Source organism: Mycobacterium sp. NGS57, assembly GCF_059812405.1.
In genome coordinates, this window is record NZ_JCALCP010000011.1 from 55,326 (window position 1) to 111,122 (window position 55,797).

Consider the following 55,797-nt stretch of genomic DNA (forward strand, 5'->3'; position numbering starts at 1 on the left):
AGTCCGACCGGTTCATGGTCGCCATCTGCACGTGTCGGCGCAGCGACGCATATCCCTTGTGCGACACCAGCCATCGGCGCTGCCGGGGTATCAAGAAAACTAATCGAGCGGCCGCCGCAACGACGTCCGATCCTGCTTCCACGACTCCATAATCCACTCTGCCAGGCGGTTTTCGACCGCGGCATGTGCGCGCATCCCGAACACGACATCGGCGTCGAGGTGCGGTTCCCGCGCGACGAGATCACCGACGACGTCGATGCGCACGACGTGTTCGTGCACCGCGTCGGCCTCGACGTGCTCGCTGTAGAACCCGATACAGGCCGGCGGCGCCGCCATCCTCTGCAGGGCCCGGACCATCCGCCGGGAGCCCGGAGGCGAGGTGATCTCCGTCGACGCGAAGTGCCCTACGGCGGCGCCGCGTAACGAGCGATGCAGCCCGAACAGCGACATCAGATTCACCGCCGCCAACGCCTCGGCCGGGACGGCCTCGAGGTAGCCGAGGTAGGTCGAATCCAGACCGGCCGCGTCCAGCAGGTCGGCGAAAAGCTGCTGGTGCAGCCGCGGACCCCGGCCGGCGCCGTACTCGTCGAACTCGACGGCCACGAACGCCGCCTTGGCGGTGCCCATCAGCCGCGGAATCGCCCACGCGTGCGGGTCGCCCTCTTTCAGGTGGTACACCGACCGATGCACGAAGTATTCGCGCATCTGCTCCCAGCTTCCCGTGTCGCGCAAGTAATACGACGGGCCGGTGCCGTCGGCCGGCTCGATGGAGATCGCCTCCATTTCATCGGCCGCGGTGCGGCCGGGGTCGATCGGGCCGACGTCGCGTCGCACGCCCGCCAAAAAGGCGCGCTCGAGTTCGGCACGCAGTTGCAGCAGGGCGGGATTCCATTCCCAACCGGGGTCGACGCCCGCGAAACCGCGGTAGTGCAGCTCGTAGCACATGGTCAGGGCGAGCTGGAGGTCCAGGCCGTACGGATCGGAGTCCCGCACGGGGGCACCGATGCGGTTCAGCGAGTCGTACGACGTGGGCCCGGACAGCGCGCGCCGGACGGCGGTCGACAGCGGCCCATGCGCCGCGGGCAGGGCGGGCTCGACGGTGATTGATGCGCGGGTCACGCCGATGACTACCCTCCAATCGGACCGGGCAAACGATTGCCGCTCGCCGCGACGCTCACTCGGCCTTCACCGGCACGCGGAAGCTGATTTCGACCGTGGTCCCGGTCGCGGTGTGATAAATCTCCATGACGTCGCTGAGCGCCCTCATCAACACCAGGCCGCGACCGCTGTTGCCCGGGTCGGCGGCCGGCGGCTTCCACGAACCGGCGTCGGTGACCCGCGTCCGGACCTGGGCGTCGACGAGGTCGGCTTCGAACAGCATCGTCCCCACCTGGTGTCCGCGATAGGCGTGCTCGACACAGTTCGTGCACGCCTCGTTGACGACCAGCACGATGTCGGCGGCCAACTCATCCGGCACGCCGGCGGTCCGCAGCCACGCCGCGAGCCGGTGCCGGACCATCACCAATTGCTCTGCCGCGGCCGTGCTTTCGATGCGCAGCTGCGCTGGCCAGTGGCGGTAGATCACCATCGCGACGTCGTCGTCGTATCCCGACGCCGGGGCGAGGGCCCGAACAACGGCTTCCGGGACCTCCTCCAGCGGTGAGGCCATCGTCTTCGCCAGAAGGTTTGCCGCGCGGGCGATTCCGTCGTCGATCGATTCGTGCTTGCGTTCGACCAGCCCGTCGGTGAACACCATCAGCGTCGAGCCCGGCGGGAGCGCCAGGGAGGCTTGTGGTCGCGGTTCCTTGCGGCGGACCGCGAGCGGCACCGAAGCGGCGTCGGTCAGCACGGTCGTCCGACCGGCCTCCGGCCCGGCCAGCACGGCGGGCATATGGCCGGCGTTGCTGTATTCCAGCAATCCGGTTTTGGTGTCCAGGACCGCGAGAAACACGGTGGTGCAGTATGCATTCGGGATGAGCGAGGCCGCCGAGTCGAGTTGCTCGAGCAACAACGCGGGCTGCGCGCCGTTGATCAACAGCGCCCGTGCCGAGCTACGCAGCTGGCCCATGATCGCGGCGGCCGGCAGGCCGCGGCCCACGCAGTCGCCGACGACGATGCCGATGCGGCTTTCGCCGATCGGCAGCACGTCATACCAGTCGCCCCCGATCTCCAGCGGCGGGACCGCGGGTTCGTAGCACACGGCGAAGCCGGGAGGCGGCTGCAGCGGAGGCAGCATGGTGCGCTGAAGCGTCAGCGACGTCTCGCGGGCGCTCTCGAACTGGCGCACGTGCTGCATGGCCAGGCTGAGGTGGCCGATGAGCACCGTGATCAAAAGGCGGTCCTCGGCGCTGACCCAGCGCGGGGTACGCAGTTCCAGCCACAACGCGAGGTCCCCGGTGTTGGACAGCACCGCTACCAATCCCCGTGCCTTGCCCGGGTTTTCGGGACTATCGACCGTCTTGGCCGTCAGTGGCAGTTGATGACGCGCATCGGAGAAGGTGTGCTGCAACCACGGATCCAGCCTGCGCCAAGATATTTCGGAGGGATCGCCCGCAACCTGGACGGTGGGCTCGCCGCCGGCGGCGGGCCAGGAGACGGCGATCACTTGTTTGACGTCGATCGTTGCACGGCACTCGTCGAGCGTGATCGACAGCAGCTCGGCAACGCTCTTGGCGACGGCAACCGCCGTGGCCAGGCGCAAGACCGCGCTCTCCCGGGCGGCGAATGCCCGCTCCACGGTGATATCTCGGATGGTCCCCACGTAGACGTCCCGGTCGCTGCCGGCCTCCTTGACGGCGTTGATGCTCACCATCACCCACGCCAGATGGCCGTCCCGGTGCCGGATCGGCGTTTCGTACTCGGCGCTGCCGCCGTTGCGGACCACCGATATCTGTTCGCGTGCGGTCTTCTTGTCGACCAGCCACGGGTGGGGCCACCGGTAGGGTAGGCCCGAGGCGGGATAGCCGAGGATGTCGACGAAGGCGTGGTTCATTTCGATCACCGAGCCCTCGTTGTCGGCGACGAAGAATCCCTCCTGCAGCGAATTCACCAGGGCGGTGCGGAATTTATCCCGGTCGGCCAGGCCCTCGGCCCGGGCGCGCTCTTGTGCGTAACGGCGGGTGCCGTCGAGGAACCCGCGGGTCGCGACGTCCAGCGGGGCCAGCGTCTGCAACAGGAATTCCAGTGCGGCCGGCCGGTCGATCGACCCGGCCTCGGCCAGCTCTTGGACGAATTTGAAATGATGCTCGATGATTTCGAGCATGCTGATCTGTTCTTCCAGGGCGCGGCGTCCGAGTTCATGGCCGACGGACAGGGCGTCCTCGTCGCGCTTGGTCAAGTAGCTTTTCAAGGCCGCGCCGTATTGGGCGTGGAAGGCGTGATTACCGCTCATGTCCCGCTCGTATCTTGCTCATGTTGAGGCCCCCCGATGACGCGCGGCCAGCACCATCGCGTCGTCGGTTTCCTTGCCGTGCTTGGTCAGCATATGGTCGGCGATGACCGAGGCCGGCGCGGCGAAGTCGATGTGCTCCAGGCGGTCGTCGCCGATGCCGTCGGAGGTGATCAAGATCAGATCTCCGGCGCGGATCGAAACCACCTGCGCGGGCCTGATTTCCGGGATGCGGTAGCCGACGATGCCGGCGATGAGGCGCGCGCTGGCCCGGACCTGGGTGCCCATCGCCGCCTTGGCGACCAAGTCGGCGGCGACGTTCCCGACCCCGGTCCACGCCAAAAGGCCCGCCCCGAAGTCCACGCGCGCCAGCGTCATCGCCACGCCCCTGGTGCCCTCCAGCACCCGGTGGCACAGCTGAACCAGGACCTCGAGCCGCTCGTCGGGGGCCTTCGTGAGCGTGTCGACCGCGCGCAGGGCGGCCGTCGCGGCGGCCGGACCGTGGCCCAGGCCGTCGATCACGCCGAACAGGGCGGCGTCGTCGTCGATGCCGATCGCGATCCGCTGGTCGCCGGAGACCTGCTCGCCGGGCAGCGGGCGACCGGCGGCCGCCCACTCGATCGGACCCAGCCGCCCATTCTCATGCACGGGCGGGAACCCATTTCCACATCTCGATGGTCGTCCCGCGGCCGGGTGTCGAGTCCACGACCAACCGATCCATCAGGCGTCGGGCCCCGGGCAGTCCCATGCCCAGGCCACGACCGGTCGAGTAGCCGTCCTCCATCGCCCGTTCGATGTCGGCGATGCCGGGGCCCTCGTCCTCGGCGCGCACCACGAGGGCCTTGCGGCCGTCCCGCTCGGCGACGGTGACCTGGACCGCGCCGCGTCCCGCGTAGCTGGTGATATTGCGGGCGATTTCGGAGATCGCCGTGGCGATCATGGTGACGTCGGTCAGCGAGAATCCGAGATCGAGTGCGAGCTGGTGTCCGGCTTTGCGAGCGGCAACGATGTCATCGGGTTTGAAGATGTCGACGACCAGAACCTGCGGGTCATCCGCCACCGTCGCGTCCGATCGTCGATTTCCCCACTCCGCCTTCGCGATTCAGCAACGCGAGGCCCTCTTCGAGATCTAGCGCGGTGTTCATGTCGTCGAACGCCAGCCCCAGCTGCACCATCGCGAAGGCCACCTCCGGCTGCAGGCCCACGATCACGGTGTCCGCGCCGCGCAGCCGGGTCATGTGCGCGATGGTGCGCAGCGACCGGGCCGCGAACGAATCCATCACGTCGATCGCGGTGACGTCGACGATGATGCCCTGCGCGCGGAATTGGCTGACTCGCTCCATGAGGTCGTACCGGAGCCGTTCGGCGTCGGAGTCGGACAGCGCGGCCTGCACCGAGGCGATGAGGATCGAGCCCTGTTTCAGGATGGGGACTGGCATGGGACGCTCGTGTCGATGGTGGTTAGCCGGTCTGTTCGCCGGTGCGCGTGACTTCGTAGCCGAGTAGGCGCTCGGCTTCCTCGATGCCACCCTGCAGGTCGCCGACGGCGTTCATCTTGGACAGGTCCAGGCCGATGGTCACCAGCGTCAGCGCGATCTCCGAGGACAGGCCGGTGATGATCACGCTGGCGCCCATCAAGCCCGACGCGTCGACGGTCTGCACCAGGTGGTTGGCCACCGTCGAGTCGATGGTGGGCACACCGGTGATATCGATGACTACGACCTTGGCGCGGTTCGCGCGGATGGCCCGCAGCAGCTGCTCGGTGACCTGGCGGGCGCGCTGCGAATCGAGCACGCCGATGATCGGCAAGATCAGCAGTTGCTCGCGCACCTGCAGCACGGGCGTCGACAGCTCGCGGATGGCCTCCTGCTGCTGGCGGATGATGCGCTCGCGTTCCTGCACGAAGCTCACGCCCACGGTGTTGGCGATGCGGTTGGCCGCCGGCTCGTAGGCGTCCAGCACCCGGTTGAGCATCTCGAACTCGGTCTGGTACTTCTCGAACAGCGACCGCGCCAGCACGTCGCGCAGCAGCAGCACGATGCCGAGCACCTCGTCGGTCTCCACGCCCCGGGGGATGATGCGTTCAGACAGGTCTCGCGCGTAAGCCTGCAGCGCCTCGACGCTACCGGTCTCGAGGACCTCGACATAGTTGTCGTAGACGGCGGTCGCCTCGGAGAACAGCTCCTCCGGCGTCATCGCGGTCAGCAGCTCGGCCTCGGTGATCCGGCGCGCCCACTCCTCCCGCAGAACCGTGCGGTTCTGCCGCAGGTGCTGGACCAGCTGGGGCAGCAGCCCCTCGCTGACCGTCTGCGCGGCGGTGCTGGTCGTTCCGAAATCCGACGCCGAATCTGACATCTGGCCTCCCGTGCCACGTCGCGCTCCGCAGTGCGCACTGCCATTGGAGACTAGCCTGGGTTATCGCGGTGCGGGCGTCGAGGGCATATTCTTCTCGCAGTTCGCGCGGCAGGTTACGCTTGCACCACATTTACGGCCTGGACAAAGGATCGCCATTGTCAGCTCCTGACTCGATTACCACGTTGGTTGAGGACCACGACGGCGTGTCGGTGGTCAGTGTCAGCGGCGAAATCGATCTGGTCACCGCCCCCGCGCTCGAGCAGGCGATCGGCGCGGTGGTCGCGGACGGGCCAAAGGCACTGGTCATCGACCTTTCGGCGGTGGAGTTCCTCGGCTCGGTCGGGTTGAAGATCCTGGCCGCCACGTACGAGAAACTCGGTAAGTCCACCGAGTTCGGCGTGGTGGCGCGCGGCCCGGCGACTCGCAGACCGATTCACCTGACCGGTCTGGACAAGACCTTCCCTCTGTACCCGACCCTGGACGACGCGTTGACCGCGGTGCGGGACGGCAACCTCAACCGCTGACGTCCCGGGCACCGGCATGGACGTCGATCATCCGGAAGACGACCAGCAATGGGATCGCAGTCAGCGCGATGAGACCGAAATCGAACGGCTGGACCGCAATTGGAACAGCCTGCTGCAGGAGCTTCGGGTGGTGCAGACCGGGGTGCAGCTGCTCACCGGGTTTTTGCTGACGCTGCCGTTCCAGCAGCGCTTCGACATCCTCAGCGGCCAGATGCGGATCGCGTATCTGGCGACGGTGGGGTGTTCGGTGGCCGCGACGGTGCTGCTGATCGCCCCCGTGGCCATCCACCGGCTGCTGTTCCGGCGGCATCGCCTGCAGGCGCTGGTGTCGGCCGCGCACCGGTGCGCCTATGCCGGGCTGGCGTTGCTCGGCGCGGCGCTGACCGGGGTGGTGATCATCGTTTTCGTCGCGGTGGCCGGGCCGGTCGCGGGTTTGGCGGCCGGAGCGTGCGCGCTGGCGTTGTTCACCTTCTTCTGGGGGGCGTTGCCCCTGACGCTGCGCACCCGCGGGATGTAGTCAGCCGCCGCGCGCCAGCTCGGCGATGCGGGTGGATTCCAGCTGATCGAGAAGGTCCTGCGGATCCGCGAAGATCGGCGCCGCGCCGGCCGCCCGCAATTCCTCGCGGGAGATGCCGCCGCTGAGCACGCCGATGCACGGCAGTCCCGCGGCCGCGGCTGCCTGGGCGTCCCACACGGCGTCGCCGACGAACACGGCACGGTCGGCGTTCACACCGGCCCGGTCCATAGCGACCTGCACGATGCCCGGTTCCGGCTTGGCCGTGTCCACGTCACGTGACGACGTCGTCGCCGCGATGTCGTCGTCGCAGTCCAGCGCCTTGAGCAGGGTCTGCAGTTCGTCCTCGGGCGCCGAACTTGCCAGCACGACCTGCAACCCGAGCTCCGCGACGCGGTGCAGCAACGCGCGGGCGCCGGGCAGCGGCGCGAGCAGCGACGTGGTGTCCCGGTAGTGGTCGCTGTGCGCGTCGCTGAGCCGCTCGCGCACGTCGTCCGGGGCGTCATCCGACAACGCGCGCACCAGCCGGGAGCCGTCCATCCCGATGCAGCGGTGGATCTTCCAGGCCGCCACGGGCATGCCCTCGTCGTGGAAGGCGCGCTGCCAGGCATAGACGTGCAGATAGTTCGAATCAACCAAGGTTCCGTCCACGTCGAACAGGACGGCGGGCGCGCCACGGCCGGTCATCTGCGCGGCATACCCACGCGGGCGCCGCCTGACACCGCGCGGTTTGCCCGCTACGGCCGGCGGGTACGCCTGACCGGGTCGGCGGACGGTTTCGCCGCGCGAAGCCCGTGGTGCACAAACGTTCTCGTGGGGAGCACAGTTGGATCGCCTGAAAAGGGACCCGGTCGATCACGCACGTACCACCCGCCGGCACGCCGGCGAATCGTTCATACATGGCGCCAATGCGCCCGGCCTGGCCGGCGTGGCATTCGGGGTGATCGCCCTGATCGTGGGCCTGTCTGGGTTCGCGACCGGGCACGCCGTCGCCGGCTGGGTGGCCGTGATCGTGGCCGCCGTCCTCGCCGCGGCGGGAGCCGCGTGGGTGGTGCGGGCCCACCGCAAAGTCCGCGACGCCGAACTGCGCTGGGAAGCAATCAATTCCGACAAAGTCCCGCCGCCGCCGACCAGTTGACCCGAAAGGGTCGTTTTCGCCGACGAATTTCTCGGGTGAAGTCGAAAAACAGGTGTAACTCGCAGCTGAACGGGGTACCGACTCTGCCACGGGTGAGTACAAGCAAGTGCGTCAGCCCGGCATTCATGGAGGAGGAACACCATGGCGACCGCAAGCGATTACGACGCACGCCGCGTATCGGACGCCGAGTCCCAGGACGGCACGGCCCTGCGCGAGCTCGCCCCACTGCCCGCCACGACGACCACGGTGGTCGACGAGGACCCCAACGACATGCTCTTCTACGAGCTGCCCGGCGCGGACCTGTCCAGCGAGGAGCTGTCGGTGACGGTGGTGCCCCAGCAATCCGACGAGTTCACGTGTTCGAGTTGCTTTCTCGTGCAGCACCGCAGCCGGCTGCGCAAGACGACCTCGGGGCTTCCGGTCTGCGCCGACTGCGCGTAACAACGGGAACGGCTGTCCGACAGCGAAAGTCACAGCGCCGCGGTTTTGCCTGCGCTGAATTGTCGGTCCCGTCGGCTAGGTTCATCGCATCATGGACAAGCTGTTCGGGTCCCTCCTCGTCGTCGGGCTAGTTCTCCCTTGGTATTTCACCCAGCGGGCGACGGGAAGCGTGTCGGCGGGGTTCTGCGCCGGGCTGGGCGACTGGCCCTCACGGTGGCCGCGCTGTGGTGGCTTGCCGCGCAGCGGGACCGTTTCCGGGCCGGGCGGCGGCGACGGCGCGATCTTCGCCACGCGAGGACGAGCCTGGCGACCATCGACGAAATGTCGGGTGTCGAGTTCGAAGAATTCGTTGCGGCACAGCTGCGCACCGTGGGTTTCAGCGTCACCCACACCGCGGGCAGCGGTGACTACGGGGTCGATCTGATCGCCAGGAAAGACGGCGCGTGCGTGGCGGTCCAATGCAAGCGGCAGGCCAAGGCCGTCGGCGTCGCCGCCGTGCAGCAGGTGGTCTCCGGCGCGCTGCACCACCGCTGCGATCAGACGGTCGTGGTGACCAATCAGGCGTTCACGAAGGCGGCTCGCCAGCTGGCCACGACCCACCGCTGCCGCCTGGTCGGGCGCGAGCAACTGCACATCTGGGCGTTGGTGGAAAGCCAGCGTAGGCGGTCGCGAAAGTGGTTGTCCGAGCCTAGATCTGCGTGATCGTGCAGTCGTGGAAGGCCCACAGTTGAATGCGGTCGGGATCGGTGTGGATCTTGATCTCCACCGGGCCGCTGCCACCGGAAGGAACCACGAACGTGAACGTAGTGGGCCTGGCGTTGTCCTCGAAGCCCGCCGCCACGCCAGGCCCTTCCACACGGAAGTAGCCCGGGTAGTGCGGCCCGACGGCGATGCTGGTGGCCCGGCAGGTGACCAGGACTCCGGCCCCCGTCGGCGGTTGCTCCAGGGTGAGGCGCAGGTACGGCGCGAACTCCGCGTTACCCGAGAAGCTCCCGATCGAGGCGAACGGGTCGCTCCCGGCGGTGTAGTAGGCGACGGTCTCGAAATCGAGCCACGCGACGCCGTCCACCGCGGGGCGGCGCGGGTCGAGCGTGGCGAGGATCGCGAGCTTTGCCGGATCCAGCGCCCGCAGCCGGCCCGGCGCGGTGTCGAGGATTTCGCGTGGGCTGGCCGGTGTCGCCAGCACGGGGACGCGGTTCACCCGCACACCGGGCCGCTTCTCGAATTCTTTCAACCGAGCAACCAGCGTCTTCGGCAGCCGCGCCGCCACACTCAAGTCCGACATGACTCCTCCTCATCGTGGCAATCCGGCATCGAGGCCCCATACTTCGTTGCCTGGGAAAGATTTATCCCGCGAGAGGGAAAGCGCGTTAGCGTAATCGGCTACTCGAATCGCAGCGACGGTCTAAGCAGTCGATTCTCGAGTCGGGGTGGCGGGATTCGAACCCACGGCCTCTTCGTCCCGAACGAAGCGCGCTACCAAGCTGCGCCACACCCCGCTTGAAGCTTCGACAGCCTATCGCACCCGTCGGTTGCCTGACCAAACCGCTGGCTGCCGGGCTAGGCCCACGCGCAGCTGCGCTCGAATTCGGCCAGCGCCGCGGCCGGGCCCGTCGGATCGAGTCCCTGCGCGCGCACCCACTCGTCGCTGAAATAGGTGTCGGCGTAGCGGTCGCCGCTGTCGGCGAGCAGGGTGACCACCGACCCGCTGCGCCCGTCGGCGACCATCTCGGCGAGCAGACCGAAGACGCCCCACAGGTTGGTGCCCGTCGACGGCCCCACCCGGCGCCCCAGGACGGCGCTGACGTGGCGGGCGGCGGCGATGGACGCCGCGTCGGGGACGGCGACCATGCGGTCGACCACGCCGGGCACGAACGACGGCTCGACCCGCGGCCGGCCGATGCCCTCGATGCGGGAGGAGGCCGGCATCAGGACGTCGTAGCGGTCCTCGGCGTAGGCCGGAAAGAACGCGGAGTTCTCGGGGTCGACGACGCACAATCGGGTCGCGTGCCGCCGGTAGCGGATGTAGCGGCCGATCGTCGCGCTCGTTCCGCCGGTGCCCGCCCCGACCACGATCCACTCCGGGACGGGGTGTCGCTCGTCGCGCATCTGCTCGAAGATCGACTCGGCGATGTTGTTGTTGCCGCGCCAGTCGGTGGCGCGCTCGGCGTTGGTGAACTGGTCCAGGTAGTGCCCGCCGGTATCCCGGGCGACGCGCTCGGCCTCCGCGTACACCTCGCCGGCGTCCGCCACGAAATGGCAACGGCCGCCCTGGGATTCGATCAGCGCCACCTTGGCCGCGCTGGTCGACGACGGCATCACCGCGACGAACGGAAGCCCCAGCAGCGCCGCGAAGTAGGCCTCCGACACCGCCGTCGAACCCGAGGATGCCTCGACGACGGTGGTGTCCTCGCCGATCCACCCGTTGCACAGCGCGTAGAGGAACAGCGAGCGCGCCAGCCGGTGCTTGAGGCTGCCGGTGATGTGGGTCGACTCGTCCTTGAGATACAGCGCCAAGTCGACGTCACCGCGCCACGCCGCGGGCAGGGGATAGCGCAGCAGGTGGGTGTCGGCGCTGCGGCGGGCGTCGGCGTGGATCAGCCGGATCGCGTTGTCCGTCCAGTCACGCGAGCGGGTGTGGACCGCGATCCGGGTCCGATCGCTCACCGCACCGAGGCGGTGGGCTGCGACCGGCTCAGGTCGCTGGCCGAGTCCCGGTCGCCCATCGGGGTGGCGATCAGCGTGAGCAGCGTGGCCTCGGGCCGGCAGCAGAAGCGCACGGGCGCGAACGGCGAGGTGCCGATGCCCGCGGAGACGTGCAACTGCATGTTCGCGCCCCACCGCGACGGGCCCTTGGCCCGGGACCGGTCCAGCCCGCAGTTGGTCACCAGGGCGCCGTAGAACGGCAAACACAGCTGCCCGCCGTGGGTGTGCCCGGCCATCACCAACTGGTAGCCGTCGGCGGCGAAGCGGTCGAGCACCCGCGGCTCGGGGGAATGGGTCAGCCCCAGCCGCAGGTTTGCCGCGGGGCTGGCCGGGCCCGCGATCGCGTCGTAGCGGTCCCGGTCGATGTGCGGGTCGTCGACGCCGGCGGCGGCGATGTGCAGGCCGGCCACCTCGAACTCGCGCCGGGTGTGGGTGAGGTCGAGCCAGCCGCGCTCGGTGAACGCCGCCCGCAGGTCCTGCCAGGGCAGCGGCTCGCCGCGGACCCGGTGCGACGGGTTGGTCAGGTAGTTCATCGGGTTCTTCAGCCGCGGCCCGAAGTAGTCGTTGCTGCCGAAGACGAAGACGCCCGGGCGCGACAGCAGGTCGCCCAGAGTCTGGACGACCGCGGGGACCGCCTTGGGGTGGGCGAGGTTGTCGCCGGTGTTGACGACCAGGTCTGGCTCCCACGCGGCCAGTTCGCGCAGCCAGGCCTGCTTGCGGCGCTGGTTGGGCAGCATGTGCAGATCGCTGAGGTGCAGCACCCGCAGCGGTGTGGACCCGGGCGACAGGACCGGCATGGTGATCTCGCGCAGGACGAACGCGTTGCGCTCGACGACCGCGGCATAGCCGATGCCGGCCAGGGTGGAACCGACCGCGACCGCGCCGGTGCGCATCAGGACGGGCAAAACGTCAGCCATGCTGGCAAGCGTACTGCCGGTTGGGTTCTGGCCACCTATAGCTTGCGCCACAGTGCCCTAACTGTGATCGCGCCTACGGAGGCGGCGGTGGGGCCCCGGGAGGCGGCGGCGGGGCCAGCAGCGGGATCGTGATCGGTGGCAGGCCGGGGATCTCGACCACCTGCGACCCGATCGGCACCGGCGCGCCCTCCGGCGGCGGGGGCGGTGGCGGCGGGATGCCGTTGCTCACCTGGATTGTGATGATCGACCCCGGGATCGTCTGGCCGCTGGGCGTCGTCCCGACCACCTCGCCGGCCTTGGCGCTGCTGTTGACGGAGTTGGTCTGGTCGGCGACCTGGAAACCCGCGTCCTTGAGGCGCTGGCGGGCCATGTCGACGTCCAGGCCGGTGACGGCCGGCACGCGGGACCCGGGCGAGCCGTCGACGTAGCGGGGATCGGTCGGCGGCAATGCGACCGGCCCGAAGTGGTCGGCGATGGGTTTCATGGCGGTGAACCAGGTGCGCGCCGGCTCGTTGCCGCCATACAGGTCCCCCTCGCCGCAGTGGCGCAGCGGGGCGGAGCACAGATCGGTCGGGTTGGGCGAGTCGTCGTAGATGTAGTTCGCGGCCGCGTAGTGGTTGGTGAAGCCGACGAAGCCCGACGAGCGGTGGGCCTCGGTGGTGCCGGTCTTGCCCGACATCGGCAGGTTCCAGCCCGCCGCGCCGGCCGAACCCGACGCCGTGCCCCCGCCCACCGCGTCCTTGCTCATCGCGTTGGCCAGGGTGTTGGCCAGACCTTCGGGAACGACCTGGTCGCAGGTCTCGGTGGTTACCGAGACCTCGTTGCCGTTACGGTCGATCAGCTTGTCGATCGGGTTCGCCGGGCACCACACGCCGCCGGACGCCAGCGTGGCCGCGACGTTGGACAGCTCCAGCGCGTTCACCTCGATGGGCCCGAGGGTGAACGAGCCGATGTTCTGCCGTTTGACGAAGTCGGCCAGGCTCTCGTTGCTGTCGCGGTTGTAGTCGCGCGCGGTGCCGGGGTCGGCGTAGGACCGCAACCCGAGTTTGATCGCCATGTCCACCGTGCGGGTGACGCCGACCTGCTGGATCAGCTTGGCGAACGCGGTGTTGGGCGAGGTGGCCAGCGCGTCGGTGACGTTCATGGAGCCCCGGTAGTTGCCGGCGTTGATCACGCACCAGGTGTCCTTGGGGCAGCCCTTGGCCCCGCCGCTGCCCATACCCTTGGCCTGGAACCTGCCCGGCACGTCGAGCGTGGCGTTGATGCCCATGCCCATGTCCAGCGCGGCGGCCGTGGTGAAGATCTTGAAGACCGACCCCGCCCCGTCGCCGACGAGGGAGAACGGCTGCGGGCGCATGGTCTGGCCCGCGTCGAGGTCCAGGCCGTAGGTGCGGTTGCTGGCCATCGCCATCACGTGGTGGGCGGTCTTGCCCGGCTCGATCACGCTCATCACGCTCGAGATGCCGGGCAAGGTGGGGCTGGCGTACTTGTCGATGGCCGTCTTGACCGGGATCTGCACGTCGGGGTCCAAGGTGGTGCGGATCAGGTAGCCACCCCGGGCCACCTGTTCCTTACTGATCCCCGCGCGCGACAGGTACTCCTGCACGTAGTCGCAGAAAAAGGCGCGGTCGCCCGCGGCGATGCAGCCGCGCGGCAGCTCGTTGGGCTGTGGCAGGACGCCCAGCGGCGTGGCCTTGGCGGCGCGCAGGGCGTCGGCCTCCTGCGGCAGGTTCTCGATCATGGTGTCCAGGACCAGGTTGCGCCGGGCCAGGGCGCCGTCGGGGTTCGTGTACGGGTTGAGCGCGCTGGTCGACTGCACCATGCCGGCCAGCAGCGCGGCCTGCTGCCAGTTCAGGTCGGACGCGTTGATGCCGAAGTAGGTCTGGGCGGCGTCCTGCACCCCGAAGGAGTTGTTGCCGAACGAGACCAGGTTCAGGTACCGGGTCAAGATCTCGGGCTTGGTGAACGTCTTGTCGAGCGTGAGGGCCATGCGAATCTCGCGCAGCTTGCGCGCGGGGGTGGTTTCCACCGCGGCGCGCTTCTCGGCGTCGGTCTGCGCCGTGACCAGCAGCTGGTAGTTCTTCACGTACTGCTGTTCGATGGTCGAGCCGCCGCGGGTGTCGACGTCGCCGGACGCGTATCCGGCCAGCCCCGTCAGGGTGCCCTTCCAGTCCACTCCGTTGTGATCGGCGAACCGCTTGTCCTCGATCGAGACGATCGCCAGCTTCATGGTGTTGGCGATCTTGTCGGTGGGCACCTCGAACCGGCGCTGTGCGTACAGCCAGGCGATCACGTTGCCCTTCTTGTCGACCATCGTCGACACGGCGGGCACCTCGCCCTGTAACAGTTGGGCCGACCCGTTGGCGACGACCTCAGAGGCCCGATTGGACATCAGGCCGATCCCGCCCGCCAACGGAAACATCAGCGCCGTGGCCACCACGCCGGCCAATAAACAGCACCCCGCGAGCTTGAGAATCGTGAGAGCGGCCGGGGGGCGTTCTGGCATGCGTACCAGGGTAGCGGCCGCTGGTCAGGCGGCCACGCGAAGCGTTGACCAGGAGTTGACCGAAGACCCTCCCATCCCGTGACCAGCGAACTTACGATGGGCGGCGTTACAAAATTTGCGCGTCCGTCACCCCGCGTTCGCCGTGACGGGGTGCATGGCCGGCCGGTCGGTCGTATGGTTCCGGGCAAGACTGCACGCGCGTCCCAAAAAAAGCGTTATCAGACTGTTGCGCAATTGCCACCTGACCACCTAACTTAGACACACGGTGAGATTCAGATAACACCGATTTGCATGGTGTGGCGTAGATCGCAGCAGGGGTCTGCACCCGAGGAGGGCGGCCGCGGAGGGCGGTCGGGAGGAAGGGAACAGCTCGTGTCAGGAACACGGCCGGCCGCGCGCAGGACGAATATCGCGGCTGCACAAGGCGTACTGCGTAGCGTCGACGCCGAAGAACGAATCGCGTGGGTCTCAAAAGCGTTGTGCCGCACCACTGACCCCGACGAACTGTTCGTTCGGGGCGCCGCCCAGCGCAAGGCGGCGGTCATCTGCCGTCACTGCCCGGTGATGCAGGAATGCGGGGCGGACGCGCTGGACAACAAGGTCGAGTTCGGGGTCTGGGGGGGCATGACCGAGCGGCAGCGCCGGGCCCTGCTCAAGCAGCACCCCGAGGTCGTTTCCTGGTCGGATTTCTTCGAAAAGCGCCGCGGCCGCACCGTCAGCTGACCCCGGTGGGCGAGGCGCGGATAACGCTGCGTCCCGCAGAAGCCGTCCAACGGTTTTGAAAACCCCGGTTTTCATAATTACGTTTCTGTTACAGCGCCGGTCCAATCCCCTCTAATTGGACTTTGTCGAATAGTCGGCTGGCTCGTGTCGAATACGAGCTGGCTTGTGCCTAATAGGAATTCAACAGCAACGAGGCGATTAACACCAGAGCGGGCCGGCCGATGTCGAATAGATTTCACGAGGCATTAACTGGCGCGTGCGCAATAGGATGAGCGTGCGTCCGGCCTAGCTCAAGGTCTGCGCGACGGGAAGCTCAGCCCCGCGCTACGCGGGCGGCATCGTCGCCGACGGCGGTGATCTGGTCGGCCAGCGCGCGCAGCGCGTCCAGGTCCGACACGTCGAACGGCAGCGAAGGGACCCCGACGACCGGGACGTGCGGGTGGGCCCCGGTGAACCGGGAAAGCAGCCTGACCTCACGTTTCGCGGTTTGAGCGCGGTCGGCATGAATCCTCAGCACGGCGGCGGCCAACTCCGCGGACTCGGAATCCGCGGACTCCAGGGTTTCGCTGCCGTCGATCGCCCGCTCGACCGGCAGGGAACACAACGTCGGGTGCGTGCGGTTCAGCACGAGCCCCGCCAGCGGCATCCCTTCCTGCGAAAGCCGGTCGACGAAGAACGCCGCCTCCCGCAGCGCGTCGGGTTCGGCGGCCGACACCACGACGAACTGCGTGCCGCGCCGCTTGAGCAGCGAGTAGGTGCGGTCGGCCTTCTCACGGAAGCCACCGAAGGTGGCGTCCAGCGACTGCACGAACGCCGCCGCGTCGCCGAGCATCTGCGAACCGAGCACCGTCGACAGCGCCTTCATCGCCAAACCCATTGCGCCGGTGACCAATCGGCCGATTCCCCGGCCCGGCGCGAGCAGCATCCGCCACAGCCGGCTATCCATGAAGCTGCCCAGTCGCTGCGGTGCGTCCAGGAAATCCAGCGCGTTGCGAGATGGGGGAGTGTCCACCACCACCAGGTCCCAGCGGTCCTCGCTCAGCAGCTGGCCGAGCTTTTCCATCGCCATGTACTCCTGCGTGCCCGCCAGCGACGTGGCCACGGTCTGATAGAACTGGTTCTCCAAAATCGCTTGTGCCCGACCGGCTCCCGAATATTGAATCACCATCTCGTCGAACGTGCGGCGCATGTCGAGCATCATCGCGTGCAACTCGCCGGAGACCTCGGGGGCCAGCGGTACCCGCTGCGGGGTGTTGCCGAGGTCGTCGACGCCCAGGGCCTGTGCCAGCCTCTTGGCCGGGTCGATCGTCAAAACGCATACGGTGCGGCCGTATTCGGCCGCGCGCATCGCGATCGCGGCCGCCGTGGTGGTCTTGCCCACGCCGCCGGCGCCGCAGCAGACGACCACCCGGTTGGATGTGTCGGCCAGGATCGCCGCCATGTCAAGGGTTTTCGGTGCTGTACTCATCGAACTCCCTGCTGTGCAAGCGATTCGGAAAGCTCATAGAGGCTCCCGAGATCGACACCGTCGGAAATCGCCGGCAGCTCCAGGCGCGGCACCTTCAGCGCGTCGAGTTGCTGCGCGGTCTCGGCGCGCGCGGTGATCCGGGTGGCGTGCTGGATCGTCTCGGTCAGCAGGCCGGCGAAGTCGGCGTCGTCGAGCTTGATTCCGGCCATCTCCAGGCCGGCGCGCACCGAGTCGGCGTCCACGTCCCCCTCGGCCGCCTTCGCGAGGTCGCGCGGCTCCAGGAACGACGGGATGTTGCGGTTCACGATCACGCTGCCGATCGGCAGTTTCATGTCCGCGAGTTCGTCGATGGCCTCGAGCGTTTCCTGCACCGGCAGCGCTTCTAGCAGCGTGACCAGGTGGATGGCGGTCTGGTCGGAGTGCAGCAGCTTCACCACGCCCTCGGCCTGCGCGAACACGGGCCCGCCCCTGGCCAGCTCTGACACCGCCTTGGTGACATCGAGAAAGCGCGCGATCCGGCCCGTCGGTGGCGCGTCGACGACGACCGCGTCATAGACCGGGTCCTTGGAGCCCTTCTTCTGGCGCACCACCGACTCCTTGATCTTGCCGGTGAGCAGGACGTCGCGCAGGCCCGGCGCGATCGTCGTCGCGAACTCGATGGCACCGATGCGGCGCATCGCCCGGCCGGCGATGCCGAGGTTGTAGAACATGTCCAGGTATTCCAGGAACGCGGCCTCGATGTCGATCGCCAGGGCGTTGACCTGCCCGCCGCGCTCGGCCGTGGCGATCTTGACCTCCTGGTAGGGCAGCGGCGGGACGTCGAAAAGTTGCGCAATGCCTTGGCGCCCTTCGACTTCGACGAGGAGGACGCTGCGCCCGCCCGCCGCCAGCGTCAGCGCCAGCGCGGCCGCTACCGTCGACTTACCCGTCCCGCCTTTGCCGGTCACGAAATGCAAGCGGGCCTTCGACAGGCGCGCCGGCCAGCCGACGGAATTACCGCCGCTAGAAGTGGTTGCCACCATCGCATGCTAGCCCGAGGGTGTCCGGCCACCGGGCCCGGAGCCGCGCCAACGCGACCGATAAGCTCGCGTCATGAGCCAACCCACCGCATGGGAATACGTCACTGTGCCGCTGCTGACGCACGCCACCAAACAGATTCTCGACCAGTGGGGTGCCGACGGCTGGGAGCTGGTGTCCGTGCTGCCCGGGCCCACCGGCGAGCAGCACGTCGCGTACCTGAAGCGCGCCAAGTAGCGCGGCAATTCGATGAGCGCCTCCGCCCGGCTCGGGCAGCTTGGTGTCGCACTTCCCGAGGTGGTCGCGCCGCTGGCGTCCTACGTGCCCGCGGTGCGAACCGGCAACCTCGTCTATACTGCGGGCCAGTTACCCATGCAGGCGGGAGCGCTGGCCGGAACCGGCAAGGTCGGCGCCGAGGTCGGTCCCGAAGAGGGCCGGGCGATGGCGCGGATCTGCGCGCTCAACGCCCTGGCGGCGGTGGATTCGCTGGTGGGCATCGACGCGGTCACGCGGGTGGTCAAGGTCGTCGGCTTCGTCGCGTCGGCCCCGGGTTTCAATGGCCAGCCGGGTGTCGTCAACGGGGCCTCCGATCTGCTCGCCGAGGTGTTCGGCGAGCAAGGCGCGCATGCGCGTTCGGCGGTCGGCGTCTCCGAGCTGCCGTTGAACGCGCCGGTGGAGGTGGAGCTGATCGTGGAGGTTGGCTGACGGCCGTGACCGAGAACGCCGAGTCGCTGACCCACCCCGCATACGGCAGGTTGCGGGCGGTCACCGACACGGCCTCGGTGCTGTTGGCCGGCAACCCCGGGCTGCTGACGCTGGAGGGCACCAACACCTGGGTGCTGCGCGGGGAGCGCAGCGACGAGGTGGTGATCGTCGATCCCGGTCCGGACGACGACGAGCACATCGCCCGGCTCGCCGGCGTCGGCCGCATCGCGCTGGTCCTGATCAGCCACCGGCATCCCGACCACACCGACGGCATCGACAAGCTGGTCGAGCGCACCGGGGCGACGGTCCGCTCGGCGGGCAGTGGTTTCTTGCGCGGCATGGGCGGTCATCTGGTCGACGGCGAGGTGATCGACGCCGCCGGCCTGAAGATCAAAGTGATGGCGACGCCCGGGCACACGGCCGACTCGCTGTCGTTCGTGCTCCCCGACGCGGTGCTCACCGCGGACACCGTGCTGGGGCGCGGCACCACCGTCATCGACAAGGAGGACGGCAACCTCGCCGACTACCTGGAATCCCTGCGGCGGCTGCGCGGTTTGGGCTGTCGCACGGTGCTGCCCGGGCACGGCCCGCAGCTGATCGATCTGGAAACCGTCGCGGAGGGTTACCTGACACACCGCCACGAACGTCTGGAGCAGGTGCGCGCGGCGCTGTGGGACCTCGGCGACGACGCCACCCTCCGCGAGATCGTCGAATACGTCTATGCCGACGTCGACGAGAAGCTCTGGGACGCCGCCGAATGGTCGGTTCAGGCCCAGCTGGATTACCTGCGGAGGTAGGACCGCCACTTTGCGGTCCGCGAGCCAAACCACCCTGCGAATATCAGGGCCGGAAATCGCAGCCAGGTTCGGCTCGCGGAGATCAAGGCGGAAAGCTATCTCGCTCGGCGCGCCAGCCTCTCGGAGTCCGAGATCAGCACACTCTTGCCCTCCAGGCGGATCCAGCCGCGGTGGGCGAAATCGGCCAGAGCCTTGTTCACGGTCTCCCGGGACGCGCCCACCAGCTGCGCGATCTCCTCCTGCGTCAGGTCGTGGGTGACCCGCATCGCGCCGCCCTCCTGGGTGCCGAAGCGCTGGGCGAGCTGCAGCAGCTGCTTGGCCACCCGGCCGGGCACGTCGGTGAAGATGAGGTCGGCCAGGTTGTTGTTGGTGCGGCGCAGCCGCCGGGCGAGCACGCGCAGCAACTGCTCGGCGATCTCGGGGCGATCCGCGATCCACGCCCGCAGGGCGTCGCGGTCCATCGACACCGCCCGCACCTCGGTGATCGTGGTAGCGCTGGAGGTCCGCGGCCCCGGGTCGAAGATCGACAATTCGCCGAACATGTCCGACGGGCCCATGATCGTCAGCAGGTTCTCCCGGCCGTCGGGAGAACGACGCCCGATTTTGACCTTCCCCGCGACGATGATGTAGAGGCGGTCGCCCGGCTCCCCCTCGGCGAAAACCGTGTGTCCGCGCGGGAAGTCGACCGGTTGCAATTGCTTGGTCAGCGCGGTGACCGCGCCGGGCTCAACCCCTTGGAAGATACCGGCCCTTGCCAGGATCTCGTCCACGTTGCCTCTTCAGCTTTCCAACGATGTGTTTGTGCGCAAGCTAACCCCTTGCCCGCGTGATGAGTCTAGAGCTAGAGCAATTATGTCCAACGTGCCACGCTACACACGATCGGCGTATCTAGCCCCCCTAAATTGCGGATTGACGTGCGGATCGGCGCCCAGTCGCGTCGGCAATCCGGCCTCGTCGCGCTCCCCCAGGGCGGTGGCGAACTCCGGCGCGGCGTGACGCGGGCCGGGCGGCGGCGATTCGGCCAGCCGCAGGGCCTGGCGCCGGTGCAGGTAGTCCAGCGCCTCGGGCATGCCTTCGCGGGCCAGTGTGTGCACGTCGACGGCTTCGGCGTGCTCGAGAAAGTCGTCGACGTCGGTCGCCGTGACGGCGTCGTCGGCGAGTTCGGCCTCCAGCCGCCCCAAACCTAGCGTGACCAGCATCAGCAGCCCCGGCACGCACGCCACCAGCAACCATGACACAAGGAGAGTAAACATGGCTTAGGTCTCAGTGAGATCACGAAATCAGTACTCTGTCGTAGGTGACTGCGGCGAAGTCGTCCGAGCGCCCCAAGCCCGCGCAGGCCACGCCGGACAAGCGCTGGGGCGCAGAGACCCGCGCCGGACTGGTGCGCCGGGCGCGGCGCATGAATCGGGCACTGGCACAAGCGTTTCCGGACGCGCACTGCGAGCTGGATTTCACCACGCCGCTGGAACTGACCGTGGCCACCATCCTCTCGGCGCAGAGCACCGACAAGCGGGTCAACCTGACGACGCCCGCATTGTTCAAGCGCTACCGCTCGGCCCTCGACTACGCGCAGGCCGACCGCGCCGAGCTGGAGAACCTCATCCGTCCCACCGGCTTCTTCCGCAACAAGACGACGTCGTTGATCGGGCTCGGTCAGGCCCTGGTCGAGCGCTTCGAGGGCGAGGTGCCGGCGACCCTTGCCGAGCTCGTCACGCTGCCCGGGGTGGGGCGCAAGACCGCCAACGTCATCCTGGGCAACGCTTTCGGCGTCCCGGGAATCACCGTCGACACCCACTTCTCGCGGCTGGTGCAGCGGTGGCGCTGGACCGCCGAGAAGGACCCGGTCAAGATCGAGCACGCGGTCGGCGAGCTGATCGAGCGGCGGGAATGGACGATGCTCAGCCACCGCGTGATCTTCCACGGCCGCAGGGTCTGCCACGCCCGCAAACCGGCGTGCGGCGTGTGCATTCTCGCCAAGGACTGCCCCTCCTTCGGTCTCGGCCCGACCGAACCGCTGCTCGCCGCGGCCCTGGTGCAGGGCCCCGAAACCGAGCACTTGCTGGCCCTGGCCGGGCTCTAAAACCGGGGCAGGGGACCTTGACCCGCACGACCCGCTGGACCATCGCGATCCTGGCGGTGGTCGTGGCGCTGATCGCGGCGCTGGTGGCCCAGCTGCACGACGGCGCCGCACCGACCGCGCCGACTCAGAGCTCCGCCCCGCGGGAACACCGTGACGCCGATTCCGCGGCCGCGCTGGCCGGTCCGCGCCGGCGCGCCGACCTGCCGCCGTGCCCGTCCGCGGGGCCCGATCCCGGGCCGGCGGCACTGCGGGGGGTGACCGTGGAGTGCGCCGCCGACGGGTCGACGGTCGACGTCGGCCGCGCCCTGGCCGGGCACCGGGTGGTCCTCAACCTGTGGGCGTATTGGTGCGCGCCGTGCGCGGCCGAACTCCCCGCGATGGCCGAGTATCAACGGCGGGCCGGCCCGGGCGTGACGGTGGTGACGGTGCACCAGGACGAGAACGAGACCGCGGGGTTACTGCGGTTGGCGGAGTTGGGCGTTCGGCTGCCGACGCTGCAGGACGGCCGCCGTCGGGTTGCAGCCGCGCTGCGGGTGGTAAATGTGATGCCCGCGACGGTCGTCCTGCGGCCGGACGGTAGCGTTGCCCAGATGCTGCCGCGGCCTTTTGCCAATGCCGACGAGGTCGCGGCTGCGATCGGAAACGACGCGGGTTGAGGCCGAGGGAGATGCCGGTGAGTGCTGGGGGTGCGCCCCCGCCTAACGGGGACCCCACCCACGGGCGGGAGACCGTTCCGCTCACGCCCGACAAGTCGCCGTCGTGGTTGCGTCCGCTGGTCGACAACGTCGGCCAGATCCCCGAGGCCTACCGCCACCGGCTGCCGGCCGGCGTGCTGGCGATGGTCACCGCAGCCAGGGCCGCGTCATCCATGGCGGCGTTGCTCGGCCCCAACGACAAGGACCGTGAGGCCGCCGTTTTGGTGTTGTTCTCGGGGCCGCGGTCCGGCCCGGCGGACGGCGGCGTCCCCGACGACGCCGACCTGTTGTTGACCGTGCGGGCCTCGACGCTTCGCCATCACGCCGGCCAGGCGGCATTCCCCGGCGGGGCGTCCGATCCCACCGACGCCGGTCCGGTGGCCACCGCGCTGCGCGAGGCCCGCGAGGAAACCGGGATCGACGTCGGGCGGCTGCATCCGCTGGCCACCATGGAGCGGACGTTCATCGCGCCGTCGCGGTTTCACGTCGTCCCCGTGCTGGCCTACTCGCCGGACCCCGGGCCGGTGGCCGTCGTCGACGAGACCGAAACGGCCATCGTGTCGCGAGTTCCGGTGCGCGCCTTCGTCAATCCGGAAAATCGGCTGATGGTCTACCGCGGCAACCTCGGGCGCCGCTGGGCCGGCCCGGCATTCCTACTGAACCAGATGCTGGTGTGGGGCTTCACCGGCCAGGTGATCTCCGCCGTGCTCGACGTCGCGGGCTGGGCCAGGCCCTGGGACACCACCGAGATCCGCGAGCTGGACGAGGCGATGGTGCTGGTCGGCGGAGGCGGGTCGCAGCAGTGAACATCAATTCGATGAACCCGTCGCAGTGGCTGGACATCGCCGTGCTGGCGATCGCGTTCATCGCGGCCATCTCGGGCTGGCGCTCCGGCGCGCTGGGCTCTTTGCTGTCGTTCGTCGGGGTGCTGCTCGGCGCCATCGCGGGCGTGCTGTTGGCGCCGCATATCGTCAGCCACATCGCCGCGCCGCGCGCCAAGCTGTTCGCCGCGTTGTTCCTGATCCTCGCGCTGGTCGTCGTCGGTGAAGTCGCAGGCGTGGTGTTGGGGCGGGCCGTGCGGGGCGCGATCCGCAGTCGCACAATACGATCCGTCGACTCGGGCATCGGCGTGGGCGTCCAGCTGGTGGTGGTGTTGACCGCGGCGTGGTTGCTGCTGACGCCGCTGACCCAGTCCAAGGACCAGCCAGAGCTGGCCGCCGCGGTCCGTGGCTCGCGGGTGCTCGCCCGGGTCAACGAGGTCGCGCCCCCCTGGCTGAAGACGGTGCCCAAGCGGTTGTCGGGGTTGTTGGACACCTCCGGCCTGCCGCAGGTGCTGGAGCCGTTCAGCCGCACCCCGGTGATTCCGGTCGCCTCCCCGGACCCCGCCCTGGCCACCAATCCGGTCGTGACGTCCGCCGCGCCCAGCGTCGTCAAGGTGCGTAGCCTGGCGCCGAGCTGTCAAAAAGTGTTGGAGGGCAGCGGATTCGTGATCGCGCCCGATCGGGTGATGACCAACGCGCACGTGGTGGCCGGGTCCAACAGCGTCCAGATCTACGCCAGCGGCAACCCTTTCGACGCCACCGTGGTGTCCTACGATCCGTCGGTCGACATCGCCATCCTTTCCGTCCCCAACCTGCCGCCGCCACCGTTGTCTTTCGCCCAGGACGAGGCGAAAACGGGCGCCAGCGTGGTGGTACTCGGTTATCCCGGCGGTGGCAACTTCACCGCGACCCCGGCCAGGATCCGCGAGGCCATCCGGCTCAGTGGCCCGGACATCTACCGCGACCCGGCGCCGGTCACCCGCGACGTGTACACCATCAGAGCCAGTGTGGAGCAAGGCAATTCGGGCGGCCCGTTGATCGACTTGAGCGGCCACGTCCTCGGGGTCGTGTTCGGCGCGGCCGTCGACGACCCCGACACCGGATTCGTGCTGACGGCCGACGAGGTGGCCAGCCAGATGTCGAGGATCGGCGGCTCCCAACAGGTCGCCACGGGGGCCTGCGTCAGCTGACGCGGTGCACCTGCTCGAAGAACTTCGCCAGGTGCCTGTTGACTTCGTCTGGCGCCTCTTCGTGGCTGAAATGCCCTGCGCCGCTGATGGATAGGTAGCGCCCCTGCGGCGCGTAGCGCTGGGAGTGGTCGACCGGGTCGGCCAGCACGTACGGGTCGGCGTCGCCGCGCAGGTGCAGCACCGGCATGGTCAGCCGCTGGCTCATCGACCTCATGAACCGCCTGCCCTCGCCGCGCAACTGGCTGCGCGCCGCCCACCGCTGGTACTCCAGCGCCGAGTGCGCGGCGGCCGGAATTTGGATCGCCGTGCGCAGATGGCCGATCGTCTGCGAAAAATCTTCGGAGGCAAGCCATTTGGCGCAACTGCGGCTGCGAACCAGGCGTTCGATCTCGGCACCGCTGTCCCGGGTCAGCAGGCGCTCCGGCCAGATCGGCAGCTGGTACCGCAGCAAGGTCGGCAGCAGCGCGTAACCCTGGTCGCGCCGCGTTAACGTGGAGCGGCGCAGCGCCGCCGGGTGCGGCGAGCTGATCAGCGCGATCGCGCGCACCAGCCGCGAATGCAGCAGCGCGGTGGCCCAGCAGGCCAGCCCGCCGTCGGCGTGGCCGACCAACGTCGCCGACGAGTGCCCCAGCGCGCGAATGAGGCCGGCCGTGTCGCCGGCCAGGGTCCAGCCGTCGTAGCCGCGAGGCGGCTTGTCGCTGCCGCCGTAGCCGCGCAGGTCGACCGCGACGACCCGGGCCCCCGTCAGCCCGCGCAGCTGGTGGCGCCACGACCACCAGAACGATCCGAAGCCGTGCAGCAGCATGACCAACGGCCGCGCGGTGGCCGGTTCTAATGCGGGGGGCGCGCCAGTGGGTAGAGCCTCGACGACGTGGAACCGGATGCCATTGGCATGCACGTCCAGATGGCGCCACGGCCCGTCGATGCGGGTGACCGACGGATCTGGTGGCGGCATCTACCAGCCCGAGGGATCGGCGGGTGCGCCGCCTTCGGGCTTGTGGTGCCGCCCGCCGGTCTCGGTGAGCTGCTTGCTCGCGCCGGTGGCCTTGTCGTGGCCGGGCGTGAGCGCGGTGCGCGTCTCCTTGACCGATTCGATCGTCTCCCGCGGTCCCCGGATCCGGCGGACCTTGCGGTAGCCCAGCAGCCCCAGCAGCGCGCCGAAGACCACCATGACCCCGAACACGATCAGGTACGACGCCCAGCGCCACAGCCAGGTGTCGAGCAGCTCGGCGACGAAGAAGAAGAAGAAGAACGTCGAATAGAACAGCACCAACAGCGCGGCGACGAAAAACACGCTGCCGGTCAGGCCCTTCTTGACGTCCCGGGTGATCTCCGCGCGGGCCAATTCGACCTCGGCGCGCACCAGGGTGGACATCTGCGCGGTGGCGTCTTTGATCAGGTGACCGATCGAGGGCTCGGATGGCGTGGCGTGCGGGTCGGCCAACGGAATCGTGGTCAGCGTGCCGGGCACACCGTTCTTGCGATCGACTTTGCTCACGGACCGTCCTCTCGATTTTCTCGTCGCGGTTCATGTTGCCATGCGGTGCTGTGGCAGACGAGGCCAGACGAGACCAGCTGCGTCTGCGCCGCCGGGGAGGTGGTGCGGGCCTTTCCGACTAGACTGACCAGGCTGCTCAGGATGTCCGACCGCTCGATGGGAGTGTTGCATTGCAGACGGCCAACCGTTGCTCGAAGGCGGCGCTGGTGGCCGTGCTCGTGGCCCTGACAACCGTCCCCACCCACGCGACCGCCGACGACCGGGTCCCGCTGGGCGGCGGGGCGGGCATCGTCATCAACGGGGACACGATGTGCACGCTGACCGCGATCGGCCCCGACGCCGCCGGCGACCTGATGGGATTCACCTCCGCGCACTGCGGCGGTCCCGGCGCCCAGGTCGCCGCGGAGGCCGCGCAGACCCGGGGCCCGCTGGGCATCATGGTGGCCGGCAACGACAACCTCGACTACGCGGAGATCAAGTTCGACCCGGCCAAGGTGGCTCCGGTGGCCAACTACAACGGCTTCGTGATCAACGGCATCGGCCCGGACCCGGCGTTCGGCCAGATCGCCTGCAAGCAGGGCCGCACGACCGGTAACTCGTGCGGCGTCACCTGGGGGATGGGTCAGGACCCTGGCACGATCGTCATGCAGGTCTGCGGCCAGCCCGGTGACTCGGGGGCGCCGGTGACCGTCGACAACCTTCTGGTCGGGATGATCCACGGGGCGTTCAGCGACAACCTCCCGACGTGCATCATCAAATACATCCCGCTGCACACCCCGGCGATCGTGATGTCGTTCAACGCCATCCTCGCCGACGTCAACGCCAAGCACCGGCCCGGCGCGGGATTCACGCCGCTGGCGGCCTGAGCTACTTGCCGGCCCTGATCGCGTCGAACACGCCGGGGTCCAGCAGCGTCGACGTGTCACCCAGCTCCCGGTTTTCGGCGACATCGCGCAGCAGCCTGCGCATGATCTTGCCGCTGCGGGTCTTGGGCAACTCGGGCACCACATGCACCTCGCGCGGCTTGGCGATCGGGGAGATCTCCCGGGCCACCTCCCCGCGCAGCTCGTCGAGGATTGCCTGATCCCCCCGCTGCACGTCGTACTCGGCGCATAGCACGACGAACGCGCAGACCGCCTGCCCGGTGGTTTCGTCGGTCATGGCCACCACGGCCGCCTCGGCCACCGCGACGTGGCCCACCAGGGCCGACTCCACCTCGGCCGTCGACAGCCGGTGGCCCGACACGTTCATCACGTCGTCGATGCGGCCGACCACCCAGATGTCGCCGTCGGCGTCGTAGTAGGCGCTGTCGCCGGCGAAGTACCAGCCCTGCTCGGCGAACCGGGACCAGTACGTCTCGACGTAGCGGTCCGGGTCGCCCCAGATGCCGCGCAGCATCGACGGCCACGGCTCGTCCAGGACCAGGTAACCGGTGGTGTGCTCGCCCTTGTCGACGCCCAGCGGCAACTCTTCGCCGTGGTCGTCGACGATCTTGGCCGAGACCCCCGGCAGCGGTGCCATCGCCGAACCCGGTTTGGCCGCAGCGATTCCGGGCAACGGGGAGATCATCGTGGCCCCCGTTTCGGTCTGCCACCAGGTGTCGACGATCGGGAGCCGGTCGGCGCCGATCACCTTGCGGTACCAGCGCCACGCCTCGGGATTGATCGGCTCGCCGACCGACCCCAGCAGCCGCAGGCTCGACAGGTCGTGGGCGTCGGGGATCTCGCGCCCCCACTTCATGAACGTGCGGATGAGCGTGGGCGCGGTGTAATAGATTGTCACGCCGTACTTTTCGATGATCTCGAAATGCCGGTGCTGGGTGGGCGAATCGGGCGTGCCCTCGTAGAGAACCTCAGTGACCCCATTGGACAGCGGTCCGTAGACGCCGTAGGTGTGCCCGGTGACCCAGCCGATGTCGGCGGTGCACCAGAACACGTCGCGCTCGGGCTTGATGTCGAAGACGTAGTGGTGGGTGTAGGAGGTCTGGGTCAGGTAGCCGCCGCTGGTGTGCACGATGCCCTTGGGCCTGCCGGTGGTCCCCGAGGTGTACAGCAAGAACAACGGCTGCTCGGCGTCGAACGGTTCGGGGGTGTGGTCGGGGGAGGCGGCGCCGACGACGTCGTGCCACCACAGGTCGCGGCCCTCGGTCCAGGACACGTCAATCCCGGTGCGCCGCACCACCACAACGTGCTCGACGGGGCTGTCCGGGTCCGACACCGCCTCGTCGGCGGCGTCCTTCAGCGGCGCGGGTTTGCCGCGGCGGAACTGCCCGTCGCTGGTGATCACCAGCTTGGCCCGGGCGTCGGCGATGCGGGCGCGCAGCGCCTTGGCGGTGAACCCGGCGAACACCACGCTGTGCATGATGCCCAGGCGCGCGCACGCCAGCATCGCGATCACCGCCTCGGGGATCAGCGGCAGGTAGATCGCGACCCGGTCGCCGGCGACCAGCCCGAGGCCGGTCAGCGCGTTGGCCGCCCGACACACCTCGGCGCGCAACTCGGAATAGGTCAGGGTGCGGCTGTCGCCGGGCTCCCCCTCCCAGTGGATGGCGACCCGATCGCCGTTCCCGGCCTCCACGTGGCGGTCCACGCAGTTGTAGGAGACATTCAGCTTGCCGTCGGCGAACCACCTGGCAAACGGAGCCTCCGACCAGTCCAGCACCTCGGTGAACGGCGTGGACCAGGAAAGCCGCTCGGCCTGTTCGGCCCAGAACGCCAGGCGGTCGGCCTCCGCCTCGCGGTACAACTCCGCACCGGCGTTGGCCTGCTTGGCGAAGTCCGCCGACGGCGGATACGACGAAGGGCCCTCGGTGTGGGCGGCGGTCACTGGGGATCTCCTCCATTGTTCGGGGTCAGAATCGAGGCTCGTCGACCGTCAGTGAGCCTAGAGCCCGGGACGAGAACCCGCCTGTCAAACCGGGGGCGCGCCGGCCCCCGACGGCGGATAATCACCGATGTGCCCGGACCGCACCGCCGAGTAGCGGCGATCGCAATGGCTTTCGCGGCGGCGATCACGCCGGCGTCACCCGCGGGGGCCACGCCGGCCGACACCGTCGACGAGCCGACGCCATGCTGGTCCGAACAGGTCGCCGTCAGCGCTTCGGATACCCAGGGCGCCGCGGGCCATCGGCGGCTGACGCTGACGTTCAGCCTGGCCGGCGGCGCGGAACCGTGCACGCTCACCGGATACCCGGGCGTCGACTCGGTCAACGGTGAACCGCCCATCCGGGCCCGGCCCACGCCGCGCGGATACATGGGCGGGCTGCCCTCCGGCGTCGACCTGCCGCCGACCGTCACCCTGTCGCTGTCGACGCAGGCGCAGTCGGTCGTCGAGGGCCTGGCCACCGACGCCGACGGCAACTCGTGCCCCCGCTACACCGGCCTGGCCGTCAGCCCTCCCGCCATCGTGCAGGTGTTCATCGTGCCCGCCACCATCGACGCCTGCCGGCTGGAGGTGCATCCCGTTACTGCGGTCTGAGGCAGTAGACGCGCGGCGGGCTGGGGTAGCCGATGGCCTTGCCCCCGGGCGGGCATCGGGTCTTGTCCGTGCTGCCGTCGATGCGCTGGACAACCCTGACTTGTGATGGCCGCGGCTCGGTGCAGTCGCTGAGCCGCATCGTCAGGCTGTCGTCGCCGTTGGTCAGTTGGTAGCACTGGCCCTGCTTGAGGTTGAGCGCGAAGCACAGGATGGTGGACTCGTCGGTGAACCGGTCGTAGGCGGAGTGATCGCGTTTGCCGTCCGGGCAGGTCGCCGCGGCCCCGCCCTTGAAGGCCAGTTCATAGGTGTTCGCCGGGTTGCCGCAGTCGCTTTGCGGCCGTCTGCCGAAAGACCGTACGAAAAAGGCGTTTTGGTCGATGCACTCGCCCACCCGCATGGACTTGTCGGTGTCGAACGGGCTCGCGATCCGCGGCCGCACGAGGTTACCGGCGATGCCCAGCGCGCCCAGGGTCAGCAGGACGCAACCGACGACGATCAGCGCGGTGCCCGACCGTCCGGGAGGCGACGGGTACGGGTGGCCGCCGCCCAGGGGAAGGCGGGACTGGTTGCGCGCGCGCAACCCGACCATCAGACAGATCAATCCGATCGCGGGGAGAACGATCGCCGCCGCCAGATAACCCACCTGGACGCCGACTTCGTGCGAGGTCACAGCGTCATCCTAGGCGCGTCGACCCGTTGCGGCACGGCGCCGGCACACGCCCTAGGGTCGCTGTCATGCGTCGGATGCGGGTCGCGCTGGTCGTCCTTGCCGCCGCAACGCTGGCCGCGGGGTCGCTGGCCGGCTGCGGCGGCGGCGTCCTGAGCCCCGACCTCGTCCTGGTCAACGGCGGGGAACCGCCCTACCCGCTGATCCCGACCAGCACCAACGACAGCAACGGCGGCCGGATCATCGACCGGTTGTTCGCCGGACTCGTGTCCTATGACGCCGCCGGAAACCCGACGAACGAGGTCGCCCAGTCGATCGAGACTGCCGACAACGTCAACTACCGCATCGTCCTCAAACCGGGGTGGAGGTTCACCGACGGCTCGCCGGTGACGGCGCACTCGTTCGTCGACGCGTGGAATTACGGAGCCTTCAGCGCCAATGCCCAACTGCAACAGAGCTTTTTCAGCCCCATCGCCGGGTACGGCGACGGGCAGTCCACCCTGTCCGGGTTGCGGGTAGTCAACGACCTCGAGTTCACCGTGCGCCTGGCGGCGCCGACCATCGACTTCGTGTTGAGGTTGGGCCACAGCGCCTTCTACCCGCTGCCGGCCGCCGCGTTCCGCGACATGGCGGCCTTCGGCCGCAACCCTTTTGGCAACGGCCCGTACCGGCTCGCCGACAGTGCGGACGGGCCGGCCTGGGAGCACAACGTCAAGGTCGACCTGCGGCCCAACCCCGACTATCACGGGAATCGCAGGCCCCGCAACAAGGGGCTGAGGTTCGAGTTCTACGCCAATCTCGACACCGCCTACGCCGACCTGCTCTCGGGCAATCTCGATGTCCTGGACACGATTCCGCCGAGCGCGCTCCCGGTATACAAGCGCGACCTGGGCGACAACGTCACCAGCGGCCCGGTGGCCGTCAAGCACAGCCTCGACACCCCGTTGCGGCTGGCGCATTTCGGCGGCGAGGAGGGCCGCCTGCGCCGGCTAGCGCTGTCCGCCGCGGTCAACCGCGAGCAGATCTGTCAGCGGATCTTCATGGGAACCCGCACCCCGTCGCGCGATTTCACCGCCCGATCGCTGCCGGGCTTCGACCCGAACCTGCCCGGCAACGAGGTGCTGAACTTCGATCCTGTTCGCGCGCGGCAACTCTGGGCGCAGGCCGACGCGATCTCGCCATGGAGCGGCCAGTACGCCATCGCCTACAACGCCGACGCCGGCAACCAGGAATGGGTGGACGCGGTGGCCAACAGCATCAAGAACACGCTGGGCATCGACGCTGTCGGCGCGCCGCAACCCACCTTTGCCGGATTTCGCACCCAGATCACCAACCACACCATCGCGACCGCTTTCCGTGCCGCGTGGCAGGGCGACTACCCGTCCATGATCGAGTTCCTCGCGCCGCTGTTCGCCACCGGTGCGGGTTCCAACGACGTCGGCTACACCAACCCCGAATTCGACGCGGCGCTGGCGGCCGCCGAGGCCGCGCCGACCATCGCGCAAGCGGATGCTTTGGCCAACGCCGCGCAGCGAATCCTTTTCCACGACATGCCCGTTGTCGAACTCTGGGACAACGTCGGCGTGGTGGGCTGGTCGCCGCAGGCGCGCGACGTCCACGTCACCTGGAACGGTCTGCCCGATTACGAGAACATCGTGAAGGACTGAGATGGGCTCATACGTCGTGCGGCGAATCGCGGTTATGGTGCCGGTATTCCTCGGCGCCACGCTGCTGATCTACGGCATGGTCTTCCTGTTGCCGGGCGATCCGGTCGCTGCCATGGCCGGGGACCGGCCGCTGACGCCCGCGGTGGCCGCCGCGCTGCGCGCCCGCTACCACCTCGACGACCCGTTCATCGTGCAGTACCTGCGCTATCTGGGCGGCATCCTGCACGGGGATTTGGGCCGCTCGTATTCCGGTCTACCGGTCAGCGCCGTTCTGGCCCACGCCTTTCCGGTCACGCTGCGGCTTGCGCTGATCGCAGTGACGGTGGAAACGGTGCTGGGTATCGGCTTCGGTGTGGCCGCGGGCCTGCGCACCGGTGGGATCTTCGATTCGACGGTGCTCGTCGCCGGGCTCGTCATCATCGCGATCCCGATTTTCGTGCTGGGCTTCCTGGCGCAATTCGTGTTCGGCGTCCGGCTGGGCATCGCGCCCGTCACCGTGGGCGACCGCTCGAGCTTCACACGGCTGCTGCTGCCCGGAATCGTTTTGGGCTCGGTGTCTTTCGCGTACGTGGTGCGGTTGACGAGATCCGCGGTGGCCGCCAACGCGCACGCCGACTATGTCCGCACCGCCACCGCGAAGGGGCTGTCACGGCGGCGGGTGGTGGCGGTGCACATCCTGCGGAACTCACTGATCCCCGTCGTGACGTTCGTCGGCGCCGACCTCGGGTCGCTGATGGGCGGGGCCATCGTGACCGAGGGCATCTTCAACATCCACGGCGTCGGCGGCGTGCTCTATCAAGCCGTCACCCGGCAGGAGGCGCCGACGGTGGTCTCCATCGTGACCGTGCTGGTGCTGATCTATCTGGTCGCCAACCTCGCGGTGGACCTGCTGTATGCCGCCCTGGACCCCCGGATCCGCTATGGCTGAGCGCAATTCGGACCGTCACAGCTTTTGGCGCGACACGTGGCGCAAGTTGCGCCGACGCCCGCAATTCCTCCTCGCCGCCGCGCTGATCGCGTCCATCGTCATCGTCGCGCTGTTCCCGGCGTTGTTCACCGGAATCGACCCCACCTACGCCGATCCCGGCCAGAGCCTGCTTCCCCCGTCGGTCGCGCACTGGTTCGGAACCGACTTGCAGGGCCACGACATCTACGCGCGCACCATCTACGGGGCGCGGGCCTCGGTCACCGTCGGGCTCGGGGCCACCCTGCTCGTGTTCCTGGTCGGCGGGGCGCTGGGGGCGCTGGCCGGCTTCTACGGGCGCTGGGTCGACGCCGTGGTCTCGCGCATCGCCGACGTGTTCTTCGGCCTGCCCCTGCTGCTGGCCGCCATCGTGATCATGGGCGTCATGCACCACCGCCGGGTGTGGACGGTGGTCGTCGTCCTTGCGCTGTTCGGCTGGCCACAGGTAGCCCGGGTCGCGCGCGGCGCGGTGATCGAGGCGCGGGTCGGCGACTACGTGCTGGCGGCGAAGGCGTTGGGGCTGAGCGACTTCCGCACCCTGCTCCGCCATGTGCTGCCCAACGCCCTGGGGCCGGTGTTCGCGGTGTCGACGATCGCGTTCGGCGTGTTCATCGTCACCGAGGCGTCGCTGTCGTACCTCGGCGTCGGCCTTCCCGCCTCGGTGGTGTCCTGGGGAGGCGACATCAACCTGGCGCAGAGCCGGCTGCGGTCGGGCTCGCCGATCCTGTTCTATCCGGCCGGCGCGCTGGCGATTACGGTGCTCGCGTTCATGATGATGGGGGACGCGCTGCGCGACGCCCTGGACCCGGCCTCACGGGCGCGGCGCGCATGAGCACCCAGCCGCTGCTGTCGGTCGAGGCCCTGGAAGTCAGGTTCGGCGACCAGGACCCCGCCGTGTGCGGCGTGGATCTGACCGTGCTGCCCGGCCAGACCGTCGCGATGGTCGGCGAATCCGGATCGGGGAAATCCACGACGGCAGCCGCCATCCTCGGGCTGCTCCCGCCCGGCGGGCGAATCACCGCCGGGCGCATCGTTTTCGACGGGCGCGACATCGCCCCGTCGGATCGGCGCGCCGCCCGCCGGGCGCTGCGCTCGATCCGCGGCCGCGAGATCGGCTACGTGCCGCAGGACCCGATGACCAACCTCAATCCCGTGTGGAAGGTGGGTTTTCAGGTCTCCGAAGCGTTGCGGGCCAACACGGATACCCGCGAGACGCGACGCCGGGCCCTGGAGTTGCTCGCCGAGGCCGGTTTGCCGGACCCGGCCAGGCAGGCCCGCGCCTACCCGCATCAGCTTTCCGGCGGGATGTGCCAGCGCGCGCTGATCGCCATCGGGCTGGCGGGCTCACCGAAGCTGCTCATCGCCGACGAACCGACCTCCGCGCTCGACGTCACCGTGCAGCGGCAGGTGCTCGACCACCTGCAGGGGCTGACCGACGAACTCGGCACCGCGCTGTTGCTGATCACCCACGACCTGGCGCTGGCCGCCGAACGCGCCGAATCCGTGATTGTCGTCCATCGCGGCACGGTGGTGGAATCCGGTGCCGCACAGGACATCCTGCGGCGGCCGCAACGGGACTACACCCGGAGATTGGTGGCCGCCGCGCCGTCGCTGACACCATCTCGGGCCCGGCCGCGCGGCCCGGACCAGCCGGGTGAGGAGATCCTCGTCGCCGCCGACCTGACCAAGGTCTACCGCGAGTCGCGCGGGGCGTCGCCCTGGCAGGGCAAGCGGCGCGCCGAGTTCCGCGCGGTCGACGCCGTGTCTTTTCGGCTGCTTCGCACCAGCACGCTGGCGATCGTCGGGGAGTCGGGGTCGGGCAAATCGACCGTGGCGCGGATGGTGCTGGGCCTGCTGCGGCCCACGTCGGGCACCGTGGTATTCGACGGCACCGAAATCACCGACGCGATGGGCCGGGACGCGGCGATGGCGTTTCGCCGGCGCGTGCAGCCGGTATTCCAAAACCCCTACAGCAGCCTGGATCCCATGTATTCGGTGTTTCGCGCCATCGAGGAGCCGCTGCGGATCCATCGCGTCGGAGACCGCAAGCAGCGCGAGCAAGCGGTGCGCGAGCTGATCGACCACGTGGCGCTGCCGTCGTCGGTGTTGCGGCGGCTACCGCGTGAACTGTCCGGCGGCCAGCGGCAGCGGGTGGCGATCGCCCGGGCGCTGGCGCTGCGGCCCGAGGTGCTGGTGTGCGACGAGGCGGTCTCGGCGCTCGACGTGCTGGTGCAGGCGCAGATCCTGGACCTGCTGGCCGATCTGCAGGCCGAGCTGGGCCTGACCTACCTGTTCATCAGCCACGACCTGGCGGTGGTCCGGCAGATCGCCGACGACGTGCTCGTGATGCGCGCGGGCCGGGTCGTCGAGCAGGCGCCCACCGAGGAGTTGTTCGCCCGGCCCCGCCACGAGTACACGCGCCGGTTGCTGGAGGCAATCCCCAATCCGTTTTGAGGTCGCTCGCGGACCCCCGATAGGTTGGCAAGCTGTGACCGCCGACCCCCTGGGACCCCTGATGGACCTGCCCGGCGTCGCCGAGGCGAGCGACCGGGCCCGCGAGGCGCTGGGTCGCGCCCACCGCCACCGCGCCAACCTCCGGCGCTGGCCGGTGACCGCCGCCGAGGCGGCGTTGCGGGCGGCGCGCGCCTCGTCGGTGCTCGACGGTGGCCCCGTGCGACTGGACGACCTGGCGCAGGCCGCCCAGGTCAGCGAGCCGGTGTTCGGCGGGGCGCTGCGGGTGGCGCAGGCGCTGGAGGGCGGGGTAGGCCCGCTGATCGGAATCTGGCAACGGGCTCCGCTGCAGGCGCTGGCCCGCCTGCACATGCTGGCGGCCGCCGACCAGGTCGACGACGACCGGCTGGGCCGCCCGCGGCCCGACGCCGACGTCGGCCCGCGGCTGGAGTTGCTGGCCGGGCTGGTGGCCGGGGGCACGCGCGCGCCGGCGCCGGTGGTCGCCGCAGTCGCGCACGGAGAAATGCTCACGCTCAAGCCGTTTGGCAGCGCGGACGGCGTGGTGGCGCGCGCGGTGTCGCGGCTGGTGACGATCGCCAGCGGGCTCGACCCCCACGGGCTGGGCGTGCCCGAGGTGAGCTGGATGCGCCAGCCTGCCGACTACCGCGACGCCGCGCGGGGATTCGCCGACGGCACACCCGACGGTGTCAGGGCGTGGCTGGTGCTGTGCTGCCGGGCGTTGCGGGCCGGTGCGCAGGAGGCTTTGTCGATCGCCGAGTCGCTGCCGAATCGGTAGCCGGGCCGGGGCCGAAGAAAGTGTTTGACAAATGTAAAGCGGGCGACGTTCCGAAATATTCGGTCCGCCGCCCGCTAGCACGGAACTCGGTTACCAAGCGTGCATTTCTGGGCTGCGTGGGTTGGCCTCGGCGATCTTGCGACGCTTCCGGTTGCAACCCCACCCAAAGGGCCGTCGGTACCATCCACTTTTCGCAATTACGCAGGCCCGCAACACTTCTGCCATTATCGCGGCTATGACTCCGCGTGGGTGCCGGGTTCCATGCTGGGCGCCCGGGTTCGGGAGAACGATCCTTCTCTTCCGGATCGACCTAGGCCTCGCCGGGCTTCCGTGGTTCCTTTGTACTACTAGACCCCTGGCCCGGCAAGGCCTAATTGCGAAGCAAATTCACTTGCGCCAGTGCCCTGTTTGCTGACGGAGCTAAAAGGCGAAACGGCGCAGCAATGAGTAGGTGACGGCGCCGGCGGCCAGCGCGGTTACCCCCACCGCCGCGGTGGTTGCGATCGCGGCGCCGGAGGGGGCCGGGATGCGGTCGCGCAGCGACACCGGGCGGGAAAACATCAACACGGGCCAGCCGCGCTCGCCGGCCTCCCTGCGCAACCCGCGGTCGGGATTGACCACGCTGGGGTGGCCGACGGCCTCGAGCATCGGCAGGTCGGTGATGGAGTCGGAGTAGGCGTAGCAGTGTTCCAGCGGGTAGCCCTCGCGGGCGGCCAACTCCCGGATCGCCTGCACCTTGCCTTCGCCGTAGCAGTAGAACGCGACATCGCCGGTGTACCTGCCGTCCTCGACGACCATCCGCGTCGCCATCGCGTGGGTGGCGCCCAACGCGCGGGCTATCGGCGCGACGATCTCCTCCCCGGACGCCGAGACCACCACGACGTCACGGCCGCACAATTTGTGGTCGGCGATCAGGTCCGCGGCTTCGGCGAACACCAGCGGCGTCACGATGTCGTGCAGCGTTTCGTTGACGATCGACTTGACCTGCTCGACGTCCCAGCCCGTGCACATATTGGTCATGTGGGCACGGATCCGGTCCATTTGGTCATGATCGGCACCGGAGAGCAGATAGATGAACTGGGCGTAGCTGGACTTGAGAACCGCCCGGCGGTTGAGCAGTCCCTGGGCGAAGAAAGGTTTGCTGAACGCCAGTGCGCTGGACTTCGCGATGATCGTCTTATCCAGGTCGAAGAAGGCCGCGGTGCGGGCGCGAGGAGCGCCGAGAGCAGCCGTTTCCGGTGTGGTTAGGTCCTGGGCGGCCGGGTCGAAGACGGTCACCGACCCAGCATAGGTCGGTGGTTGCGCGCGCTGCTGCGTTGCGCCCAAAACGGCGGCTGAACACGGGTGTGACAGGCGGTGCCGCCGGTGTTTTAGCGGCTCACGGTGTTTTTCGGAGAGAACAGCTACTTGCGTTAATGCGGACTGTCATGTGTATAGTAAGCATTACTCGGCCTGAGCCGAGGGTGTATCAGCCCGACCCCCCGGGGCTGATACACGACGACCCTCGCCTCCTCCCCCCCTGGCGGGGGTCGTCCCTTTTCCGGAGTAAATTTCCGTCGCCGCCGGCGGTGGCTCCCGGCCCCCAGCGCGTTGCGGGACCGGGTTTTTCCGCGCTTTCGATGACCGCTGGTCAGGCGCATTTGTGCACACCAGCGTCTCTCTCCACAGATTTGGCTTTGGCACTGGTGTGCCACCATTCGCGCCCCGCAAGGTGGATGCGTGAGGAGCACCATCCGCCCCAACGCGGCAGCCGCGGCGGGGACGAACTGTTCGGTGGGCGTGCTGGCGGTGTTGACGGAGCCGGAGTTGCGCGACGAACTCGATCGGGTGGCCGCGGCCGTCGGTGTCCGGGTGGTTCATGCCGGCAGCGCTGCCGCGGTGAGCCGGCGGACCTGGTCGGCGGCCGCGGCGGTGGTGTTGGACGAGGCGGCGGCCGTGCGGTGCGGGCGGACCGGGCTGCCGCGGCGCCGCCACGTCAGCGTCCTGACGACCGCCGAACCGGCGACGCCGACCTGGGCCGCGGCCGTCGCCGTCGGTGCCGAACGCGTGTTGACGCTGCCCGAGCGGGAGGGCGAGTTGATCGGCGAGCTCGCCGAAGCCACGGAAGCCAGGGCAGCCGGGGCAGCGGCCCGCGACGACGGCGCCCGCGGGCACGTCGTCGCCGTCATCGGGGGCTGCGGCGGAGCGGGTGCGTCGTCGCTCGCGGCCGCCATCGCGCAAGTCGCCGGCGACTCCCTCCTGGTGGATCTCGATCCGTGGGGCGGCGGCATCGACCTGCTGGTCGGCGGCGAGAGCAGCCCGGGCCTGCGCTGGCCCGATCTGGCGTTGGAGGGGGGCCGGCTCAACTGGCCGGCCGTGCGCGACGCACTGCCGCGGCACCGCGGAGTCAGCGTGCTGTCCGGCACGCGCCACGGGTACGAATTGGGCGGCGTGCCGGTCGAATCCGTCATCGACGCAGGGCGCCGGGGCGGCGTCGTCGTGGTCTGCGATCTTCCCCGTCGTCTGACCGACGCGACGCACGCCGCGCTGGATGCCGCCGACTTGGTCGCCGTGGTCAGCCGAGCCGACGTGCGGGCGTGCGCCGCGACCGCGGCGCTGGCCCCGGTGCTGGCCGCAAGCAATCCCCACCTCGGTCTCGTGGTCCGGGGTCCGTCGCCCGGGGGACTGCGGGCCGCGGAGGTCGCCGACATCGCCGGACTGCCGCTGCTCGCGTCCGTCAAGGCGCAGCCGCAACTCGGCCGGCGGCTGGAACGCGGCGGCCTGCGGGTGGGACGGCGCTGCCCGCTCACACTGGCCGCGCGCCGGGTGCTCGCCGTCCTGCCGCGGGCAGCGCCGCCGCGGAACGGCAGGGCGGCATGAGCGGCTCGCTGATCGAGCGGGTGCGCGAGCGGCTGGCGTCCGAGTCCGCGCCGCTGCGGCCGAGCGTGGTCGCCGCCGCGATCAGGGCCGAGTCCGGCGGCATGCTCGGTGACACCGAGGTGCTGGCCAACCTGAGGGTGCTGGAAACCGAGCTGACCGGTGCGGGCGTCCTCGACCCGCTGTTGGGTGCGGCGGGGACGACCGACGTCTTGGTAACCGCACCGGACGCGGTCTGGGTCGACGATGGAGACGGCCTGCGGCGCACCGGAATCCGTTTCCCCGACGAGCCTGCGGTGCGCCGGCTGGCGCAGCGGCTGGCGTTGGTCGCCGGCCGGCGTCTCGACGACGCCCAGCCCTGGGTGGACGGGCAGCTGACCGGCGTCGGGGCCGGCGGGTTCGCGGTGCGGTTGCACGCCGTGCTGCCCCCGATCGCGGCCGGCGGCACCTGCCTGTCTCTGCGCGTGTTGCGGCCGGCGACCCAGGATTTGGCGGCGCTGACCGCGGCCGGTGCGATCGACTCCCGCGCCGCCGCGCTGGTGGCCGACATCGTCGCCGCCCGGTTGGCATTTCTCGTGTGCGGGGGCACCGGGGCGGGCAAGACGACCCTGCTGGCCGCCATGCTGGGCGCTGTGCCGCCCGCGGAACGGATCGTGTGCGTCGAGGACGCCGCCGAGCTGGCGCCGCGGCATCCCCATCTGGTCAAGCTGGTCGCGCGGCGCCCCAACGTGGAAGGTGTCGGCGAGGTTTCAGTGCGCGATCTCGTGCGCCAGGCGCTGCGGATGCGGCCCGATCGCATCGTGGTCGGCGAGGTCAGGGGCGCCGAAGTGGTCGACCTGCTGGCGGCGCTGAACACCGGCCATGACGGCGGCGCCGGCACCGTGCACGCCAACAGTCCCGGCGAGGTTCCCGCCCGCCTGGAGGCCCTCGGCGCCCTCGGCGGTCTAACCCGCGCGGCCCTGCACAGCCAAGTCGCCGCGGCTGTCCAGGTGCTGCTGCACGTCACCCGCGACCGTGCCGGGCGACGCCGGCTGGACGAGATCGCCGTGCTGCGCCACGCGGACGGGCAGGTCCGGGCGGTCACCGCCTGGCACGCCGACCGGGGCTTGACGGACGATGCCGGCGAACTGCATCGGTTGCTGCGAAGCCGCCTGTCGCCATGACCGGCCTCACGGTCGCGGCCCTGCTGTTATCGCTTGCGCTGCTGGCGCTTCCGTCGTCACCGCGGCGCCGGCTGATCACGGGGATGCGCGCCCGCCGGCGGCTCGTGAGCGGGGTGCCCGCCGCTGCAGCAGCCACCGCGGGTGCGCTGGTGGCCGCCGCCGTGCTGCTGCCGCCGGCGGCGGTCGTCGCCGGGGCGCTGGTGGGTGCGACGGTGAGCCTGCGCTGCCGCCGCCGGCGGCGCGTCCGGCGGGCCGCGGCAGAGGGCCACACCCTGGAATCCGCGCTCGACGTGCTGGTCGGCGAGTTGCGCGTGGGCGCGCATCCGGTGCGCGCGTTCGAGGTCGCCGCCGCAGAGACCGACGGTGTCGTCGGAATGTGCTTGCGCGCGGTCGCGGCGCGGGCCAGGTTGGGTGCCGACGTCGCGGCCGGCCTGCGCGCGGCGGCGCGGTCGTCGGCGCTGCCCGGGCAGTGGGATCGACTCGCGGTGTGCTGGCAGCTGGCCGGCGATCAGGGGCTGGCCATCGCCACCCTGATGCGCGCCGCGCAGCGTGATATCGCTGAGCGGCAACGCTTCTCGGCGCGGGTGTCGTCGAGCATGGCCGGGGCGCGCGCCACCGCGACGATCCTGGCCGTGCTGCCGGTCCTCGGCGTGCTGCTGGGTCAGCTGATCGGGGCCCGGCCACTGCGGTTCCTGCTGAGCGGGCAGGGCGGCGGCTGGTTGCTGGTCGCCGGATCGATGCTGGCCTGCGCCGGGCTGCTGTGGTGCGACCGCATCACGGATCGGGTCGGCGCGTGAGCGTGACCGCGGTGCTGCTGGCGATGGCGCTGTGGATCGGACCCGGTCCCTCGGTGGTGCGGGCGCGCGCGGGACGGCCGCCGCGGGCTTTGCGGCGTGCGCCGCCGCCGGGAGCCGGCCCCGATCCGTTGGCGATCGCGTCCAGCCTCGACGTGCTGGCCGTATGCCTGCAGGCCGGCATGGCGGTGCCGGCGGCCGCCGCCGCTACCGCCCCGTCGGCGCCCCCGAAGCTGGCCCGCGTGTTGCGCCGGGCCGCCGATCTGCTGACGCTTGGCGCGGATCCGGTTGTGGCGTGGTCGATTCCGCCGGACCTGCCCCCCGGCCCGTCGGATACCCACATCGACGCGCTGCTGCGGCTGGCGCGGCGCTCGGCGTCCTCCGGCGCCGCGCTGGCCGCCGGCGTCGCCGGATTGGCCGACGAATCTCGCCACGAAGCCACATACGCGGCCGCCGCGGCGGCCGAGCGGGCCGGGGTGCTGATCGCCGGGCCGCTGGGCCTGTGCTTCTTGCCGGCGTTCGTGTGCCTCGGCATCGTCCCGGTGGTGGCGGGGCTGGCCGGTGAGGTCTTGCAGTCGGGACTGCTGTGAAGGGAAAGGAAGATCAGGATGAGCAACATGTTTCGGGCATTTCTGGCACGCGCGGCCATGCTGGCGACCGACGAGTCGGGCATGTCCACCGTCGAGTACGCGATCGGCACCATCGCCGCGGCCGCGTTCGGCGCGATCCTGTACACCGTGGTCACCGGCGACTCGATCGTCTCGGCGCTGACCAACATCATCGGCCGCGCGCTCAACACCAAGGTGTAGCCGGCTGTGCGGGCGCGAGCACCGTCGAGGCGGCGCTGGCGATCGCGGCGCTGGTCGTGGTGCTGGTGCTGTGCCTGGCCGGTGTCACCGCGGTGTCGATGCAGGTGCGCTGCGTCGACGCGGCCCGCGAGGCCGCCCGGCTGGCCGCGCGCGGCGATGAAGGTTCGGCCCTCACCGCAGCGCGCCGCATCGCGCCCACGGGGTCGCGGATTCGGGTGCGTCGCGACGGCGACTTCCTGGTGGCCACGGTCGTCGCCCACTCGAAGCTGTTGCCCGCGTTGGACATTGCGGCCGGGGCGGTGTCGGCGGCCGAGCCTGGCCGATGATCGGGGCGCGGCGACGGTGATCGCGGCCGCCATGGTGACCGCGCTGCTGTTGGTCACCGGCGCCGGCGCCTACCTCGGTTCGGCGGTGGTGGCGCGCCACCGCGCGCAGGCCGCGGCCGACCTGGCCGCGCTGGCCGCGGCGGCCGGGCTGCCGTCCGGGGCCGCCGCGGCGTGCGCCCGCGCGACGGCGGTGGCGCATCAGATGCGGGTCGACGAGATCGGGTGCCGGGTCGACGGGCTCGACGTCGTGGTGACGGCCCAGGTGGCGGCCGCCTTCGCCGGCGTGGCACGCGCCGCCGCGCGGGCGGGGCCGGCTGATACGGGAAACTAGGTTCAGCTAGGCCGGGCCGTCGGAGGTGTTCCGCAGCCCCGCCGCGGCGACTTCCTCATCGGTGGGCAATCGCAGCGAAACCAGCCCGGCGAAGGTGTCCGGTTCGAGTTCGACCCTGTTGACCGTGATGTGCACCGGTACCCAGTCGGCGTCGTGGCCGCGCATGCGCAGCACCCGGCTGGTGGGGCCGTCGGCGAATTCCGTTGTCATAGACGACTTCAGGGCCTCGTCATCAGGGTGAACCTTCGGCCGGTCCGTCTGGGCGCCTCGCCAGTCGTAAAACGTGCACGGCTCGTCGAGCCATTTCAGCAGGGTCCAGCTGTCGAGGTCGACCAGGGCCCGGTGGACCCCGGCCTGGGCCAGGCCGTTGAGGATCCGTTGCGCCAGATCGTCGGTGGATACCACCGGACCCTTGAGTTCCGAGCGCCAGTTCATCGCCCGGGCGACCAAATGCTCCCGGCCGTCGGGTCCGGTCTCCAGCGTGGTGCGCGCGACAAAGCCGATCCGGATGGGGCGCCCTTGCCAATCGGTGAGATCCCATGTGCTGCAGATGGTTTGGTCGGGCTTGGCGCGCACGGCCATGGCAAGGATCTTGGTTTCGTTGGGGTTCAGTTCCCGCGACGGCAGGTCTTCCGCAAAGGCCCTGCCGAAGGTGACTTCGACGTCGGGATCCTTGCCGCTGTTGGCCAGGGACTCGCGCGTATCGGTAGCCACCCCGAGGGTCAGGTCCCACTTCAACGGCCCGGGGATCGGCCGCTCCGACGGCTCGATGCCGGCGGGGCCGGTCCACACATGGACGCCGTGGATGTGGCCGTCGGACATGACCACCGGCTCGGTGCGGATCACGCGGGCGCGCTTGGTGGTGATGCTCGTCAGGCTCTGGCCGGTGTGCACCGACTCGGCGATCGCGGTCCGCACGGCGGCCAGATGTGGGCTGCGGCGCATGAACGTCGTGATCGGGACCAGGTTTTTAAGCTGCGGTCCCTGCGCGACTACAGCCGGCTCGCCCCCCAGTGTCTCCACGAGCAACCAGTCGTGGGCCATGCGGCCGATTTTACGGCGGCCGGGGGCCGTCGCGAGGGCCGACCCCGCCGGACCGAATCCGGGCGCGCGCGTGAACCCTAACGCCTTGTGCGACAACGTATCGGCGTGATCCGGCCGCGCGGGACCCCCCGCGGTGGTATGTTGGCATTTCCTCAGCAGTGAGGAATGGCGCCTGTCACGAGGTTTCGTGAAGTCGACCGTTGAGGGGTCGGTCGCCATCGCGGCAGTTTTCGGCGTTCTCGCTGACGTTGCGTGCCCGATTCTGCTTAGGTTTGCTCGAGACCCAACTCGGCGAGCACCGCACGCAGCACCGCCACCGCGCCCGCCTTGTCCAGCGGGTCGTTGCCGTTGCCGCACTTGGGGGATTGCACGCACGACGGGCATCCGTTCGGGCACTCGCACGCCCCGATCGCCGCGGCCGTCGCGCCCAGCCACGTGCGCGCCCGGCGGAAGCCGCGTTCGGCGAACCCCGCGCCGCCCGGGTAGCCGTCGTAGACGAACACGCTGGGCAGCCCGTCGGGCCCGATCGCGGTGGACAGGCCACCGATGTCGCCGCGGTCGCAGCTGGCCACCAGCGGCAGCAGGCCGATGGCCGCGTGTTCGGCGGCGTGCAGCGAGCCGGGAATGCGCAGCGGCTCAATGCCGTTGCGCGCCAGCGTGTCCGGCTCGACGGTGTACATGGCGGCCGTGGTGGGCAGCACGTGCTCGGGCATTTCCAGCTCGACGAAGTCGATGACCTCCCCGGACAGCCGGCGGCGCAGGTAACCCACCACCCGGTGGGTGACGCGGACCGGCACCAGGCCCAACGTCACCGGACCGAAATCCGAGCGTTCGCCGGCCCCGGTGACCACGATGTCGGTGATCTCACGCGCGAACGTCGCGTAGCCGGGATCCTCGGCGTGGACGAACGCGATCGCGTCGTCGGTGTCCAGCGAGTCGACCACGTAGGTCTCGCCCTGATGCAGATATACCGCGCCCGGGTGGATCGTGGCCGGGGCCCGGTCGACCCCGGTGCTGCCCAGCAGGCGCCCGGTGTCGGCCTCGACGATGACGATCTGGCCGCCCGCCGAGCCCCGGATGTCCACCGCCCCGTGCGGTTGCACCCCGGCCGCGGGAAAGTATTTGTCGCCACGCCGCCGCAGCAGCCCGTCGTCGACGAGACCCTCGGCCACCTCGGTGGCGCCGAAATCCCGGACCTCGGTCGCGGTGAGCGGGAGTTCGGTTGCCGCGCAGAGGAGTTGGGGGCCCAGGAGGTAGGGGTTGGCGGGGTCGATCACGACCCGCTCGACCGGCTTGTCCAGCAGGGCGGCGGGGTGGTGGACGAGATAGGTGTCCAGCGGGTCGTCGCGCGCGATCAGCACCACCAGCGCACCCTGGCCGCGCCGGCCCGATCGGCCGGCCTGTTGCCAGAACGAGGCGACCGTTCCGGGAAAGCCGGCGAGCACCACCGCGTCCAGCCCGGCGATGTCGACACCCAGCTCCAGCGCGTTGGTGGTGGCCAGACCGCGCAGCCGGCCCTCGGCCAGCGCGCGTTCCAGCGCGGTGCGGTCCTCGGCGAGATAACCGGCCCGATACGACGCCACCGTCTGCGCCAGTTGCGGGGCGACGTCCTCGAGCCGGGCCCGCGCGCCCAGCGCGGTCAATTCCGCGGCGCGGCGCGACCGGACGAACGTCAGGGTCTGCGCTCCCTCGGCGATCAGGTCCGCCATCACCCGGGCCGACTCGGCGCCGGCGGAGCGGCGCACCGGCGCCCCGTTCTCGCCGGCCAGGTCGGTGCGCAGCGCGGGCTCCCACAACGCCACGGTCCGCGCCCCCTGCGGTGAGCCGTCCTCGGTGACCTCCGCGACCGGGAGCCCGATAAGCTCGGCGGCCGTCGTACCGGGGGAATCCGTCGTCGCGCTGGCGAACACAAAAGTCGGGTGGCAATCGGGTCGAGCGGAGTACCGCTCGCACAGCCGCAAGAGCCGGCGCAGCACCATCGCCACGTTCGAGCCGAAGACCCCGCGGTAGTAGTGGCATTCGTCGACGATGACGTAGCGAAGCCCCCGCAACAGGACGGCCCAGCGGGCGTGGTTGCGCAACATCGACAGGTGGATCATGTCGGGGTTGGAGAACAACCACCGCGAGCGTTCGCGCGCGAAGCGGCGCACCTCGGCGGGGCTGTCGCCGTCGTAGGCGGTGGGGGCCACCGCGAAACCGGCGGCATGCAGCCGCGGGATGGCCGCGGTGAGCGCGTGCGCGGCGCGCAACTGGTCGTGACCGAGCGCCTTGGTCGGCGACAGGTACAGCACCCTGGCCCGCGGGTCCGTGGCCAGCTCGTGCAGGACGGGAAGCTGGTAGGCCAGCGACTTGCCCGACGCGGTGCCGGTGCTGATCACCACGTGACGTCCGGCGTGGGCCAACTCGGCCGCCGCGGCCTGGTGCGACCAGGGGCGGGCGATGCCGCGGTCGGCGAACGCGCGCACAACGCCGGGGTCGGCCCATTCCGGCCAATCGTGCGGGCGGCCGCCGCGCGCCGGCAGCTCGGCGACGTGGCGCAGCGGCCGTTCGGGCGCCGGGGTCCCGGCGAGCGCGACGGCGAGCAGGTCGGCGCCGAAACTTGCCACCTCATCGCCTCCTGGAATCAGTACTGGACACAAGTCTGTCGCCAGCGCGATGAACATGGTTGACTGATTGCGGTCGCAGCTTCTGTGTTCGTGTCAAACTTTCGCAGGAACAACGTTGCGGCCGCGGTTCCTGCGAGGTTATCGGTCGGGTGAAGTTCCGGCGACTACGCGAGGTATGGCGGTCGTACTCGGCCCGGGGCACCGAAAGGCGGTGCACCGCATCCAAAAGAAAAGGAAAGATCGAGAGATGCCACAGGGAACTGTGAAGTGGTTCAACGCGGAGAAGGGGTTCGGGTTCATTGCCCCTGAAGACGGTTCCGCAGATGTTTTTGTCCACTACACGGAGATCCAGGGAACGGGCTTCCGCACCCTTGAAGAAAACCAGAAGGTCGAGTTCGAGATCGGCCACAGCCCTAAGGGCCCCCAGGCCACCGGAGTCCGCTCCGTCTGAGACGCGAGCAGACGCAAAAGCCCCCACTTCGGTACCGATGTGGGGGCTTTTCCGTTTGTTGGGCAGGTGGCGGACCGAGCCGCCGCGCCGAAAAACCTGAGGGCATGGACGCACCACCTGGCCTACTGTCGGTGGCGTGAGCCAGCTTTCCTTCTTCACGGCGGAGTCGGTGCCCCCCGCGGTCGCCGATCTCTCCGGGGTGCTGGCGGCGTCGGGCCAGATCGTCCTGGTCGGCGCTCCGCAGGCGCAGGGGGCCCGGCTGTCTGTGGTCGTGGACCAGCTGTGGCGCGCCTCGGCGCTGGCCGACATGATCCGCGAGGCGGGCCTGGAGCCGGAGATCGGCCGCACCGACGAGGACACCCCGCTGGTGCGGACGGCGGTGACGCCGGCGCTGACCGGCATCGCCGCCGAATGGACCCGCGGCGCGGTCAAGACGGTGCCCCCGCGGTGGCTGCCCGGGCCGCGAGAGTTGCGGGCGTGGACGCTGGCGGCCGGTCACCCCGAGAACGACCACTATTTGCTGGGCCTTGATCCGCACGCGCCCGACACCCATTCCCCGCTGGCGTCGGCGTTGATGCGGGTGGGAATCGCGCCCACCCTGATCGGCACCCGCGGCGGCCGGCCGGCGCTTCGGATCAGCGGCCGCCGGAGGCTGTCACGCCTGGTAGAGAACGTGGGGGAACCCCCGCGCGCCGCGGAGGCGTTGCCGCTGTGGCCCAGGGTCTAGCCCGGATTTGCGGCCCGCTTGTTGGCGATCCGGTTTGCGCAGGCCCACCCGAGGGTGCGAAATTGTCAGGTGCCCTGCAGCGAGGGGACGCCTGTCACTCTTTCTGCAGGCGGTCCCGCGGCGGGGCCGAGATAAGAGATGGAGCGTAACCGCAGTTGGCTGACCCGAAGCTAGAGGACCGCGTCGGCGGCGGAAATGGCCGCCGTCGGCGACTCGTGATCGTCGAGTCGCCGACCAAGGCGCGCAAGCTGGCCGGCTACCTGGGCTCCAGCTACATCGTCGAGTCCTCGCGGGGCCACATCCGCGACCTGCCCCGCGCCGCGGCCGACGTGCCGGCGAAGTTCAAGTCCGAGCCGTGGGCGCGCCTCGGTGTCAACGTCGACGCCGACTTCGAGCCGCTCTACATCATCAGCCCGGAGAAGAAGCACACCGTCAGCGAGCTCAAGGGACTGCTCAAAGACGTCGACGAGCTCTACCTGGCCACGGATGGTGACCGCGAGGGCGAAGCCATCGCCTGGCACCTGCTGGAAACCCTCAAGCCGAACATCCCGGTCAAGCGGATGGTCTTCCACGAGATCACCGAGCCGGCCATCCGCGCGGCCGCCGAGCACCCCCGCGGCCTGGACATCGACCTGGTCGACGCCCAGGAGACCCGCCGCATCCTCGACCGGCTGTACGGCTACGAGGTCAGCCCGGTGCTGTGGAAGAAGGTCGCGCCCAGGCTGTCGGCGGGCCGGGTCCAGTCGGTGGCCACCCGCATCATCGTGCAGCGCGAGCGCGACCGCATGGCGTTCCGCAGCGCGTCGTACTGGGACGTCGTCGCCCAGCTCGACGCCAGCGTGTCCGACCCGCAGGCGCAGCCGCCCACCTTCACCGCGCGGTTGACGAACGTCGACGGCCGGCGCGTTGCCACCGGCCGCGATTTCGACTCGGTGGGCCAGCTGCGCAAGGCCGACGAGGTCATCGTCCTGGACGAGGCGGCCGCGACCGGGCTCGCCGCGGGTTTGCGCGGCGCCCAGCTGTCGGTGGCGTCGGTGGAGGAAAAGCCCTACACCCGGCGGCCGTACGCGCCGTTCATGACGTCGACGCTGCAGCAGGAGGCCGGCCGCAAGCTGCGGTTCTCCTCGGAGCGCACGATGAGCATCGCCCAGCGCCTCTACGAGAACGGCTACATCACTTATATGCGCACCGACTCCACGACGCTGTCGGAGTCGGCGATCAACGCGGCGCGCACCCAGGCGCGCCAGCTCTACGGCGAGGAGTACGTGTCGCCGTCGCCGCGCCAGTACACCCGCAAGGTCAAGAACGCCCAGGAGGCGCACGAGGCGATCCGCCCCGCCGGGGATACCTTCGCGACCCCCGACGCCGTGCGCCGCGAGCTCGACGGTGACGACTTCCGGCTCTACGAGCTGATCTGGCAGCGCACCGTGGCCTCGCAGATGGCCGACGCGCGCGGCACCACGCTGAGCCTGCGGATCAACGGGCGCTCCGACGAACGGGACGTGACCTTCTCCGCCAGCGGTCGCACCATCACCTTCGCCGGCTTCCTCAAGGCCTACGTGGAAACGGTGGACGAGCTGGCCGGTGGCGAGGCCGACGACGCCGAGCGCCGCCTGCCCCAGCTGACCGAGGGCCAGCGCCTGGCGGCCCTCGAGCTCACCCCCGACGGCCACGCCACCAACCCGCCGGCCCGCTACACCGAGGCGTCGCTGGTCAAGGCGCTCGAGGAGCTGGGCATCGGGCGCCCGTCGACGTACGCGTCGATCATCAAGACCATCCAGGACCGCGGCTACGTCTACAAGAAGGGCAGCGCGCTGGTGCCCTCGTGGGTGGCGTTCGCCGTCACCGGCCTGCTCGAGCAGCACTTCGGCCGGCTGGTCGACTACGGCTTCACCGCGGCGATGGAAGACGAGCTCGACGCGATCGCGTCCGGACAGGAGCGGCGCACCGACTGGCTCAACAACTTCTACTTCGGCGGCGAGCACGGGGTGGCCGACTCGGTCGCCCGCTCGGGAGGACTGAAGAAGCTCGTCGGGGTCAACCTGGAGGGCATCGACGCGCGAGAAGTCAACTCCATCAAGGTGTTCGACGACGCGCAGGGCCGCCCCGTCTACGTTCGGGTCGGCAAGAACGGGCCATATTTGGAACGGGTGGTGACGGGCGAGGACGGCGAGCCCACACCGCAGCGGGCCAACCTCAACGACTCGCTGACCCCCGACGAGCTGACGCTCGAGGTGGCCGAGGAGCTGTTCGCCACCCCGCAGGAGGGACGTTCCCTGGGGGTGGACCCGGACACGGGTCACGAGATCGTCGCCAAGGACGGCCGGTATGGGCCGTACGTGACCGAGATCCTGCCGGAGCCGCCGCCCGGCGATGACGACGGCACCTCCGCCCCGGCTAAGAAGGGCAAGAAGCCCACCGGACCCAAGCCCCGCACGGGATCGCTGCTGCGCAGCATGGACCTCCAAACGGTCACCCTCGAGGACGCGCTCAAGCTGCTCTCGCTGCCCCGGGTCGTCGGCGCGGACCCCGAATCCGGCGAGCAGATCACCGCCCAGAACGGACGGTACGGCCCATACCTGAAGCGGGGCAACGACTCTCGTTCGCTGGCGACCGAGGATCAGATTTTCGACATCACCCTGGACGAGGCGCTGAAGATCTACGCCGAGCCCAAACGCCGTGGCAGGCAGAGCGCGTCGGCGCCCCCGCTGCGCGAGTTGGGCAACGATCCGGCGTCGGGCAAGCCGATGGTGATCAAGGACGGGCGATTCGGGCCGTATGTCACCGACGGCGAGACCAACGCCAGCCTGCGCAAGGGCGACGACGTGATGTCCTTGACCGACGGGCGCGCCGCCGAGCTGCTGGCCGACCGGCGCGCGCGGGGACCGGTCAAGCGTCCCGCCCGGAAGAGCAGCCGCCGGGCGCCCGCGAAGAAGGCCACCAAGCGCTCCTAGACCTCGCTCGAAATCTCCTCGGCCGCAACCTCTTCGGGGGCCGCCAGTTTCACCGGGCGGGCCAGCTGGGTGGGCGCCGCCCGCCCGCGCAGCTCGACCACCTCGCCGACGTCCCAGCACAACGCCTCGGCGTCCAGCGCGCCGCTGACCGCGATCGCCGACGCGAGCACGTGGCCGGCCTCCAGCTTGGCCAGCTCGGTGAGTCGTGCGGCCTCGTTGACCGGGTCGCCGATCACCGTGTACTCGAAGCGGGCCTGCGCCCCGATGTGGCCGGCGATCGCGCGGCCGGCCGATACCCCGATCCCGAACTCGGCCGAACCGATCACCGGGAGGATCTCGTCGTGCAGCTCGCGGGCGGCCGCCAGCGCGCCGCCGGACGCGTCGGGATGCTCGATCGGCGCCCCGAAGATGGCCAGCGCCGCGTCGCCCTGGAACTTGTTGACGAAGCCGCCGTGCTTGCCGACGGTGTCGACGACCACCCGGAAGAACTCGTTGAGCAGGTGGACCACCTCCGCGGGCGGGCGCGTCGCGGCCAGCTGGGTGGAGCCGACCAGGTCGACGAACAGCACCGCGACGTCGCGCTCCTGCCCGCCCAGCTCGGTGCCCCGCTCCAGGGCCCGGCGGGCCACGTCCTCGCCGACGTAGCGGCCGAACAGGTCGCGCAGCCGCTGCCGCTCGGACAGGTCGCGCACCATGTCGTTGAACCCGGCCTGCAGCAGGCCCAGCTCGCTCGCGTCGTAGATCTGCATGTGCGCGTTGTAGTTACCGCGCTGCACCTCCGAGAGCGCCCAGCGCAGCTGGCGCAGCGGGTCGGCGATCGACATGGCCACCAGGAGGGTGCTGACCAGTCCGATGGTCAGCGCCGCCAGCGCCAGCAGCAGGATGGGGTCGAACAACTTCTCGGGCGTGGCGTGTAGCAGGGAGGCCTTGTCGGCCACCACGGCCAGCACGATTGCCAGCAGCGGCACGGCGGTGGACAACATCCAACTCAGCAGCTGGCGCAGGATGACGCCGGGCGCCTTGACGTTCTCCGGCACGCCGCTGCGCAGGGCCGCGACGGCGACCGGCCGCAGCACCCGCTCGGACTGCAGGTAGCCGATGATCGCCGTCGCGGCGGCGCCCAGTGCCGTGGCGACCGCCACCACCGGGGCCGTGTATTTCGACACCGACCAGCTGGCGAAGATCAGCACCACACCGCCGATGCACCAGGCCACCGAGCTGGTCAGCGCGCGGTAGTACGGCATCCGCAGGGCGCGGCTGCGGGCAAGTTCGGTGGCGGCCGGATCGGCGTCGGCCAGGAGATTGTCGCGGCGCTGCCAGCGGAAGACCGGCAACAGCAGCTGCAGGTTGAACACCAGCCCCGCCAGAAACAGGCTGATCACCACGCTGACGAAGACCGCCAGGTTCACCGCCGGGAGGTCCTGCAGCTGGATGCGGTCCTGGGGCGGCAGGCCGTAGCGCAGGAAGCCCAGCACGAACAGGCCGCCGATGATGTCGGACTGCAGCATGCTCAGCGAGAACAGCGGCCACGGGGTGCGCACCACCCACCGGACGAACGCACTGATCCGCCCGGGCAGTGCTGCCGCGGTTGCCACCAATCCACCGTATCGGGCACGGCGGACTCAGCGGAAAACAATAAGCAACTCGGCACGGCGCCGAACCTGCCGAAACGCCCCGCAAGGTAACGGAATTGTCGCGATTCGGTGGCCGAAAGATATCTGTCCGCCGGCGTCGTTAACGTTGCCGGTGATGTCGGGAGTGTTTACGCGGCTGGTAGGCCAAGACGCCGTGGTGGCCGAGCTGCTCGGCGCCGCGCGTGCGGCGCGTGGTGAACCTGCTCACAGCGATGCGGGCGCCGGGACTATGACACATGCCTGGCTCGTCACCGGCCCGCCGGGCTCGGGGCGCTCGATTGCCGCGGTGTGCTTCGCGGCCGCGCTGCAATGCACCGACGAAGGAGAACCCGGCTGCGGCCGGTGCCGGGCATGTTCGACGACGATGTCGGGCACCCACGCCGACGTGCGCCGGGTGATCCCGGAGGGGCTGTCCATCGGCGTCGACGAGATGCGCGCCATCGTGCAGATCGCGTCGCGCCGCCCGACCACCGGGCACCGGCAGATCGTGGTGATCGAGGACGCCGACCGGTTGACCGAGGGCGCCGCGAACGCCTTGCTCAAGGTGGTCGAGGAGCCGCCGCCGTCGACCGTGTTCCTGCTGTGCGCGCCGTCGGTGGATCCCGAGGACATCGCGGTCACGCTGCGCTCCCGGTGCCGGCACGTCGCGCTGGTGACCCCGCCGACCGAGGCGATCGCGCGGGTCCTGGTGGACAGCGACGGGATGGACGCCGACACCGCCAACTGGGCGGCGTCGGTCAGCGGCGGGCACGTGGGCCGCGCGCGCCGGCTGGCGACCGACGCCGAGGCCCGGCAGCGACGGGAGCGGGCGCTGGGGCTGGTCCGCGATGCCGTGATTCCGTCGAGCGCCTACGCCGCCGCCGAGGAATTGGTGGCCGCCGCGGAGGCCGAGGCCCTGGTGCTCACCGCCGACCGCGCCGAGGCCGAGACCGAGGAGCTGCGCACGGCGCTGGGGGCCGGCGGGACGGGCAAGGGCACGGCGGGCGCGCTGCGCGGGGCCGCGGGCGCGATCAAGGACCTGGAGCGGCGGCAGAAGTCGCGCCACACGCGGGCGTCGCGGGACGCCCTGGACCGGGCGCTGATCGACCTGGCGACGTATTTCCGGGACGCGCTGGTGGTCTCGGCGGACGCCGGCGGTGTCCGGGCGAACCACCCGGACATGGCCGATCGGGTGGCGGCGCTGGCCGCCCACGCCTCGCCCGAGCGGCTGCTGCGCTGCATCGAGGCGGTGCTCGAGTGCCGCGAGGCGCTGGCGACCAACGTCAAACCCAAGTTCGCCGTCGACGCCATGGTCGCGACGTTCGGCCAGGAACTTGGGTGACCCCGCCCGCCTGTCGTAGACTCGTGCCGCCCGCCGCGTGGGCACGCCGCCTTAGCTCAGTCGGTAGAGCGATTCACTCGTAATGAATAGGTCAGGAGTTCGATTCTCCTAGGCGGCTCCGCTTTGGTTTTCACTGTTGCGCGGGGCCGTCACGCCGGCGCGACGAACCCCACCGGCCCCGACGCCAGGCACAACGACAGTGCGGCGGTGTTGGCCCGCACGGTGATCGCGTCCCCGGCGCCGGGCAGCCGCGCGAAGACCCGGTTGAGGCCGGGATGCACCGGGACCTTGACGTCGGGGCCCTCCGAAAGCGACAGCGTCATCGAACCCTCGCTGTTGGCCAGGTAATTGAGCTCGACGGTCCAATCCGCGGGCAGCAGCGGGCCGTCGAGGACCAGCCGCGCCGGCTTGTCCGGCTGCGCGAAATAGCCGCACCGTGGCATCGGGCCCGCCACGATGGTCCGGATCCAGCTCACCCGGGCTGGGATCAGCCGCCCCGAGCTGTCCAGCATGCGCAATCGCGGTGTCGCCGAAGTGAATTCGGGCCTGTCGCGCAGCAACGCGAACATGTGGCTGGCCAGGTTCTGCGGCGCGGCCACCCGCTGCAGCACCAGCGGGTCGACCTCCTGGTCGAGCAGCGGCGCGTCCGAGGAGGCGTGCGCCGCAGCCAGACTCGCGCGCGCGTTGCGCAGGTAGGGCTGGGCGGGGTTGTCGCGCCAGCTGGTCAAAAACGTCGCCGTCGAATACAGGCTGCTCGCCAGGAAGGCCGCCGCCAACACCGCGGTCACCACGAAGCGCTTCGGCGACGCGTCCAGCCACCGCGGCGGGTCCGGCCGATTGGGGGCGCACAACGCGACGGCGGCCAGCAGCGCCAGGACGACGGCGAGATCCGGCAGATACCGCAGCGTCTGGGCGAGCTCGAGGGCGGTCTGCTTCGACGAGCGCATCAGATAGATCGGCACCTGGCACGCGACGGTGTAGCCGGCCGCGGCCAGCCACACCGCCCCGATGCGTTGCTTGCGCGCCAGCGACAGCGCGAACACCCCGGCCAGCACCAGCCAGCCCAGCGCCATCACCGTCGGCGGGGGCGTGGCCCACGGCGACGCCGGTGCCCACCGGTCCCAGTGCCACGGCCCGCCGGCCAGCCCCGGCACGATGCCGTGGGTGATCGACCGCCACAGCAGCTCGGCCGTCATCGCCACATCGGAACTCCACCGCTTCTGGTTGACCACCCCCAGGTAGAGCGCCACCCAGGCCGCGGTCAGCGCCAGCGACGCGATCCACAGCGACCGCCCGGCGTGCCACGCCGTTCGCAGCCCCGACCCGTCACCGCGCACGTGAACCGCCTGCACGCGACACAGAAGCGCGGCCACCGCGAAGGCGACGAACGGGATGACGGCGGCCTTCTCGAAGAACAGCAGCCCGCCGAGGTAGACCAGCACGGCGCTCAGGGCGTGGCGCCGGTTGCCGGTGCGCACCAACAGCACGGCGTCGCCGCACACCCACGCCAGCGCCGCCAGCATGGGCAGCGAGTTCAGCGCCGCCGCCCACCACGCGAAGCCGGGCACGGCCAGCGGGGTGAACAGCGCGAACGTCAGCGGGATCAGCAGCGCCCAGCGCCAGCCGAGGATGACGTGCAGCGCGCGCAGCAGGGCCAGCGACGCCAGCAGTTGCAGCACCACCAGGCTGATCGCCGGCCACGTCCAGTCCAGCGGCGCCAGCCGGGTGATGGCGCCGGCGAGCAGGAAGGCGGCCGGCATCACGTGGCCGTCGTGGTCGTCGAACAGGTACGACGGCGACAGCAGCCCCTCGGTGCCCGCTTTGCCGACGAGAATCAGGTCGTCCCAGTAGAAGTAGCCGCCGAACGCCAGCACCGCGCGGACCGCCAGCTGCACCGTGATGAGCGCGGCGGCTGCCACGGACACTCTGTATGGTGGGCCGGTGCGCGCACTGGTCACCGGGGCAGCCGGATTCATCGGCTCGACGCTAGTCGACCGTCTGCTGGCCGACGGTCACACGGTGGTGGGCCTGGACAATTTCGCGACGGGCCGCGCGACCAACCTCGAGCACCTGGCCGGCAACCCGGCGCACGTCTTCGTCGAGGCCGACATCGTGACCTCCGACCTGCACGCGATCCTCGACGAGCACCGCCCGGAAGTGGTGTTCCACCTGGCCGCGCAGATCGACGTGCGCCAGTCGGTGGCCGACCCCCAGTTCGACGCCTCGGTCAACGTCATCGGCACGGTGCGGCTGGCCGAGGCGGCGCGGCTGACCGGGGTGCGCAAGGTCGTGCACACGTCGTCGGGGGGATCCATCTACGGCACGCCGCCGGTGTACCCGACCCCGGAGTCGGTGCCCACCGATCCCGCCTCGCCCTACGCCGCCGGCAAGGTGGCCGGCGAGATCTACCTCAACACCTTCCGCCACCTCTACGGCCTGGACTGCTCGCACATCGCGCCGGCCAACGTCTACGGCCCGCGCCAGGACCCGCACGGCGAGGCCGGCGTGGTGGCGATCTTCGCCCAGGCGCTGCTCTCGGGTAAGCCCACCAAGGTGTTCGGCGACGGCGGCAAGACCCGCGACTACGTCTACGTCGACGACGTGGTGGACGCCTTCGTCAAGGCCGCCGGGGACGCGGGCGGCGGGCAGCGGTTCAACGTCGGCACCGGCATGGAAACCTCGGACCGCCAACTGCATTCGGCGGTGGCCGCGGCCGTCGGGGGGCCCGACGACCCGGAATATCACCCGGACCGCCTGGGCGACCTGAGGCGATCATGCCTCGACATCGGTTTGGCCGCAGAGGTTTTGGGCTGGCGCCCGCGCGTTCAGCTCGACGACGGCGTGCGCCGCACGGTGGATTACTTCCGCGGCACCCACACCGGGTGAACGTGCGCTACACGTTGGTCGAGGGCTCCCGCGCGGAGTCCAGCGCCACCGCGCGGGCCAGCCGCGCGTAGCGCAACTCCAGATCCTTGAACCGCATGTAGGTGCTCAGCGTGGTGAAGCTGAACGCCATGATCAGCGCGTAGAGCATCAAGTCGGTGCCCCGGCGCACGCCGAACCACTGCGCGACCACCGTGGTGTCGTCGGGCCGCAGCACGGCATAGACGCCGCCGAGCACGAACAGAATGTAGCCGACCTTGACCCACGCCCGCGACCGCGCGTTCCTGCGCGACCGCAGCAGATACACCAGCAGCGCGACGATCGACCCGATCAGCAGCACCTGGATCCAGTTCATCGTGTCCTCCCTCGCAGGAACCCGTCGAAGATGAT

General features: G+C 69.8%; 58 protein-coding genes, 2 tRNA genes and 1 pseudogene (2 of these 61 running past the window's edge). 34 read left to right on the forward strand and 27 right to left on the reverse strand.

The annotated features are described in order from the left end of the window. Positions 1-152 carry the 3' portion of a CDGSH iron-sulfur domain-containing protein gene (locus tag AC5Y43_RS20630; RefSeq protein ID WP_499975485.1) on the forward strand. It extends 91 nt beyond the left edge of the window, so 152 of the gene's 243 nt are visible here — the last part of the coding sequence; its start codon lies beyond the left edge, outside the window; the stop codon is at positions 150-152. Here the strand turns inward: AC5Y43_RS20630 and AC5Y43_RS20635 are convergent. From AC5Y43_RS20635 to AC5Y43_RS20660, 6 genes are read right to left on the reverse strand one after another with little or no spacing between them, the layout of a single operon-like run. Then, positions 100-1,119, reverse strand: a complete 1,020-nt coding sequence (locus AC5Y43_RS20635) for an iron-containing redox enzyme family protein (RefSeq protein WP_499975486.1) — start codon at positions 1,117-1,119, stop codon at positions 100-102. The genes AC5Y43_RS20630 and AC5Y43_RS20635 overlap by 53 nt on opposite strands. A 55-nt stretch (positions 1,120-1,174) precedes the next feature. After that, a complete protein-coding gene (locus AC5Y43_RS20640; RefSeq protein WP_499975489.1) occupies positions 1,175-3,391 on the reverse strand; it encodes a SpoIIE family protein phosphatase in 2,217 nt (738 codons plus the stop codon). An 18-nt stretch (positions 3,392-3,409) separates the two neighbouring features. Beyond that, positions 3,410-4,036, reverse strand: a complete 627-nt coding sequence (locus AC5Y43_RS20645; protein WP_499975491.1) for a SpoIIE family protein phosphatase — start codon at positions 4,034-4,036, stop codon at positions 3,410-3,412. Further along, positions 4,029-4,448 carry an anti-sigma regulatory factor gene (locus AC5Y43_RS20650; protein ID WP_499975492.1) on the reverse strand — a complete coding sequence of 140 codons (420 nt, stop codon included), beginning with the start codon at positions 4,446-4,448 and terminating at the stop codon, positions 4,029-4,031. Before AC5Y43_RS20650 ends, AC5Y43_RS20645 begins: the two co-directional genes overlap by 8 nt. Further along, positions 4,438-4,827: an STAS domain-containing protein gene (locus tag AC5Y43_RS20655; protein ID WP_499962207.1), complete on the reverse strand. Its 390-nt coding sequence runs from the start codon at positions 4,825-4,827 to the stop codon at positions 4,438-4,440. The genes AC5Y43_RS20650 and AC5Y43_RS20655 overlap by 11 nt, the downstream gene beginning before the upstream one ends. A gap of 22 nt (positions 4,828-4,849) precedes the next feature. Beyond that, positions 4,850-5,743, reverse strand: a complete 894-nt coding sequence (locus AC5Y43_RS20660) for an STAS domain-containing protein (protein ID WP_499975494.1) — start codon at positions 5,741-5,743, stop codon at positions 4,850-4,852. A 155-nt stretch (positions 5,744-5,898) separates the two neighbouring features. On the opposite strand from AC5Y43_RS20660, the gene AC5Y43_RS20665 reads away from it, so the two are divergent. Both AC5Y43_RS20665 and AC5Y43_RS20670 read left to right on the forward strand, forming a co-directional pair. Then, complete coding sequence (locus AC5Y43_RS20665; protein ID WP_499975496.1) at positions 5,899-6,267, forward strand: STAS domain-containing protein; 369 nt, start codon at positions 5,899-5,901, stop codon at positions 6,265-6,267. Between the two features lie 16 nt (positions 6,268-6,283). After that, positions 6,284-6,784, forward strand: coding sequence for a DUF6328 family protein (locus tag AC5Y43_RS20670; RefSeq protein ID WP_499975498.1), 501 nt, complete (start codon positions 6,284-6,286; stop codon positions 6,782-6,784). Here the strand turns inward: AC5Y43_RS20670 and AC5Y43_RS20675 are convergent, their stop codons facing one another. Beyond that, entirely contained in the window at positions 6,785-7,468 is a 684-nt protein-coding gene (locus AC5Y43_RS20675) for an HAD family hydrolase (RefSeq protein WP_499975499.1), read from the reverse strand. A gap of 139 nt (positions 7,469-7,607) precedes the next feature. Here AC5Y43_RS20675 and AC5Y43_RS20680 point away from each other — a divergent pair, with 139 nt between their 5' ends. From AC5Y43_RS20680 to AC5Y43_RS20690, 3 genes and pseudogenes are all read left to right on the forward strand, one after another. Beyond that, positions 7,608-7,919: a hypothetical protein gene (locus AC5Y43_RS20680; protein WP_499975500.1), complete on the forward strand. Its 312-nt coding sequence runs from the start codon at positions 7,608-7,610 to the stop codon at positions 7,917-7,919. Between the two features lie 141 nt (positions 7,920-8,060). Continuing rightward, positions 8,061-8,360, forward strand: coding sequence for a DUF4193 domain-containing protein (locus AC5Y43_RS20685; RefSeq protein WP_499975502.1), 300 nt, complete (start codon positions 8,061-8,063; stop codon positions 8,358-8,360). 91 nt (positions 8,361-8,451) lie between these two features. Then, positions 8,452-9,062, forward strand: a pseudogene (locus tag AC5Y43_RS20690) (restriction endonuclease). Here the strand turns inward: AC5Y43_RS20690 and AC5Y43_RS20695 are convergent. The 5 genes from AC5Y43_RS20695 to ponA2 form a co-directional block, all read right to left on the reverse strand. After that, positions 9,049-9,645 (reverse strand): hypothetical protein, encoded by a 597-nt coding sequence (locus AC5Y43_RS20695; RefSeq protein WP_499975503.1) that lies wholly within the window; start codon positions 9,643-9,645, stop codon positions 9,049-9,051. The pseudogene AC5Y43_RS20690 and the gene AC5Y43_RS20695 sit on opposite strands and share 14 nt — an antisense overlap. A gap of 140 nt (positions 9,646-9,785) precedes the next feature. Further along, a tRNA-Pro gene (locus AC5Y43_RS20700) sits at positions 9,786-9,859 on the reverse strand. Positions 9,860-9,920: 61 nt separating this feature from the next. Beyond that, a complete protein-coding gene (gene cds1 / locus AC5Y43_RS20705; RefSeq protein ID WP_499975506.1) occupies positions 9,921-11,027 on the reverse strand; it encodes an L-cysteine desulfhydrase Cds1 in 1,107 nt (368 codons plus the stop codon). After that, complete coding sequence (locus AC5Y43_RS20710) at positions 11,024-11,983, reverse strand: metallophosphoesterase (RefSeq protein WP_499975507.1); 960 nt, start codon at positions 11,981-11,983, stop codon at positions 11,024-11,026. Before AC5Y43_RS20710 ends, cds1 begins: the two co-directional genes overlap by 4 nt. A gap of 73 nt (positions 11,984-12,056) precedes the next feature. Then, positions 12,057-14,489: a transglycosylase/D,D-transpeptidase PonA2 gene (gene ponA2, locus AC5Y43_RS20715; RefSeq protein ID WP_499975509.1), complete on the reverse strand. Its 2,433-nt coding sequence runs from the start codon at positions 14,487-14,489 to the stop codon at positions 12,057-12,059. A 372-nt stretch (positions 14,490-14,861) separates the two neighbouring features. On the opposite strand from ponA2, the gene AC5Y43_RS20720 reads away from it, so the two are divergent. After that, positions 14,862-15,212, forward strand: a complete 351-nt coding sequence (locus tag AC5Y43_RS20720) for a WhiB family transcriptional regulator (RefSeq protein WP_499975511.1) — start codon at positions 14,862-14,864, stop codon at positions 15,210-15,212. Positions 15,213-15,525: 313 nt separating this feature from the next. On the opposite strand, the gene bagB is transcribed toward AC5Y43_RS20720, so the two are convergent. After that, positions 15,526-16,680, reverse strand: coding sequence for an ATPase BagB (bagB, locus tag AC5Y43_RS20725; RefSeq protein ID WP_499975512.1), 1,155 nt, complete (start codon positions 16,678-16,680; stop codon positions 15,526-15,528). Continuing rightward, the gene (gene bagA, locus AC5Y43_RS20730; protein WP_499975514.1) at positions 16,677-17,702 is read right to left on the reverse strand and encodes an ATPase BagA; all 1,026 of its coding nucleotides are present in this window, start codon (positions 17,700-17,702) and stop codon (positions 16,677-16,679) included. The genes bagB and bagA overlap by 4 nt, the downstream gene beginning before the upstream one ends. 70 nt (positions 17,703-17,772) lie before the next feature. Between bagA and sp36 the strand changes: the two genes are divergently transcribed. Genes sp36 through AC5Y43_RS20745 form a run of 3 tightly spaced genes read left to right on the forward strand, consistent with a single transcriptional unit; the run spans position 17,773 to position 19,199 of the window. After that, positions 17,773-17,934: a Sp36 family protein gene (gene sp36, locus AC5Y43_RS20735; RefSeq protein WP_120313477.1), complete on the forward strand. Its 162-nt coding sequence runs from the start codon at positions 17,773-17,775 to the stop codon at positions 17,932-17,934. A 12-nt stretch (positions 17,935-17,946) separates the two neighbouring features. Beyond that, positions 17,947-18,402, forward strand: coding sequence for a RidA family protein (locus AC5Y43_RS20740; protein WP_499975516.1), 456 nt, complete (start codon positions 17,947-17,949; stop codon positions 18,400-18,402). Positions 18,403-18,407: 5 nt separating this feature from the next. Beyond that, positions 18,408-19,199, forward strand: coding sequence for an MBL fold metallo-hydrolase (locus tag AC5Y43_RS20745; RefSeq protein ID WP_499975518.1), 792 nt, complete (start codon positions 18,408-18,410; stop codon positions 19,197-19,199). 95 nt (positions 19,200-19,294) lie between these two features. On the opposite strand, the gene crp is transcribed toward AC5Y43_RS20745, so the two are convergent. Together crp and AC5Y43_RS20755 are read right to left on the reverse strand one after the other, a co-directional pair. After that, positions 19,295-19,969 carry a cAMP-activated global transcriptional regulator CRP gene (gene crp, locus AC5Y43_RS20750; RefSeq protein WP_007772229.1) on the reverse strand — a complete coding sequence of 225 codons (675 nt, stop codon included), beginning with the start codon at positions 19,967-19,969 and terminating at the stop codon, positions 19,295-19,297. Between the two features lie 99 nt (positions 19,970-20,068). Further along, a complete protein-coding gene (locus AC5Y43_RS20755) occupies positions 20,069-20,452 on the reverse strand; it encodes a hypothetical protein (RefSeq protein ID WP_499975519.1) in 384 nt (127 codons plus the stop codon). Positions 20,453-20,601: 149 nt separating this feature from the next. Between AC5Y43_RS20755 and nth the strand changes: the two genes are divergently transcribed. The 4 genes from nth to marP are packed head-to-tail and all read left to right on the forward strand — an operon-like array spanning position 20,602 to position 23,988. Next, positions 20,602-21,282: an endonuclease III gene (gene nth / locus AC5Y43_RS20760; protein ID WP_499975679.1), complete on the forward strand. Its 681-nt coding sequence runs from the start codon at positions 20,602-20,604 to the stop codon at positions 21,280-21,282. A 17-nt stretch (positions 21,283-21,299) separates the two neighbouring features. Next, positions 21,300-21,938: a TlpA disulfide reductase family protein gene (locus AC5Y43_RS20765; protein ID WP_499975521.1), complete on the forward strand. Its 639-nt coding sequence runs from the start codon at positions 21,300-21,302 to the stop codon at positions 21,936-21,938. A 17-nt stretch (positions 21,939-21,955) separates the two neighbouring features. Then, complete coding sequence (locus AC5Y43_RS20770; protein WP_499975523.1) at positions 21,956-22,783, forward strand: NUDIX hydrolase; 828 nt, start codon at positions 21,956-21,958, stop codon at positions 22,781-22,783. Between the two features lie 11 nt (positions 22,784-22,794). Beyond that, positions 22,795-23,988 (forward strand): acid resistance serine protease MarP, encoded by a 1,194-nt coding sequence (gene marP, locus AC5Y43_RS20775; protein ID WP_499975526.1) that lies wholly within the window; start codon positions 22,795-22,797, stop codon positions 23,986-23,988. On the opposite strand, the gene AC5Y43_RS20780 is transcribed toward marP, so the two are convergent. After that, on the reverse strand, positions 23,981-24,943 hold the full coding sequence (locus tag AC5Y43_RS20780; protein ID WP_499975528.1) for an alpha/beta fold hydrolase: 963 nt from the start codon (positions 24,941-24,943) through the stop codon (positions 23,981-23,983). The two genes, marP and AC5Y43_RS20780, sit on opposite strands and share 8 nt — an antisense overlap. Further along, entirely contained in the window at positions 24,944-25,486 is a 543-nt protein-coding gene (locus AC5Y43_RS20785; RefSeq protein ID WP_499975529.1) for a phage holin family protein, read from the reverse strand. 170 nt (positions 25,487-25,656) lie between these two features. Here AC5Y43_RS20785 and AC5Y43_RS20790 point away from each other — a divergent pair, with 170 nt between their 5' ends. Continuing rightward, positions 25,657-26,352, forward strand: coding sequence for a chymotrypsin family serine protease (locus AC5Y43_RS20790; protein WP_499975532.1), 696 nt, complete (start codon positions 25,657-25,659; stop codon positions 26,350-26,352). A 1-nt stretch (position 26,353) separates the two neighbouring features. On the opposite strand, the gene acs is transcribed toward AC5Y43_RS20790, so the two are convergent. Next, a complete protein-coding gene (acs, locus tag AC5Y43_RS20795) occupies positions 26,354-28,312 on the reverse strand; it encodes an acetate--CoA ligase (RefSeq protein WP_499975534.1) in 1,959 nt (652 codons plus the stop codon). Between the two features lie 165 nt (positions 28,313-28,477). Between acs and AC5Y43_RS20800 the strand changes: the two genes are divergently transcribed. Continuing rightward, the gene (locus AC5Y43_RS20800; protein WP_499975535.1) at positions 28,478-28,963 is read left to right on the forward strand and encodes a DUF4232 domain-containing protein; all 486 of its coding nucleotides are present in this window, start codon (positions 28,478-28,480) and stop codon (positions 28,961-28,963) included. On the opposite strand, the gene AC5Y43_RS20805 is transcribed toward AC5Y43_RS20800, so the two are convergent. Beyond that, positions 28,950-29,633, reverse strand: a complete 684-nt coding sequence (locus AC5Y43_RS20805) for an LppU/SCO3897 family protein (RefSeq protein WP_499975537.1) — start codon at positions 29,631-29,633, stop codon at positions 28,950-28,952. The genes AC5Y43_RS20800 and AC5Y43_RS20805 overlap by 14 nt on opposite strands. A 65-nt stretch (positions 29,634-29,698) precedes the next feature. Here AC5Y43_RS20805 and AC5Y43_RS20810 point away from each other — a divergent pair, with 65 nt between their 5' ends. The 5 genes from AC5Y43_RS20810 to AC5Y43_RS20830 are packed head-to-tail and all read left to right on the forward strand — an operon-like array spanning position 29,699 to position 35,508. Continuing rightward, complete coding sequence (locus AC5Y43_RS20810; RefSeq protein WP_499975539.1) at positions 29,699-31,297, forward strand: peptide ABC transporter substrate-binding protein; 1,599 nt, start codon at positions 29,699-29,701, stop codon at positions 31,295-31,297. 1 nt (position 31,298) lies between these two features. Further along, the gene (locus AC5Y43_RS20815; protein ID WP_499975540.1) at positions 31,299-32,225 is read left to right on the forward strand and encodes an ABC transporter permease; all 927 of its coding nucleotides are present in this window, start codon (positions 31,299-31,301) and stop codon (positions 32,223-32,225) included. Beyond that, the gene (locus AC5Y43_RS20820) at positions 32,218-33,093 is read left to right on the forward strand and encodes an ABC transporter permease (protein ID WP_499975542.1); all 876 of its coding nucleotides are present in this window, start codon (positions 32,218-32,220) and stop codon (positions 33,091-33,093) included. The genes AC5Y43_RS20815 and AC5Y43_RS20820 overlap by 8 nt, the downstream gene beginning before the upstream one ends. Next, entirely contained in the window at positions 33,090-34,715 is a 1,626-nt protein-coding gene (locus AC5Y43_RS20825) for a dipeptide ABC transporter ATP-binding protein (RefSeq protein WP_499975544.1), read from the forward strand. Before AC5Y43_RS20820 ends, AC5Y43_RS20825 begins: the two co-directional genes overlap by 4 nt. Positions 34,716-34,749: 34 nt before the next feature. Continuing rightward, positions 34,750-35,508, forward strand: a complete 759-nt coding sequence (locus AC5Y43_RS20830) for an oxidoreductase (protein WP_499975545.1) — start codon at positions 34,750-34,752, stop codon at positions 35,506-35,508. A 420-nt stretch (positions 35,509-35,928) separates the two neighbouring features. On the opposite strand, the gene AC5Y43_RS20835 is transcribed toward AC5Y43_RS20830, so the two are convergent. Beyond that, a complete protein-coding gene (locus tag AC5Y43_RS20835; protein ID WP_499975549.1) occupies positions 35,929-36,786 on the reverse strand; it encodes an HAD-IB family hydrolase in 858 nt (285 codons plus the stop codon). Between the two features lie 510 nt (positions 36,787-37,296). Between AC5Y43_RS20835 and ssd the strand changes: the two genes are divergently transcribed. The 7 genes from ssd to AC5Y43_RS20870 are packed head-to-tail and all read left to right on the forward strand — an operon-like array spanning position 37,297 to position 41,787. After that, a complete protein-coding gene (ssd, locus tag AC5Y43_RS20840; protein ID WP_499975680.1) occupies positions 37,297-38,367 on the forward strand; it encodes a septum site-determining protein Ssd in 1,071 nt (356 codons plus the stop codon). Beyond that, positions 38,364-39,527, forward strand: coding sequence for a TadA family conjugal transfer-associated ATPase (locus AC5Y43_RS20845; RefSeq protein ID WP_499975552.1), 1,164 nt, complete (start codon positions 38,364-38,366; stop codon positions 39,525-39,527). The genes ssd and AC5Y43_RS20845 overlap by 4 nt, the downstream gene beginning before the upstream one ends. Further along, the gene (locus AC5Y43_RS20850) at positions 39,524-40,324 is read left to right on the forward strand and encodes a type II secretion system F family protein (RefSeq protein ID WP_499975553.1); all 801 of its coding nucleotides are present in this window, start codon (positions 39,524-39,526) and stop codon (positions 40,322-40,324) included. The genes AC5Y43_RS20845 and AC5Y43_RS20850 overlap by 4 nt, the downstream gene beginning before the upstream one ends. Continuing rightward, positions 40,321-40,911, forward strand: a complete 591-nt coding sequence (locus AC5Y43_RS20855) for a type II secretion system F family protein (RefSeq protein ID WP_499975555.1) — start codon at positions 40,321-40,323, stop codon at positions 40,909-40,911. Before AC5Y43_RS20850 ends, AC5Y43_RS20855 begins: the two co-directional genes overlap by 4 nt. An 18-nt stretch (positions 40,912-40,929) precedes the next feature. Further along, positions 40,930-41,130, forward strand: a complete 201-nt coding sequence (locus tag AC5Y43_RS20860) for a DUF4244 domain-containing protein (RefSeq protein ID WP_499975557.1) — start codon at positions 40,930-40,932, stop codon at positions 41,128-41,130. A gap of 35 nt (positions 41,131-41,165) precedes the next feature. Then, positions 41,166-41,456: a TadE family type IV pilus minor pilin gene (locus AC5Y43_RS20865; protein WP_499975682.1), complete on the forward strand. Its 291-nt coding sequence runs from the start codon at positions 41,166-41,168 to the stop codon at positions 41,454-41,456. A 16-nt stretch (positions 41,457-41,472) separates the two neighbouring features. After that, a complete protein-coding gene (locus AC5Y43_RS20870) occupies positions 41,473-41,787 on the forward strand; it encodes an Rv3654c family TadE-like protein (RefSeq protein ID WP_499975559.1) in 315 nt (104 codons plus the stop codon). Positions 41,788-41,793: 6 nt separating this feature from the next. Here the strand turns inward: AC5Y43_RS20870 and AC5Y43_RS20875 are convergent, their stop codons facing one another. Together AC5Y43_RS20875 and AC5Y43_RS20880 are read right to left on the reverse strand one after the other, a co-directional pair. Beyond that, positions 41,794-42,831, reverse strand: a complete 1,038-nt coding sequence (locus tag AC5Y43_RS20875) for a PAS domain-containing protein (protein ID WP_499975561.1) — start codon at positions 42,829-42,831, stop codon at positions 41,794-41,796. Positions 42,832-43,097: 266 nt separating this feature from the next. Then, positions 43,098-45,437: a DEAD/DEAH box helicase gene (locus AC5Y43_RS20880; RefSeq protein ID WP_499975565.1), complete on the reverse strand. Its 2,340-nt coding sequence runs from the start codon at positions 45,435-45,437 to the stop codon at positions 43,098-43,100. 247 nt (positions 45,438-45,684) lie between these two features. Here AC5Y43_RS20880 and cspA point away from each other — a divergent pair, with 247 nt between their 5' ends. The 3 genes from cspA (at position 45,685) to topA (ending at position 49,569) form a co-directional block, all read left to right on the forward strand. Then, the gene (cspA, locus tag AC5Y43_RS20885; protein ID WP_036363014.1) at positions 45,685-45,888 is read left to right on the forward strand and encodes a cold shock protein CspA; all 204 of its coding nucleotides are present in this window, start codon (positions 45,685-45,687) and stop codon (positions 45,886-45,888) included. Between the two features lie 136 nt (positions 45,889-46,024). Next, positions 46,025-46,615 (forward strand): hypothetical protein, encoded by a 591-nt coding sequence (locus tag AC5Y43_RS20890; RefSeq protein ID WP_499975567.1) that lies wholly within the window; start codon positions 46,025-46,027, stop codon positions 46,613-46,615. A 155-nt stretch (positions 46,616-46,770) separates the two neighbouring features. Beyond that, positions 46,771-49,569 (forward strand): type I DNA topoisomerase, encoded by a 2,799-nt coding sequence (gene topA / locus AC5Y43_RS20895; protein WP_499975568.1) that lies wholly within the window; start codon positions 46,771-46,773, stop codon positions 49,567-49,569. On the opposite strand, the gene AC5Y43_RS20900 is transcribed toward topA, so the two are convergent. After that, entirely contained in the window at positions 49,566-51,164 is a 1,599-nt protein-coding gene (locus AC5Y43_RS20900) for an adenylate/guanylate cyclase domain-containing protein (protein ID WP_499975570.1), read from the reverse strand. The two genes, topA and AC5Y43_RS20900, sit on opposite strands and share 4 nt — an antisense overlap. 154 nt (positions 51,165-51,318) lie before the next feature. Between AC5Y43_RS20900 and AC5Y43_RS20905 the strand changes: the two genes are divergently transcribed. Both AC5Y43_RS20905 and AC5Y43_RS20910 read left to right on the forward strand, forming a co-directional pair. After that, a complete protein-coding gene (locus AC5Y43_RS20905; protein ID WP_499975572.1) occupies positions 51,319-52,524 on the forward strand; it encodes a DNA polymerase III subunit delta' in 1,206 nt (401 codons plus the stop codon). Between the two features lie 45 nt (positions 52,525-52,569). Further along, positions 52,570-52,642: transfer RNA gene (locus AC5Y43_RS20910), tRNA-Thr, on the forward strand. Between the two features lie 31 nt (positions 52,643-52,673). Here AC5Y43_RS20910 and AC5Y43_RS20915 read toward each other — a convergent pair. Then, complete coding sequence (locus tag AC5Y43_RS20915; protein ID WP_499975573.1) at positions 52,674-54,500, reverse strand: hypothetical protein; 1,827 nt, start codon at positions 54,498-54,500, stop codon at positions 52,674-52,676. On the opposite strand from AC5Y43_RS20915, the gene AC5Y43_RS20920 reads away from it, so the two are divergent. Then, a complete protein-coding gene (locus tag AC5Y43_RS20920; RefSeq protein WP_499975575.1) occupies positions 54,466-55,410 on the forward strand; it encodes an NAD-dependent epimerase/dehydratase family protein in 945 nt (314 codons plus the stop codon). The genes AC5Y43_RS20915 and AC5Y43_RS20920 overlap by 35 nt on opposite strands. Before the next feature lie 7 nt (positions 55,411-55,417). Here the strand turns inward: AC5Y43_RS20920 and AC5Y43_RS20925 are convergent, their stop codons facing one another. After that, positions 55,418-55,762: a DUF2304 domain-containing protein gene (locus AC5Y43_RS20925; RefSeq protein WP_499975577.1), complete on the reverse strand. Its 345-nt coding sequence runs from the start codon at positions 55,760-55,762 to the stop codon at positions 55,418-55,420. After that, on the reverse strand, positions 55,759-55,797 hold the 3' portion of the coding sequence (gene ppgS, locus AC5Y43_RS20930) for a polyprenyl-phospho-N-acetylgalactosaminyl synthase PpgS (RefSeq protein WP_499975579.1). Its footprint extends 669 nt past the window's final position; 39 of the gene's 708 nt are visible here — the last part of the coding sequence; the start codon falls outside the window, past its right edge; it ends in the stop codon at positions 55,759-55,761. Before ppgS ends, AC5Y43_RS20925 begins: the two co-directional genes overlap by 4 nt.

Coding starts and splice junctions, on each gene's coding strand:
- AC5Y43_RS20905 (WP_499975572.1), top strand. CDS start 51,319: ATGTCGGGAGTGTTTACGCGGCTGGTAGGCCAAGACGCCGTGGTGGCC.
- AC5Y43_RS20875 (WP_499975561.1), bottom strand. CDS start 42,831: ATGGCCCACGACTGGTTGCTCGTGGAGACACTGGGGGGCGAGCCGGCT.
- nth (WP_499975679.1), top strand. CDS start 20,602: ATGAATCGGGCACTGGCACAAGCGTTTCCGGACGCGCACTGCGAGCTG.
- AC5Y43_RS20695 (WP_499975503.1), bottom strand. CDS start 9,645: ATGTCGGACTTGAGTGTGGCGGCGCGGCTGCCGAAGACGCTGGTTGCT.
- AC5Y43_RS20755 (WP_499975519.1), bottom strand. CDS start 20,452: ATGTTTACTCTCCTTGTGTCATGGTTGCTGGTGGCGTGCGTGCCGGGG.
- ponA2 (WP_499975509.1), bottom strand. CDS start 14,489: ATGCCAGAACGCCCCCCGGCCGCTCTCACGATTCTCAAGCTCGCGGGG.
- bagB (WP_499975512.1), bottom strand. CDS start 16,680: ATGAGTACAGCACCGAAAACCCTTGACATGGCGGCGATCCTGGCCGAC.
- cspA (WP_036363014.1), top strand. CDS start 45,685: ATGCCACAGGGAACTGTGAAGTGGTTCAACGCGGAGAAGGGGTTCGGG.
- AC5Y43_RS20925 (WP_499975577.1), bottom strand. CDS start 55,762: ATGAACTGGATCCAGGTGCTGCTGATCGGGTCGATCGTCGCGCTGCTG.
- AC5Y43_RS20675 (WP_499975499.1), bottom strand. CDS start 7,468: ATGACCGGCCGTGGCGCGCCCGCCGTCCTGTTCGACGTGGACGGAACC.
- AC5Y43_RS20815 (WP_499975540.1), top strand. CDS start 31,299: ATGGGCTCATACGTCGTGCGGCGAATCGCGGTTATGGTGCCGGTATTC.
- AC5Y43_RS20660 (WP_499975494.1), bottom strand. CDS start 5,743: ATGTCAGATTCGGCGTCGGATTTCGGAACGACCAGCACCGCCGCGCAG.
- AC5Y43_RS20860 (WP_499975557.1), top strand. CDS start 40,930: ATGAGCAACATGTTTCGGGCATTTCTGGCACGCGCGGCCATGCTGGCG.
- AC5Y43_RS20780 (WP_499975528.1), bottom strand. CDS start 24,943: ATGCCGCCACCAGATCCGTCGGTCACCCGCATCGACGGGCCGTGGCGC.
- AC5Y43_RS20640 (WP_499975489.1), bottom strand. CDS start 3,391: ATGAGCGGTAATCACGCCTTCCACGCCCAATACGGCGCGGCCTTGAAA.
- AC5Y43_RS20915 (WP_499975573.1), bottom strand. CDS start 54,500: ATGAATCCGGCTGCCCCGGTGACCAGTGCGCGCACCGGCCCACCATAC.
- AC5Y43_RS20820 (WP_499975542.1), top strand. CDS start 32,218: ATGGCTGAGCGCAATTCGGACCGTCACAGCTTTTGGCGCGACACGTGG.
- bagA (WP_499975514.1), bottom strand. CDS start 17,702: ATGGTGGCAACCACTTCTAGCGGCGGTAATTCCGTCGGCTGGCCGGCG.
- AC5Y43_RS20710 (WP_499975507.1), bottom strand. CDS start 11,983: ATGGCTGACGTTTTGCCCGTCCTGATGCGCACCGGCGCGGTCGCGGTC.
- AC5Y43_RS20845 (WP_499975552.1), top strand. CDS start 38,364: ATGAGCGGCTCGCTGATCGAGCGGGTGCGCGAGCGGCTGGCGTCCGAG.
- marP (WP_499975526.1), top strand. CDS start 22,795: ATGAACCCGTCGCAGTGGCTGGACATCGCCGTGCTGGCGATCGCGTTC.
- sp36 (WP_120313477.1), top strand. CDS start 17,773: ATGAGCCAACCCACCGCATGGGAATACGTCACTGTGCCGCTGCTGACG.
- AC5Y43_RS20800 (WP_499975535.1), top strand. CDS start 28,478: ATGGCTTTCGCGGCGGCGATCACGCCGGCGTCACCCGCGGGGGCCACG.
- AC5Y43_RS20685 (WP_499975502.1), top strand. CDS start 8,061: ATGGCGACCGCAAGCGATTACGACGCACGCCGCGTATCGGACGCCGAG.
- AC5Y43_RS20655 (WP_499962207.1), bottom strand. CDS start 4,827: ATGCCAGTCCCCATCCTGAAACAGGGCTCGATCCTCATCGCCTCGGTG.
- AC5Y43_RS20670 (WP_499975498.1), top strand. CDS start 6,284: ATGGACGTCGATCATCCGGAAGACGACCAGCAATGGGATCGCAGTCAG.
- AC5Y43_RS20850 (WP_499975553.1), top strand. CDS start 39,524: ATGACCGGCCTCACGGTCGCGGCCCTGCTGTTATCGCTTGCGCTGCTG.
- AC5Y43_RS20740 (WP_499975516.1), top strand. CDS start 17,947: ATGAGCGCCTCCGCCCGGCTCGGGCAGCTTGGTGTCGCACTTCCCGAG.
- AC5Y43_RS20810 (WP_499975539.1), top strand. CDS start 29,699: ATGCGTCGGATGCGGGTCGCGCTGGTCGTCCTTGCCGCCGCAACGCTG.
- AC5Y43_RS20825 (WP_499975544.1), top strand. CDS start 33,090: ATGAGCACCCAGCCGCTGCTGTCGGTCGAGGCCCTGGAAGTCAGGTTC.